Genomic DNA, 57,671 nt, shown 5'->3' on the forward strand with positions numbered 1-57,671 from the left:
GAGCAGTTGACTTTTAATCAATTGGTCGCAGGTTCGAATCCTGCACGACCCACCAATGTAAAAAAGCGCCCTAAAGGCGCTTTTTTGCTATCTGCGATTTGCGAAATTGCCTGATGCGCTTCGCTTATCAGACCTACGATTTCCGGCAACTCCTCGCCTACTGTGTCAATGCTGCCAACAGCTTAACCATCGCGGGTGTCACCTGCTGCGTTTCATAAACAATATACAAATCTGCCGGGATGCGCTCTTTGAGCGGACGAAAAATGACACCAGGCCAGTTCATCTGTGCGTAGCTGTCTGCTATCAAGGTGATACCAATACCCATACTGATCATGGCCAGCACCGTTTGCGGTTCATTAACTTCGCGAATAACAACCGGTGAAAACCCCGCCTGCTGACAAACACGCTGCAAAAAATCCCAGTCAGTGTACACGGGCGGCATTGTGACAAAATACTCGTCACGTAGTGCTTCCAGCGGAACGGCGGAATATGATGAGAGGTGATGCTCTTCAGGCATCGCTACCAGAAACGCCGATTCATGCAAGCGTAAGCTGGTAAAATCTTCCGGTGGTTCTGTCGCCATTCGCCAGATCCCGGCATCGAGTTCGCGACGCTCCAACAGCGCCATTTGCATCGCAGGCATCTTTTCGCGAAACAGTACTTCAACGTTGGGGTTTTCCCTAAGAAATCGCCGCATAACCGGTCGCATCCGTCCCCACATTGCCGTTCCGACCACACCGAGTTCAATCCGCCCTGCTTCTCCCCGCCCTATTTGTTCAATCCGAGCCAACACCTGATTTGCATTCATCAGCAATCGGCGCGATTCTTCCATCAAAATTTTGCCCGCGTGTGTCAGGACGACGCTGCGCGAGTGACGAATAAAAAGCTGTGTGCCAAGTTGATTTTCCAGCTCTTTAATATGAATACTGAGCGGAGGCTGAGACATATTTAAACGCGCCGCTGCGCGGCCAAAATGTAACTCTTCCGCTACAGCAAGAAAATAACGGAGCAACTTAAGGTCTGTTCTGTAAATGCGTTCCATAATTAAGTGCTCCGTTTAATAAATATATCTTGTTAAATTATCACGGTATAAAGTATTTCACCACCAGATAACCTACATACATAAACACAATAGATAATATACCCGGCAATACATTTGGCACAGGAATAGGTAATCGCACGATTGTAAATAAAGCACCAATGCCAAAACCGACACCAGAAGAAAATAAAATATCTTTCACTAATTAACCTTTATCATAAAAGCAACCCCGAAAAACAGAGCTGCAAATCCTTTTAATATGTCATTGTTCGATGTGTTATCTTTTCAGGGTCATGGTTATATTTAAACCCAAAGAAAAATATCACTGCGAGGAAAAGAGAATATCCTGCAAACATCAGCCAGATAGTTTGCCAGTCTTTTACGCCATCTACCGAGAAGTAATCTACTGCCATACCGCTCAGAATCGAGCCGACCCACGCACCGACACCATTTACCATGGTCATAAAGAGCCCCTGTGCGCTGGCACGAATGCTGGAATCAACTTCCTGTTCGACAAAGACCGAACCGGAAATATTGAAGAAATCAAACGCGCAGCCGTAAACAATCATCGACAGCAGCAGCAAAATAAACCCGGTTGGTGACGGATCGCCATAAGCGAAGAAGCCAAAGCGTAGCGTCCAGGCCACAATACTCATAAGCATGACCGTTTTGATACCGAAACGCTTTAAAAAGAACGGAATCGTCAGAATAAAACCGACTTCAGCCATCTGTGAAACTGACAGTAAAATGGACGGATACTTCACCACGAAGCTATCAGCAAACTCCGGGTTACGAGCAAAATCATGCAGGAACGGGTTGCCAAAAACGTTGGTAATTTGCAGTACCGCGCCCAGCATCATGGCGAAGAGGAAAAAGATGGCCATGCGTGGATTTTTGAACAGGACGAAGGCATCCAGACCGAGCTTACTGGCAAGCGAAGTAGCCACTTTTTTCTGCGCAACAGGAATCTTAGGCAAAGTCAGCGCATAAGCCGACAGCAGCAGAGACGCCCCGGAAGCGATATACAGTTGCAGACTGCTCAATTCCAGATGCAGTAAGCTTACCGCCCACATCGCGATGATGAACCCCACCGTACCAAAAACGCGAATAGGCGGGAAAGCCGTCACCGGGTCAAGCCCCGCCTGGGCGAGGCAGGAATAAGAGACGCTGTTCGATAATGCGATAGTCGGCATAAATGCCATCGCATTGACTAACATCACCCAAAACATCGTATCCGGATCACTCACCGACGCCGCATAAAAAAGCACACCAGCACACACCAAGTGGCACAGCATATATGCACGTTCCGCACGCAGCCATTTATCCGCGATAATCCCCATAATGCCAGGCATAATTATCGCAGCAATCCCTTTGGAGCTGTAGACCATACCGACGTTAGCGCCGGTAAAATGAAGGGTATTAATCATGTAAGAACCGAGGGTAACCAGCCAGCTCCCCCAGATAAAATATTGCAAAAAGGACATTACCTTTAAGCGTAAAGCGATGCTCATAATCGTTTCCTTATCGCATCATGTGGCCTCACCCGTGAGGCCGTTTATTGTTGTTTTACTTAGGCAATATTGCGCAGAAAGCCGCAAATAAGGTTGATAAAGTTCTGCTTAGAGAGCTCCGCTGCTGCCAGCGTTTGGGTATGCGAGAGCTTCACGTCACTCAGACCTTCCGCCATATTGGTAATCGCAGAAACGGCCACTACCTTCAGGTCACAATGGCGTGCTGAAATAACTTCAGGCACAACGGACATTCCAACGACATCCCCGCCAATAATTTGCATCATGCGAATTTCAGCCGCCGTTTCGAAATTCGGTCCCGGATACGAAACAAACACACCTTCCGTCAGGGGGAATCCCTCTTCTTTCGCCACTTTTTGCAACAGAGCCCGGTAATCCGCATCATAGGCATTTGCCAGCGAGAAGAAGCGTTCTCCAAAACGTTCATCGTTAAGACCCACCATCGGTGTACCCGGCATGGTGTTGATGTGGTCTTTCAGCGCAACCAGACTGCCCGCCCCCACCTCCGGACGCAGTGATCCCGCCGCATTGGCGCAGAACAGCAGTTCACAACCCAGCAATTTGAAAGTACGAATCGCATCGGTCATGATGGTCATTCCACGACCTTCATAGAAATGTCCCCGACCTTTCATACATGCCACCGGAACGCCCTGGAGATGCCCCAACACCAGCTCGCCTGCATGTCCATGCACCGTACTCACCGGGAAGCCCGGCAGCTTTTCATAGGAAATGGCGACAGCGTTCTCAATCTGATCGGCCAGCGCGCCCAGCCCGGAACCTAAAATAAAAACCACTCGTGGTGTGAAATCTGGTTTATAAGCCCGGATAATATCGACGCAATACAGCGGGTTATGAGAAAAATTTGCCTGAGACATATATATCCTTTTTCTGTGGGGTTGAATCTAACGCCTTTTTATAGCGAGGTTGTCCCGGCTCTTACCAATACACTTTTTTCACGCATTCAATAGTGATTCGATATCGATGGATTTATATCTTTTCACTATTAATTCTCAGCAAAAACTGTATTGGTGATACTCACTCCCTTGCATTAACAATATGCCGTTTTTAAGCAACCATTTTATTAAGCAATCTACTAATAACGATCGGCATAGGGATTTATGCTATGAAAAAACATCTTCTGACTCTTTCCTCTTTATTAGCCATACCTGTTATATCTCATGCAGAATTTAAAAGTGGATTTGCAGATATCGGCGTGCATTACCTGGACTGGACCAGCAGAACCACTGAGAAATCGTCGACCAAATCACACAAAGATGATTTTGGTTATCTTGAACTGGAAGGCGGCGCTAACTTTAGTTGGGGAGAAATGTACGGGTTCTTCGACTGGGAAAATTTTTATAACGACCGCCACGATAAACCAGGTAGCGAGCAGCGTTATACCTTTAAAAATACCAACCGCATTTACCTGGGCGATACCGGATTTAATCTCTACCTGCACGCGTATGGCACCTACGGTTCTGCAAATCGTGTGAATTTCCACGATGATATGTTCCTGTACGGTATCGGCTACAACTTTACTGGCAAGGGGTGGTGGTTCAAACCGTTCTTCGCTAAACGCTATACGGATCAAACCTATTACACTGGCGATAACGGTTACGTGGCAGGTTGGGTTGCGGGTTACAGCTTTATGCTGGGCAGAGAGAAATTCACCCTCACCAACTGGAACGAGTACGAGTTTGATCGTGATGCCACCTACGCAGCAGGTAATGGCGGTAAAGAAGGGCTGAACGGTGCGGTCGCCCTCTGGTGGAACGCTACCGCGAAAATCACCGCAGGCATTCAGTATCGCTACGCGGATGACAAGCTGGGAGAAGCCTGGTATCAGGACGCCATCATTTACTCGGTCAAATTTAACTTCTGAACCATTTCTGCCGGGATTCCCGGCAGAAATACATAACACGATATATGATACAACGAATCCCCTTCTCGCCCTGCCATCACTATTCTCCTTGTTCTTGCTCCACGTCCTCTAATGCTTCAGCAGTTGTTGAAAGTGACCGGTTCTTCCTGCGCTACTGTGACGAAAACATTTAATTGTTTTAATGAGTCATTCATCTATTTTCTTCATGAATGAATGCAATAAATCAATTTTATTTCTCAAACTGAAAGAAGCACAATAGCACCATCGATCATCTGGAGTCTTTATGAAACTTTTTCGTATCCTCGATCCTTTCACCTTAACCCTGGTCACGGTGGTGTTACTGGCTTCTTTCTTTCCGGCCAGAGGCGGTTTTGTCCCCTTCTTTGAAAATCTGACCACGGCAGCCATTGCCCTGTTGTTCTTTATGCACGGCGCGAAGTTGTCGCGAGAGGCTATTATTGCAGGCGGTAGTCACTGGCGACTGCATTTGTGGGTGATGTGCAGTACCTTCGTGCTGTTTCCGGTTCTGGGCGTGTTGTTTGCCTGGTGGAAACCCGTAAACGTCGATCCCATGCTCTATTCCGGCTTTCTCTATCTTTGCATTCTCCCTGCCACCGTGCAGTCTGCAATCGCTTTTACTTCGATGGCGGGCGGTAACGTCGCGGCGGCCGTTTGTTCTGCATCAGCATCCAGCCTGCTGGGTATTTTCCTTTCGCCATTGCTGGTTGGTCTGGTGATGAATGTTCACGGTGCAGAGGGCAGCCTTGAGCAGGTCGGTAAGATTATGCTGCAGCTGTTACTACCTTTTGTGTTGGGGCATCTTTCTCGCCCGTGGATTGGCAACTGGGTGGCGCGCAATAAAAAGTGGATTGCGAAAACTGACCAGACCTCCATTCTGTTGGTGGTCTATACGGCGTTCAGCGAAGCCGTCGTTAACGGCATCTGGCACAAAGTCGGCTGGGGATCGTTGCTGTTTATCGTGGTGGTCAGCTGCGTGCTGTTGGCTATCGTGATTGTGATTAACGTCTTTATGGCACGCCGACTAGGTTTCAATAAAGCGGATGAGATAACGATTGTCTTCTGTGGTTCGAAAAAGAGCCTGGCGAATGGTATTCCGATGGCGAACATTCTGTTCCCAACGTCAGTTATCGGTATGATGGTGCTACCACTGATGATTTTCCATCAGATCCAGCTGATGGTTTGCGCGGTGCTGGCGCGTCGTTATAAGCGCCAGACCGAGCAACTACAGGCGCAGCAGGAAAGCCACGCTGGGAAGATTTAAAGCGGTCGTTTCAGGGGCTGAACCAGTTGCGTCAGCCCCTCGGTTTTAATCAGCAGCGTGATTTGCATTAGCTCACCGAGTTTTCCCGCCGGGAACTCATCCTTGCGGGCAAACCACAAAAGATACTCTTCCGGCAGGTCGATTAAGCGACGCCCTTTATACTTGCCAAACGGCATTATCGTATTGGCTATTTCAATCAGCTGCTCTTTTTCCATCTCAGTTACCCAGCAAACGTAGCATTTCAGCTTCGTCGATCACTTCAATGCCCAATTCCTGCGCTTTCGCCAGTTTAGAACCTGCGGCTTCTCCGGCGATCACCAGATCGGTTTTCTTCGACACGCTGCCCGCAACTTTCGCGCCCAGTTCGACCAGGCGAGCTTTAGCGTCATCACGCGACATCTGACTTAAGCTACCGGTGAGCACCACGGTTTTACCGGCAAACGGACTGTCGATCTCTTCAGCGTTGATGACGACCGGCGCAGGCCAGCGAACGCCTTCCGCTAACAGCTCGCTGATGACATTGCGGTTACTGTCTTCGGCAAAGAAGTTATGAACATGGGATGCAACGACAATTCCGACATCGGGAACTTTTTGCAGCTCTTCAATCGAGGCTGCTTCCAGTGCTTCCAGCGTGCCGAAATATGCCGCCAGACCTGCTGCAGTGGCCTCGCCGACTTCGCGGATGCCAAGCGCATAAAGGAAGCGGGAAAAGGTGGTTTCTTTCGCGTTTTCCAGCGCGTTAACCACGTTTTGCGCTGATTTCGGCCCCATTCTCTCCAGTCCGGTCAGTTTGCCTGCGGTGAGTTTGAACAGGTCAGCAGGTGTGTGGACGTACTCTTTTTCGACAAGCTGGTCGATGATTTTGTCACCCATACCGTCAACGTCCATCGCGCGGCGGGAAACAAAATGTTTCAGCGACTCTTTACGCTGAGCGCCGCAAATCAGGCCACCAGTACAGCGGGCGACTGCTTCTCCTTCCACACGTTCAACATCAGAACCACATACCGGACAATGCGTCGGAAATACAACCTCACGGGTATCTTCCGGGCGTTCAGAAAGCACTACGTTAACCACCTGCGGGATCACATCGCCAGCGCGGCGGATCACCACCTTATCGCCAATACGTAAACCAAGACGTTCGATTTCATCGGCATTGTGTAAGGTAGCATTGCTCACCAGCACACCTGCAACATGTACAGGTTCCAGACGCGCAACGGGCGTAATAGCGCCGGTACGTCCAACCTGAAACTCAACGTCGCGCACGAAAGTCATCTGTTCCTGCGCCGGGAATTTAAACGCCACTGCCCAGCGCGGGGCACGTGAAACAAAGCCAAGCTGTTCCTGCTGCGCCAGTGAGTTGACTTTAATCACCACGCCGTCGATATCAAAGCCCAACGTCGGGCGGTCTTCTTCAACTTTGTGATAAAACGCCAGCACCTCTTCTGCCGATTCACATAACGTGACACGATCGCTGACCGGTAATCCCCACTTTTTAAATTGCATTAAACGGCCAAGATGGGTGTCAGGCAGCTCGCCGCCTTCCAGTACACCAACGCCGTAGCAGAAGAAAGTGAGCGGTCGCTTCGCCGTGATACGTGGATCAAGCTGACGCAGCGAACCTGCCGCCGCATTACGTGGGTTAGCAAATACTTTCCCGCCCGTGCGTCGCGCCTCTTCGTTGATCTTTTCGAATCCCGCTTGCGGCAGGAATACTTCACCACGTACTTCCAGGCGCGCCGGGATATTCTCACCATGCAATTTCAACGGAATAGCGCGGATAGTACGGACGTTAGACGTAATGTCTTCTCCGGTGGTGCCATCGCCACGGGTCGCCGCACTGACCAGAACGCCATTCTCATACAGAATGCTGACGGCAAGACCATCCAGCTTCAGCTCACAGCACCAGGTGACTTTTTCGTTACTTTTCAGACGATCCAGTACGCGTTTGTTGAAGGCGAGAAAACTCTCTTCATCAAAAACGTTGTCCAACGACAGCATCGGAACTTCATGACGAATCTGGCTGAAGGCTGCCAGCGGTGCTGCGCCTACGCGCTGGGTTGGTGAATCCGGGGTAATGAGTTCCGGATGTTTTGCTTCCAGCTCGCGCAGCTCACGCATCAGCCTGTCGTATTCAGCGTCGGGAATTTCCGGCGCATCCATCACATGATAAAGATATTCATGATGGCGAAGCGTCGTTCGCAGTTCTGTGAGTTGTCTTTCGATTGATTCCATATCGCACCATCAATGCTAAAAACCCCCGACAAGCGGGGGTTCGAAGAAGAGTTAATTTGCCTTAAGTGTATCAGGCGTTAGCGTCTTTCACTTCGCGGATGATGTCCTGATACTCGCGCAGTTTCTGCGGAGTCATCATACGGCGCTGATCGTCAAGAACCACGCCACCGACTTCATCAGCGATATGCTGCGCAGATTGCAGCATCAGCTTGAAGTTTTGCAGTTCATCACCATAAGACGGAACCTGCATAAAGATAGTGACGCCAGGAGTGGTGAAATCCTTCATTTCAGGATCGAATGTTCCCGGTTTCACCATATTCGCCAGGCTGAATAACGCAGGGCCACTGCCGTCAGGGCTAAGATGACGATGGTAAATATTCATATCGCCAAAGATGAAGCCCGCCTGCTGAATGCTGTTAAGAAGCAGTTCACCATTAAGCTCACTACCGTGATGCGCCGCAACGTTCATAATGATCACCGCTTCTTTGCGTTTCGGCTTATCCATGACAGGCGCCGGTTCATTTACAGGTTCAGGCTGCGGTGCCGCTACGGGTTCTGCAACCTGGAAAGCCTGCTGCGCTGGTTGGGGCACTGGCTGCGTCGGTTGTGGAGCTGGCGGTACATGCGAAACAACTGGCTGTTCAGGCTGCGGCTGGTAGGCCGGCTGCTGAACTGGCTGCGGTTGCTGAACCGGCTGCGCTGAATGCGGAGCATGTTGCGGCGCTACCTGCGCTTCAGGCGGCTGCTGAACCGGTTGACGCGGCTGCGCAGACGCATAAGGCGGTTGGTACTGGTGTTGCGGCGACGGACGAGCAGCCTCATGCTCCTGGGCGTTAGCCGGGGCATGATTTACGCGGTGAACACGAACCTCACCAACGCCCTCATCATCTTCGACATCCTCGTCATAAGAATCGTCGTCACGTTTTGACTTCATTCGTTTTAATGGCCGATCGCGGAACATAGAAGATCGTTCTTTACGGCTGGTCCAGAAACCATGTACCAGTAAAGCGATTATGGCGATCGCGCCAACAATGATTAATATCAGACGCAAATCCTGCATCATTATATTCTCTGTTGTTCTAACACCTTGCCACCACGGCAAACATTTACTCACTAAGAGTATTTGCCGATTACCTCGAGTGCAAGTGCACTCTTAACTTTCACAGCACAAAGATAGATGAAATCGTGCTTTTTGCTGTTTTTTCGAACATATCCTAACTGTCCATTGCGCAATTAGTCGGTAAAATACGCAGAATTTTCCTGGGATTGGTCAAAAGGAGCATCTCCTGATTATGGTTTCAACATACACATCTTCCCCACGCAGCGGTTTTTACTATTTTGCGCAAGGCTGGAAGCTCGTCTCGCAACCCGGGATTCGGCGTTTTGTCATTTTACCTCTGTTAGTCAATATTTTGTTGATGGGAAGTGCATTCTGGTGGCTCTTTACCCAACTGGATGTCTGGATCCCATCATTAATGAGCCACGTGCCTGACTGGCTGCAATGGTTAAGCTATTTGCTGTGGCCTGTCGCGGTTCTCTCCGTGCTACTGATTTTTGGCTATTTTTTCTCAACTATTGCGAACTGGATTGCCGCGCCATTTAACGGTTTATTGGCTGAACAGCTGGAAGCAAGGCTGACAGGCGCTACGCCGCCGGATACCGGAATTTTTGGCATCATGAAAGATGTGCCGCGAATTATGAAACGCGAATGGCAAAAATTTGCGTGGTATTTGCCACGCGCCATCGTATTGCTGATCCTCTACTTCATCCCGGGCATCGGGCAAACCGTCGCGCCAGTGTTGTGGTTCCTGTTCAGCGCCTGGATGTTAGCCATTCAGTACTGCGACTATCCGTTCGACAACCACAAAGTGCCGTTCAAAGAGATGCGCACTGCCCTGCGCACGCGCAAAATCACCAATATGCAGTTTGGCGCATTAACGAGTCTGTTCACGATGATCCCGGTGCTCAACCTGTTCATCATGCCGGTGGCCGTCTGTGGCGCGACAGCGATGTGGGTCGATTGCTATCGCGCTAAACATGCATTATGGCGGTAACAATCTTCCGGTTGTTTTGTAAACTTTTTGTATGAAACAGGGGTGGCTTATGCCACCCTTATTCCATCTTGCAAGCCATTATTTCCCTTCTGTATATAGATATGCTAAATCCTTACTTCCGCATATTCTCTGAGCGGGTATGCTACCTGTTGTATCCCAATTTCATACAGTTAAGGACAGGCCATGAGTAAGATTTTTGAAGATAACTCGCTGACTATCGGTCACACACCGCTGGTTCGCCTGAATCGCATCGGTAACGGACGTATTCTGGCGAAGGTGGAATCTCGTAACCCCAGCTTCAGCGTTAAGTGCCGTATCGGTGCCAATATGATTTGGGATGCCGAAAAACGCGGCGTGCTGAAACCCGGCGTTGAACTGGTTGAACCCACCAGCGGCAACACTGGTATTGCTCTGGCTTATGTGGCAGCCGCTCGCGGTTATAAACTCACTCTGACCATGCCAGAGACAATGAGTATTGAACGTCGCAAACTGCTGAAAGCCCTGGGCGCAAACCTGGTACTGACTGAAGGCGCGAAAGGCATGAAAGGCGCGATTCAAAAAGCAGAAGAAATTGTCGCCAGTAACCCAGAGAAATACCTGCTGCTGCAACAATTCAGCAACCCGGCGAATCCGGAAATTCATGAAAAAACCACCGGTCCGGAGATCTGGGAAGATACCGACGGTCAGGTTGATGTATTTATTGCGGGTGTCGGTACTGGCGGTACGCTGACCGGCGTTAGCCGCTACATTAAAGGCACCAAAGGCAAGACTGATCTCATCTCTGTCGCCGTTGAGCCAACCGATTCTCCCGTCATCGCCCAGGCGCTGGCAGGTGAAGAAATCAAACCCGGCCCGCATAAAATCCAGGGCATCGGCGCTGGCTTTATCCCGGCGAACCTTGATCTCAAACTGGTCGATAAAGTTATTGGCATCACCAATGAAGAAGCTATCTCTACTGCACGTCGTTTAATGGAAGAAGAAGGCATTCTTGCCGGAATCTCCTCCGGCGCGGCGGTTGCTGCGGCGTTGAAACTACAAGAAGATGAAAGCTTTACCAATAAGAATATTGTGGTTATTCTGCCATCATCGGGTGAGCGTTATTTAAGCACCGCATTATTTGCCGATCTCTTTACCGAAAAAGAATTGCAACAGTAATGCCAGGTTGTTAAAAATGCGTAAAAAAGCACCTTTTCAGGTGCTTTTTTGTGGCCTACTTCAAATTTTAGCCTCTCCTGGCATTGATTCAGCCTGTCGGAACTGGTATTTAACCTGACTAATTATTTTGATGCGCGAAATTAATCGTTACAGGAAAAGCCTTAGCTGAATCGATTTTATGATTTGGTTCAATTCTTCCTTTAGCGGCATAATGTTTAATGATGAACGAAACGTCAGCGGTCAATATCCGCCAGCAATGGACTGTACAGAACACTTCGTGCGTCGCGTCTGTTAAAAACTGGCGCTAACAATACAGGCTAAAGTCAAACCGCCAGGCTAGACTTTAGTTCCACAACACTAAACCTATAAGTTGGGGAAATACAATGTTCCAGCAAGAAGTTACCATTACCGCTCCGAACGGTCTGCACACCCGCCCTGCTGCCCAGTTTGTAAAAGAAGCTAAGGGCTTCACTTCTGAAATTACTGTGACTTCCAACGGCAAAAGCGCCAGCGCAAAAAGCCTGTTTAAACTGCAGACTCTGGGCCTGACTCAAGGGACCGTTGTGACTATCTCCGCTGAAGGCGAAGACGAGCAGAAAGCGGTTGAACATCTGGTTAAACTGATGGCGGAACTCGAGTAATTTCCCGGGTTCTTTTAAAAATCAGTCACAAGTAAGGTAGGGTTATGATTTCAGGCATTTTAGCATCCCCGGGTATCGCTTTCGGTAAAGCTCTGCTTCTGAAAGAAGACGAAATCGTCATTGACCGGAAAAAAATTTCTGCCGACCAGGTTGATCAGGAAGTTGAACGTTTTCTGAGCGGTCGTGCCAAGGCATCAGCCCAGCTGGAAACGATCAAAACGAAAGCTGGTGAAACGTTCGGTGAAGAAAAAGAAGCCATCTTTGAAGGGCATATTATGCTGCTCGAAGATGAGGAGCTGGAGCAGGAAATCATAGCCCTGATTAAAGATAAGCACATGACGGCTGACGCAGCTGCTCATGAAGTTATTGAAGGTCAGGCTTCTGCCCTGGAAGAACTGGATGATGAATACCTGAAAGAGCGTGCGGCTGACGTGCGTGATATCGGTAAGCGCCTGCTGCGCAACATCCTGGGTCTGAAGATTATCGATCTGAGCGCCATTCAGGATGAAGTCATTCTGGTTGCCGCTGACCTGACACCGTCCGAAACCGCACAGTTGAACCTGAAGAAGGTACTGGGTTTCATCACCGACGCAGGTGGCCGTACTTCCCACACTTCTATTATGGCGCGTTCTCTGGAGCTGCCGGCCATCGTGGGTACTGGTAGCGTCACTTCGCAGGTGAAAAATGACGACTATCTGATTCTGGATGCCGTAAATAATCAGGTTTACGTCAATCCAACCAACGAAGTTATCGATAAATTGCGCTCTGTTCAGGAGCAAGTTGCTTCTGAAAAAGCAGAGCTTGCTAAACTGAAAGATCTCCCGGCTATTACGCTGGACGGTCACCAGGTAGAAGTGTGCGCTAACATCGGTACTGTTCGTGATGTTGAAGGTGCAGAACGTAACGGCGCTGAAGGCGTTGGTCTGTATCGTACCGAATTCTTGTTCATGGACCGCGACGCGCTGCCAACAGAAGAAGAACAGTTTGCTGCCTATAAAGCAGTTGCTGAAGCGTGTGGTTCGCAGGCTGTTATCGTTCGTACCATGGACATTGGCGGCGACAAAGAGCTGCCGTACATGAACTTCCCGAAAGAAGAGAACCCGTTCCTCGGCTGGCGTGCTATCCGTATCGCGATGGATCGCAAAGAGATCCTGCGCGATCAGCTCCGCGCTATCCTGCGTGCCTCTGCTTTCGGTAAATTGCGCATCATGTTCCCGATGATCATCTCTGTCGAAGAAGTACGCGCTCTGCGCAAAGAGATCGAAATCTACAAACAGGAACTGCGCGACGAAGGTAAAGCGTTTGACGAATCAATTGAAATTGGCGTGATGGTGGAAACACCGGCTGCCGCAACAATTGCGCGTCATTTAGCCAAAGAAGTTGATTTCTTTAGTATCGGCACCAATGATTTAACGCAGTACACTCTGGCAGTTGACCGTGGTAATGATATGATTTCACACCTTTACCAGCCAATGTCACCGTCCGTGCTGAACTTGATCAAGCAAGTTATTGATGCTTCTCATGCTGAAGGCAAATGGACTGGCATGTGTGGTGAGCTTGCTGGCGATGAACGTGCTACACTTCTGTTGCTGGGGATGGGTCTGGACGAATTCTCTATGAGCGCCATTTCTATCCCGCGCATTAAGAAGATTATCCGTAACACGAACTTCGAAGATGCGAAGGTGTTAGCAGAGCAGGCTCTTGCTCAACCGACAACGGACGAGTTAATGACGCTGGTTAACAAGTTCATTGAAGAAAAAACAATCTGCTAATCCACGAGATGCGGCCCAATTTACTGCTTAGGAGAAGATCATGGGTTTGTTCGATAAACTGAAATCTCTGGTTTCCGATGACAAAAAGGATACCGGAACTATTGAGATCATTGCTCCGCTCTCTGGCGAGATCGTCAATATCGAAGACGTGCCGGATGTCGTTTTTGCGGAAAAAATCGTTGGTGATGGCATTGCTATCAAACCGACTGGTAACAAAATGGTCGCTCCGGTTGACGGCACCATTGGTAAAATCTTTGAAACCAACCACGCGTTCTCTATCGAATCCGATAGCGGCGTTGAGCTGTTCGTCCACTTCGGTATCGACACCGTTGAACTGAAAGGCGAAGGCTTCAAGCGTATTGCTGAAGAAGGTCAGCGCGTGAAAGTTGGCGATACGGTTATTGAATTCGATCTGCCGCTGCTGGAAGAGAAAGCCAAGTCTACCCTGACTCCGGTTGTTATCTCCAACATGGACGAAATCAAAGAACTGATCAAACTGTCCGGTAGCGTAACTGTGGGTGAAACCCCGGTTATCCGCATCAAGAAGTAATTCTTGCCGCAATGAAAAATGGCGCCCATCGGCGCCATTTTTTTATGCTTCTAACAGCGGCGGCAAAATCAATTCATCGCTCTCATGCTGCTGGGTATAACGCATTACCTCCAGCACACGTAAGCCCGCGCTGTGTACTGCGTCGGTTAACGCCTTCCCTTTCAGTAATCCACTAATAAGCTGGGCGCAAAACAGATCGCCAGTACCTTTCAAGTCGGTTTTTACCCGTGAATGGGAAATGACATTCACGCTGTCGGCACTGACCACCACCACCTGCATCTCCTGATGTTCTTCATTACCGGAGGCGCTGGTAACCACCACCCATTTTAATGTCTCTGAAAGCAGGCTTTTTGCAGCAGCAATGGAGCTGTCGAGGTCACGACAATTTTTACCGGTCAGGATTTCCAGCTCAAAGATATTTGGCGTAATCCCCTGCGCCAGCGGCAGTAAATATTGCCGATACGCATCGGGAAGATCAGCTTTGACGTAAATACCGCTATCAATATCGCCAATCACCGGATCAACCATAATCAGCAAGTCAGGATGCTCTTCGCATAAGGCTGTCAGCCATTCAGCAAGGATTTTGATTTGCGATGCCGTCCCCATATAGCCCGTGGTAACAGCGCGAAGTTGGCGCAGCGCATCACGCTCCTGAAGCGCACGCAAATAGCCACTAAACCATTCGTCCGGAATCGCACCACCATAGAATGTGTCATAATGCGGCGTATTGCTCAGCAACACGGTCGGCACGGCAAAGACATTCAGGCCGTTCTGTTTAATCGCAGGCACGGCGATGCTGTTGCCTACGCTGCCATACACCACCTGCGACTGCACGGCGACAATATCCGCCTGCAGCGCCCTGCTCTTATCGTTAAACAACAACAAACTACTCATTTAGTTTTTTCTCCTTGCCGATGATCCCCATCGTATTCCAACCGAAACTTTACCTGATTCTGGCAGTCAAATCGGCTATCACAAAACAAGGATAAGGTAATTCAATGAAGAAAATCATTTGTCTGGTCATTACGCTGTTAATGGCACTCCCCACTTACGCGAAGTTAACAGCCCATGAAGAAGCCCGCATCAACGCCATGCTCGAGGGATTAGCACAGAAAAAGGATTTGATATTTGTGCGCAACGGCGATGAACACACCTGCGATGAAGCGGTTTCCCATCTGCGTCTGAAGCTGGGCAATACCCGTAATCGTATTGATACTGCCGAGCAATTTATTGATAAGGTTGCCTCGTCATCATCGATTGCCGGAAAGCCTTACATTGTGAAGATCACTGGTAAGAGCGATGAAAACGCGCAACCTTTTTTACATACGTTAATTGCCCAGACGGATAAAACAGTACCTGCGCAATAAACTCAAATCCCCGCCCCCTGGCTAAAGTGCTCTTCGCCAAATACGCCAGTGGAAAGGTAGCGATCGCCGCGATCGCAGATGATCGCTACCACCACCGCGCCAGGGTTGGCTTTTGCCACGCGTAGCGCGCCTGCAACGGCACCGCCGGAGCTAACACCGCAGAAAATACCTTCCCGCACCGCCAGTTCGCGCATGGTGTTTTCCGCATCGCGCTGATGAATATCCAGCACCTCATCCACCAGCGAGGCGTTGAAAATCCCCGGCAGATATTCCGCTGGCCAGCGGCGAATCCCCGGAATACTGCTGCCCTCTTCTGGCTGCAGGCCAACAATGGTCACCGGTTTGGATTGTTCACGCATAAACCGTGACACACCGGTAATGGTGCCGGTTGTCCCCATGCTGGAAACAAAATGGGTAATGCGCCCACCGGTCTGCTGCCAGATTTCCGGCCCGGTGGTGGTGTAATGGGCGTAGGGGTTATCGGGGTTGTTGAACTGATCAAGCAACTTGCCTTCGCCCCGGTTCGCCATTTCCAGCGCCAGATCGCGCGCACCTTCCATGCCCTGTTCTTTGGTGACAAGAATCAGCTCCGCACCGTAGGCACGCATCGCCGCTCGGCGTTCCTGGCTCATGTTGTCAGGCATCAGCAATTTCATGCGATAGCCTTTTAGCGCGGCGATCATTGCCAGCGCAATGCCGGTGTTACCGCTGGTGGCTTCAATTAACACATCGCCCGGTTTAATTTCTCCGCGTTTTTCCGCCTCGACAATCATCGATAGCGCCGCGCGATCTTTCACCGAACCTGCCGGATTATTACCTTCCAGCTTTAACCAGACTTCACTGCCGTTATCCGCCCCCATTCGCTGTAATTTCACCAGAGGCGTATTGCCAATTGTTTGTTCTAATGTACTCACGATCTCTGTCCATACGTGGTGTTGCCTGATGCGACGCTTGCGTGTCTTATCAGGCCTACAGGTTACAAACCTTGCCATTAAAAAGCCCGGATCGCGGGAAGCGCCTCCGGGCGTTTAACATTCACTCAACCTATCAGGCGCTTTGTGCGAGGGCAAGTTCCTCATCGCGGGTTTCAATACGCTCGTCGCCGTTATACAGCCGCGCATGTTGCAGCCCGACGAACAAACGATCGCCGCGCTGCGGAGCATCGTCACCACGCATAACCACAGTTAGCGGGTCGTCATACCATCCCAGCGGCTGCACCACTAATTGGGTGTAGTGGCCTTTCGGGCTGGCTTCCAGTACCTGAACCGGCAGCGGCGAATCGAGGCTGGTACGGCGGCTGATATCCACTTCCCACGGGCGCAGGAAGAGATCCACCGGCCCCTGATACGCAGGCGTGTAGCCCAGCGGCCAGCGATGTGCGCCAACGTGGAACTGCCCACCACGAATGGTGCCACGCAGACGGTTCACTTCGCCCATAAATTCGAGCACAAAACGGGTCGCCGGTTCGCGCCAGACCTGATCCGGTTCATCGGCCTGTTCGATATTGCCCTGGCTCATCACCACCACGCGGTTGGCGACTTCCATCGCCTCTTCCTGGTCGTGGGTAACGAACACGCTGGTGAATTTCAGTTCTTCATGCAGTTGGCGCAGCCAGCGACGCAGCTCTTTACGCACTTGCGCATCCAGAGCGCCAAACGGTTCATCGAGCAGCAGGATTTGCGGTTCCACAGCCAGCGCACGCGCCAGTGCCACACGCTGCTTCTGACCGCCGGAAAGCTGCGCCGGATAACGATCCGCCAGATGCGCAAGCTGCACCATCTCCAGCAATTTTGTCACTTTTGCTTTGATCGCCACCGCATTCGGACGCTCGCGACGCGGTAGCACCGTCAGGCCGAAAGCGATATTGTCGAATACCGTCATATGGCGGAACAGCGCGTAATGCTGGAACACAAAACCGACTTTACGGTCGCGCGCGTGCAGGCGGCTGACGTCGGTGCCGTGGAAGCGAATATGCCCGCTGGTTTGATGCTCCAGCCCGGCGATAATGCGCAGCAGCGTAGTTTTCCCTGAGCCGGACGGCCCCAGCAACGCGACCATCTGACCAGAAGGAATATCCAGTGAGATATCGTTCAGCACCTGGGTGCGACCAAAAGACTTCTTAATATTGGCAATCTCAATGCTCATGATGTTCCTCCTGCTGCGCGCGTTTTTCCTGATTTTCCAGGCGCCACTGCAACATACTCTTTAAAAACAGGGTGATAATCGCCATCAGCGTCAACAACGCGGCGGCGGTAAAGGAGCCTACGGCGTTGTAGTCCTGCTCCAGCAATTCAATCTGTAACGGCAGCGACAGGGTTTCGCCGCGAATCGAGCCGGAAACTACCGACACCGCGCCAAACTCGCCAATCGCGCGGGCGTTGGTCAGCACCACGCCGTAAAGAAGCGCCCAGCGAATATTCGGTAATGTGACGCGACGGAACATCTGCCAGCCGGACGCACCAAGCAAAATCGCCGCTTCGTCCTCCTGGCTGCCCTGGCTTAACATCACCGGCACCAGCTCGCGCACTACAAACGGGCAGGTGACAAAAATCGTCACCAGCACCATTCCCGGCCAGGAGAACATAATTTGCAGGTTATGCTCGTCGAGCCAACCGCCAAGCGGGCCATTGGAGCCGTAGAACAGCAGATAAACCAGACCGGCAACCACCGGTGACACGGCAAACGGAATATCCAGCAGCGTCAGCAGCAACTGGCGTCCGGGGAAGTTAAAGCGCGTCACCAGCCACGCCAGCAGAATGCCGAACACCAGGTTTACCGGCACGGCAATCAGCGCGATCATCACCGTCAGCCAGATGGCGTGCAGCATGTCCGGGTCGGCCAGATTCTGTAAAACCGGCATCAACCCTTTGCTGAATGCCTGCACGAAGATGTAAATCATCGGCACCAGCAGAATGAACGCCGATACCAGCATCCCGATGCCAATCAGAAACCATTTGCCCCAGTTAATCGGGCGCGCGTCATAACGCTTCAATTGGGTAACTTCCGCCATTAATGACCTACCACACGCCGACCAAAGCGACTTTGCAGAGTGTTAATTGAGAACAGCAGCAGCAGTGATGCCGCGAGGATCACCGAGGCAATCGCGCTCGCCGCCGGGTAATCAAACTCCTGTAACCGCACAAAAATCATCAGCGACGTCACTTCCGTCTTCCAAGCGATATTCCCGGCGATAAAAATCACCGCGCCAAACTCACCAAGACTGCGGGTAAACGACAGCGCCACGCCCGCCACCAGCGCCGGAGAAAGTTCCGGCAGCACCACTTTGCAGAAACTCTGCCAGCGCGTTGCACCGAGCGTTTCCGCCGCTTCTTCATATTCCGGGCCTAACTCTTCCAGCACTGGCTGCACCGTGCGCACCACAAACGGGATGCTGGTAAAGGCCATCGCCACCGCAATCCCAAGCCAGGTGTAGGTGACTTTGATATCAAATTTTGCCAGCCACTCGCCGTAAAAGCCGTTCACGGAAAAGAGCGAGGCCAGCGTTAAACCCGCGACCGCCGTCGGTAGCGCAAAGGGTAAATCCATCAGTGCATCAAGCAGAGTGCGCCCCGGAAAGCGGTAGCGGGTTAAGATCCACGCCATCAGCAGACCGAAAACACCGTTAAAAATCGACGCCACAAACGCCGACAGCAATGTTACTTTGTAGGCCGCGACCACCTGCGGGTTGGTGACCACCTCCCAGTACTGCGCCCAGCTCATCTCAGAAAGCTGCATCACCAGCGCGGAGAGCGGCAGCAGCAAAATCAGGCAGACAAACAGCAGACTGGTGCCGAGGCTTAAGGTAAAGCCCGGCAGCACGCGTCTGGAGGAGACGGCAAACATCAGTTACGCCCCGCCGCTAACAGCTTGTCTAACTCGCCGCCGCTGGTGAAGTGGGTTTTCATCACTTCCGGCCAGGAGCCAAATTTATCTTCCACGCGGAACAGCTCGGTCTGCGGGAATTTGTCTTTCAGTTTGTCCATGACTTCCGGGTTATTTACGCGATAGTAGTAGTCGGTGATGATGGTTTGCGCCTGCGGGCTGTAGAGCCAGTTCAGATAGGCTTTTGCTGCTTTTTCCGTGCCGTTGGCCTGCACGTTTTTATCCACCCACGCCACCGGGAATTCCGCCAGAATGTTGGTTTTCGGAATCACCACTTCAAAGCCCTGCGCTTCATACTGCTTACGGATGTTGTTCACTTCCGATTCGAAGCTGATCAGCACATCGCCCAGACCGCGCTCGGCAAAGGTGGTGGTCGCGCCACGACCTCCGGTATCGAACACTTCGACGTTCTTCAGGAACTGGGTCATAAACTGTTCGGTTTTGGCTTTATCGCCACCGTCGGCTTTATCCGCTGCGCCCCATGCTGCAAGGTAGGTGTAACGCGCGTTACCGGAGGTTTTCGGGTTCGGGAAAATCAGCTTCACGTCGGAGCGCACCAAATCGTTCCAGTCGTGGATATTCTTCGGGTTGCCCTTACGCACCAGGAAGCCCATGGTGGAGTAGAACGGTGAGCTGTTATTCGGCAAACGCGACTGCCAGTCGGCCGGGATCAGTTTGCCTTTGTCATGCAGGATTTGTACGTCGGTCACCTGGTTATAAGTGACAACGTCTGCTTTCAAGCCCTGCAAAATTGCCAGCGCCTGTTTTGATGACCCGGCATGAGATTGTTTAATCGTCAGTTTGTCGCCAGCGTTATCTTTTGCCCACTGCTGTTCAAACGGGGTATTCAGGGCGGCAAACAGCTCGCGGGAGACGTCATAAGAACTGTTCAGCAGTTCCGTTGCCTGCACGTGACCAGCCAGCAGCAGAGAAGCGACCAGCGCGAGAGAGTTCTTTTTCAGTAAGTTAACGGCCATTGCGCACCCTTATATATTTAATGACTTTCTAATAGCCATCATATTTATAACGGGCATGAAAGGAGTAACGGTTTTATATACCGTTTGGTGATTTGGAAGTTGAAAAGGGAATAAGACGAAATCCTCCCCACACATGCAGGGAGGAAACAGAGGTGAATCAGATGCCGACGCTGACCGTCTCCGGCAGTGTGCTGCCACCATCGATCACATTCTGTGTACCGGTTAAATAACTTGATTCATCCGACGCGAGGAAGGCCGCCAGCTCGCCGACTTCCAGCGGATCGGCGAGGCGACGCAGCGGGATTGCTTTCGCCATTTCAGTCAGTACCGATTCTGGATCTTGCGGATTTGACTGGCGGGCAATACTTTCCGCCATTGGTGTGCGAACGTATCCAGGGCAGATTGCGTTAACGCGAATCCCCGACTGCGCGTACTCCACTGCCAGCGATTTGGTCAGCCCCACAATCGCCGCTTTTGTTAAGGCATACGCTGTTTCGCCCGGATCGGCCACCATATCGCCAGTGACCGAAGACATCATCACAATGCGACCATCTTTGCGGGCAATCATCTCCGGCAGCACAGCCTTCGTGACGTTCCACACGCCTTTAATATTGATATCAATATGGAAATCGCGATCGTCATCGCTCATTTCAAGAAAACTACCCAGACGGCAAACACCTGCGTTATTCACCAGAATATCAATGCGCCCTTCTTTTTCCTTCGCGCGCTTGATCGCTGCCGTAACTGACGCCGGGTCGCGTACATCAGCAATTACCGCCGTACAGCGATGACCACGACCACACAGCTCATCCGCCAGCTTTTCAATCTCAGGGGAGATATCCAGCAAGATTAGGTTTGCGCCATGACGCGCAAAGGTTCTGGCAATTCCTTCACCAATGCCTTGCGATGCGCCCGTAATCAGTGCTGTCTTGCCCGTGAGTTTACCCATTTCAAGTTTCTCCTTTTGAATACAGAGCATTACGCTCTATTGTCCCTACCATACCTGAATAACAGATCAATGCTGAGGAGTGGATCTAAATTCAGGAAAATCTTAAGTAAAATCTCCCATAACCACAACTCTGTCATTGTATGCATTCCCTGCTGTACATAATCAGGCAGGGAGATATGATTCACTCCATATGAAATTATTCGAAGGCAAATATTTAAGGTGATTGTATATGCAACTTGAAAAAATGATTACTGAAGGTTCGAACAGTGCCTCGGCTGAAATCGACCGCGTATCGACGCTGGAAATGTGCCGAATTATCAATGATGAAGATAAAACCGTTCCATTGGCCGTTGAGCGAGTACTGCCGGATATCGCAGCGGCGATTGATGTCATCCACGCCCAGGTGAGCGGTGGTGGTCGTCTGATTTATCTCGGTGCCGGGACTTCCGGTCGGCTGGGGATTCTGGATGCCAGCGAGTGCCCCCCAACCTACGGCGTGAAACCTGGTCTGGTGGTTGGTTTGATTGCTGGCGGCGAATATGCCATTCAGCACGCGGTGGAAGGCGCGGAAGACAGCCGGGAAGGCGGCGTCAACGATCTGAAAAATATTGCTTTAACGGCGCAGGATGTGGTTGTCGGTATTGCTGCCAGTGGTCGCACGCCGTATGTGATTGCCGGGCTGGAATACGCTCGCCAGTTAGGCTGCCGCACGGTCGGTATTTCCTGTAATCCCGGTAGTGCTGTTTCAACAACCGCAGAGTTTGCTATTACGCCAGTCGTCGGGGCTGAAGTGGTTACCGGTTCTTCGCGGATGAAAGCAGGTACGGCGCAGAAACTAGTGCTCAACATGCTCTCCACCGGGCTGATGATTAAGTCAGGAAAAGTGTTCGGCAACCTGATGGTCGATGTGGTCGCCACCAATGAAAAACTACACGTGCGCCAGGTCAATATTGTCAAAAACGCGACCGGATGTAGCGCGGAACAGGCGGAAGCGGCGCTAATTGCCTGCGATCGCCACTGCAAAACAGCGATTGTAATGGTCTTGAAAAATCTCGATGCCGCAGAAGCGAAAAAACGCCTGGCGCAGCATGGGGGTTTTATTCGTAAGGCTCTGGAAAAGGAATAACCTATGGCTAAAAAGATCAGCAGTGAGCTTCTGAACACCATTCTTACCCGCGTCGGCGGCGCGGGAAATATCGCCAGTTGTGGTCACTGTATGACGCGTCTGCGTCTCGGTGTGCATGACAGTTCACTGGTTGATCCTGATATCAAAACGCTGGAAGGGGTGAAGGGTGTCATTTTGACCAGCGATCAAGTACAGGTGGTATTTGGGTCGGGCAAAGCGCATCGTGCCGCAAAAGCAATGAGCGAGTTGTTGGGTGAAACACCTGTGCAGGATGCCGCAGAAATCGCCGCCCAGAACAAACGTCAGTTAAAAGCCAGACAAACCTCTGGCGTGCAGCAATTTCTCGCCAAATTCGCCACTATCTTTACGCCGCTAATTCCTGGATTTATTGCCGCCGGTCTATTGCTGGGGATTGCGACGTTAATTGCTACGGTGATGCACGTTCCGGCAGATGCCCAGGGAACGCTGCCCGACGCACTGAATTTTATGAAGGTATTCAGCAAAGGCTTATTCACCTTCCTGGTGATTCTGGTGGGCTATAACGCCGCTCAGGCCTTCGGCGGCACGGGTGTAAATGGCGCAATTATCGCCGCACTCTTTCTGCTCGGTTATAACCCAGCAGCCACCACCGGTTACTACGCTGGTTTTCACGATTTCTTCGGCCTGCCTATCGATCCGCGCGGCAATATTATCGGCGTACTGATTGCCGCCTGGGTCTGCGCCCGCATTGAAGGTATGGTGCGTCAATTTATGCCGGACGATCTCGACATGCTGCTAACCTCGTTAATCACTCTGCTGATCACCGCCACGCTGGCATATCTGGTGATTATGCCGCTGGGAGGCTGGTTATTCGAAGGCATGTCCTGGCTGTTTATGCATCTGAACAGTAATCCACTTGGTTGTGCTGTACTTGCCGGGCTGTTCCTGATTGCCGTGGTGTTTGGCGTGCATCAGGGCTTTATTCCCGTTTATCTTGCCTTAATGGACAGCCAGGGTTTCAACAGTCTATTCCCGATCCTTTCAATGGCAGGCGCGGGTCAGGTGGGTGCGGCACTGGCGCTTTACTGGCGCGCGCAGCCGCACAGTGCCTTACGCAGCCAGGTGCGCGGGGCGATTATTCCTGGTTTGCTGGGCGTGGGTGAACCGTTGATTTACGGTGTAACCCTGCCCCGCATGAAACCGTTTGTTACCGCTTGTTTAGGCGGCGCGGCGGGTGGATTGTTTATCGGGTTGGTCGCATGGTGGGGTCTGCCGATGGGTTTAAACAGCGCCTTTGGGCCGTCTGGCCTGGTGGCGTTGCCGCTGATGACTTCGGCACAAGGTATCCTTCCGGCAATGGCGGTTTACGCTGGCGGGATCCTGGTGGCATGGATTAGCGGGTTCATTTTCACCACGCTCTTTGGCTGCCGTAACGTCAATCTGGACTAAGCCGTAACTTAGAAACAAAACAGCCCGATACGCTACGCTTATCGGGCCTGCAGGTTAACTGCAATTTATTGAATTTGAACGATCATACAAGCCGGATAAAGCATTTACGCCGCTCCGGCAAGACGCTACAGGTGCGTGAGTAAAACTTACAGCGCCATCAGTTTGTCCAGCGACGGCGCGAAGTAATAGCCGCCAGTGACCGGTTTGGTGAAACGTAACATTGCGTCACGTTTGCCATCGGTATCGCCAAACATGCTCAGCAGCTGCTGCTCAATGTTGTGCAGACGTGCGCAGTAAGCGCAGAAGTACAGACCGTGCGTACCGCTGGCGGTGCCGTATGGCAAGCTCTGGCGAACAATCTTCAGCCCTTTGCCGTCTTCTTTCAGATCAACGCGGGTCAGGTGCGAGGTTTCCGGGCGTTCGTCGCCGTCAATCTCTTCGTTGGCTTCTTTAGTACGACCGATCATCATCTCCTGATCATGAACGCTCATACGGTTAAGCTGCTTCAGGTTATGTTCCCAACGCTGTACAAACACGTAACTACCGCCTGCATCCACGCCGTCTTTGATAACCGCCACTTCGCGACGCGTCTCTTCACCCGCCGGGTTTTCTGTACCGTCAACAAAGCCGCTCAGGTCACGTTCCTCAACCCAACGGAAGCCGTGGATCTCCTCTTTCACTTCAATGCAGTCACCAAAGGCTTCCATCGCCGCCTGGGCGACAGAGAAGTTTACGTCATGACGCAGAGAAAGAATGTGGATCAACACATCAAACTGGGTCGTTGGCGCAAGACCTTTACCGTAACCCGGGAAATCTTTCAGCTCTTCGGCACCCACGCCGCCGCTCAGAGCACGCCAGGTGTTGTTGCCAAAGGCAACCACCGCGCCGAGATGCGCATCCGGGAATTTTGCTTCAAAGGTTGCCAGTTTATCGGCAAAGGTTTTACTGGCCGCACGCAGGGCATCAACTTCCCCTTTAACGTTGGCTTCAATCCAAATCGCTGCGCGGCAATGTTCTGGCAAAATGCCACTCTGAACCTGAGACATTGTTCCTCCTGAAAATAAGAATGCCACGCAATCCGTGGCATTGTTGGGCGCTATCTTACGTGTTTTTTTGCGGCGGCGGTTTGTTCAGACGCAAATTAACGCCGCCAGATAATTTTACTGACTTTCCAGTTTTTCAGGGTATCGTCTGAAGGCATTAACCCTTCAGGACCACTCCACTCACCGCTGAACTGGTAGCTAATATGTTGGCTGCCTTCGGCTTTACATTCCACAGCACGATTATCATCACCGTCGGCTTTTTGGCAATTGCCAAATGCTTTGCTGTAAAGGTCGCTAAACGGTGTTCCGATTTTAACACCCGTGTCAGCAGGAATATCGCTATCAAGCACATCAATGCGGCTGATTGTGCCCTGATCGCCATTAATCACCATCGCCACGTTGTCGCCTTTCATTACTTCGAAAAAGCGCACAACATTACCGTTCGCAGTTTTCATTCCGCTGCGCAGGCGATAATCACCATCAAGCGCATCGGCAATGGCTTGTTCTTGTAGCGGCGTAGACGCCGTTAATTCACCCACCCCCTGCTCGCTCACTTTGGTGGACGACCCAAACCAGTTCCACGGGTTAGCGGCAGACCAGTTAACTGACGACATGGTGGAACAGCCGGTCAGCATCAACGGCATAGCGCATAACAATAAACGCAGCGATTTCATGTCACTTCCTTTGGTTATTCAATAACGTTGCTTGGAGTGCAAATTTGCAAAAAAGTGCCGTTAGAAGCTGATGACAAACACAGAATTGCCTGATGCGCTACGCTTATCAGGCCTGTTTTTTCCTGCAATGTATTGAATTTGCGAAAATTTGTAGGCTGAATAAGCCGTTCACGCCGCATCCGGCATAAACAAAGCGCGCCTCTGCGCTATTCTTTTTCTTCATTAAAACAGGCACGTAAGCGTCGATTGGTCAAAAGCCAGATTAACGCCACAATATCTGCCACCACCAGCGCCAGACCGATACCGCTAACAGATTCACCGTTCAGCCACAGCCACGGTTGCCAGCAAAGCAAAACGAACTGCGCCAACAGCAACAGAAAATAGAGCACATGCCAGATACGGGGAAACGTAGCCCGCCGACCACTCAGCAAAAACGCCAGCACCGCCGGAATGCCGGGAATCAACCCCAGCCAGAAATTATCGTGATCGGGATAAAACAGATTCAGCAGCGCAGTCCCCTGCTCGCGCGATGCACCGGCAATCACAAACAGTACCCAGGTTCGCGCCTGTAGCAAAAGCACAATCCAGAAGAGAAAAGGTAAACGCAGGCGTCCGTGCGCATCATAATGGACAGGATGAAACTCAGTACTCTTCATCTTCAATCAAACGCTTACCCAGACTCAGCACATCGGCGTGTTCATATCCCAGACGTTCATACATCCCAAGCACCATGTCGTTATCTTCCGGCACGTTGATCTGAATTTTCGGGCAACCACGAGCAATCAGCTTTTTCTCCAGCCGATTAAGCAGCGCATTGGCAATCCCACGCCCGCGAAACTCAGGATGCACGCCAAGATAATAAGCAGATCCGCGATGCCCGTCATAACCCCCCATCACCGTTCCGACCACTTCACCGTTCACCTCAGCGACCAGAAACAAACTGACGTCATGGTTCATCTTGCGCTCGATGTCCATTTCCGGATCATTCCACGGACGCAGCAAGTCGCAACGCTCCCAAAGGGTGATGACCTCTTCGAAATCTTCCTGGCGAAATACGCGTATCTCCATGGTATTCGTTACCTTTTTGCGGGTTAAAAGGGTGATTATGGCGTGAACGGTTGAATTAGCCAATATCTGACGAAAATCGGTTGAAAAAGTGGCATAATGGGGAGTTGTCAACTATTGAAATGAAAAGTAAAACAATTCTCAACAGCAAACGGTCGTAACGGATTACGCGATACGATATAACATCTGGAACTTTATTATTACAACTCAGGCCGTATGAGCACTTTTAAACCACTAAAAACACTCACTTCGCGCCGCCAGGTGCTGAAAGCCGGATTGGCTGCCCTGACGTTGTCAGGAATGTCGCAAGCCATCGCCAAAGAAGAACCTTTAAAAACCAGTAACGGACATAGCAAGCCAAAAGCCAAAAAAGCTGGCGGCAAACGTGTCGTTGTTCTCGATCCAGGCCACGGCGGGATTGATACCGGAGCGATCGGTCGCAACGGTTCGAAAGAAAAACACGTGGTGCTGGCGATTGCTAAAAACGTCCGTTCCATTTTGCGCAATCATGGCATTGATGCGCGTTTAACGCGTTCTGGCGATACGTTTATCCCACTGTACGATCGCGTTGAAATCGCCCATAAACATGGCGCGGATCTGTTTATGTCAATTCACGCCGACGGCTTTACCAACCCAAAAGCCGCTGGTGCATCAGTCTTTGCCCTCTCTAACCGTGGCGCAAGTAGTGCGATGGCAAAATATTTGTCGGAACGCGAAAACCGTGCCGATGAAGTTGCCGGGAAAAAAGCGACTGACAGGGATCATCTATTGCAACAAGTGCTGTTTGATCTGGTGCAAACAGATACCATTAAAAACAGCCTGACGCTCGGCTCGCATATTCTGAAAAAGATTAAGCCGGTGCATAAACTGCACAGCCGCAACACCGAACAAGCCGCGTTTGTGGTGTTGAAATCGCCGTCGGTTCCTTCGGTGCTGGTGGAAACCTCGTTTATCACCAACCCGGAAGAAGAGCGACTGTTAGGCACGGCGGCGTTTCGTCAGAAAATCGCCACAGCGATTGCTGAAGGCGTGATCAGTTATTTCCACTGGTTCGACAACCAGAAAGCACATTCGAAAAAGCGATAAGTTATGAAACCCGACGCACACCAGGTTAAACAGTTTCTGCTCAACCTTCAGGATACGATTTGTCAGCAGCTGACCGCCGTCGATGGCGCAGAGTTTGTCGAAGATAGCTGGCAGCGCGAAGCTGGTGGCGGCGGGCGTAGTCGGGTGTTGCGTAATGGTGGAGTTTTCGAACAGGCGGGCGTTAACTTTTCTCACGTCCACGGTGATGCGATGCCGGCTTCCGCCACCGCTCATCGCCCGGAACTTGCCGGGCGCAGTTTTGAGGCGATGGGCGTTTCGCTGGTCGTGCATCCGCATAACCCGTATGTCCCCACCAGCCACGCGAATGTGCGCTTTTTTATTGCCGAAAAACCAGGCGCCGCTCCTGTCTGGTGGTTTGGCGGTGGCTTCGACTTAACCCCCTTCTATGGCTTTGAAGAAGACGCCATTCTCTGGCACCGCACCGCCCGCGACCTGTGCCTGCCATTTGGTGAAGACGTTTATCCACGTTATAAAAAGTGGTGCGACGATTACTTCTACCTCAAACATCGTAACGAACAGCGCGGCATTGGCGGGCTGTTCTTTGATGACCTGAACACACCAGACTTCGACCACTGTTTCGCCTTTATGCAGGCAGTAGGCAAAGGCTACACCGACGCATACTTACCGATTGTTGAGCGACGTAAAGCGATGGCCTACGGCGAGCGCGAGCGTAATTTCCAGCTCTACCGTCGCGGGCGTTATGTCGAATTCAACCTGGTATGGGATCGCGGCACGCTGTTTGGCTTGCAAACCGGCGGGCGCACCGAATCAATCCTGATGTCAATGCCGCCACTGGTACGCTGGGAGTACGATTATCAACCGGAAGAAGGCTGCCCGGAAGCGGCGTTGAGCGAGTTTATTAAGGTCAGGGATTGGGTATGATTTCCTCACCCCAACTCCTGCATCCGCTGATGCAGCGTCAGTGATGGCTTCTCGGCAAACAGTTGCTGATAATCCGTGGCAAATTGCCCCAGATGCCAGAATCCCCACTGCATGGCGGCGTCTTTTACCGTTGTGCTTTGCGACCACGGGCTTATCAGTTCGCGGCGCACAGCGTTCAGGCGAATGCGTTTCAGCCACGCGTTCGGGCCGATGCCTAAAATAGCGTGAAACGCGTTTTGTAGCGTGCGGCGACTGACATGCAGTTGATTGCACAAGTCCAGCACAGTCACCGGTTCGGACATGTTTTCCAGCACATATTCGCGGGCGCGGGAAAGCAAACGGCGGTAACTCTGATGACTAATGCTTTCCGCCGTCACCATTGGCTGCGCTTCTTCCAGCATCGCCCCCATCGCCAGCAGCAAATTGTCACCCAGCACTTTACGTACCGCAGGCTGATGCAAATTCTCGGGATTCTCGCAAAATGTTGCCAGCGCCTGCTGGACAAAGCCCCACAGCGCGGCTTTATGCTGCTCTTTCACTTCAAGCGCCGACTGGCTACGCAGCATATGTAATACCCGATCAGGATTATGCAAAAAGTTAGCCTGCCGGGTAATGACATCTTCAGAAAGCACCACGCCAAGAATGGTGTAATCGTCCGGCGTACTTAATTCAAACTCGGTGCCACCAGGGCGTGTGGCAATTTCTGCGCTTCCCAGACATTGCGAACCGATAAATCCCTGTTCGCCACGCGTCGCCGGAATGCCAAACCAGAAAGAGTTCGGCCAGACCAGGCACGACTGACGCAGCGCCAGACCGGTGTATTCACGGAAAACCTGAATATCATCAAGCAGGATTTCCGTAAATTCACCATGAAACTTGCCCGGATGGAGCTGATCGTAAATCTGCTGCCAGGCGGTAATCGTTAAAGCATGTTCATAGACATCCGTTGTCTGTCGTTGATGAACATTATCCACTTCGACCTTCGGCGTGAGCTTCAGGTTTTCGGGTAAGGGTTCATGATAAAGATGGTGCAAATTGGCTGTACGGGTCTTTTTCATGATGTTAATGCCGGATGTTGTATGACATCCGGCACCTCCGACAGGTTAATGGGGCTTGAGACGATAACGACTACTGCGTTTACGCAACGTCCCGGCAGAAAAGAGCTGTTCGAGCGCATTTCTGGCTTTTTCCAGCGGCCAGCCAAAGTGGGCAGCCACTTCTCCTGCCGTCATTCCCTGACGTACTGATGTTAACAGCGCCAACAACTCGTCAGCAGATCCCTCGGCAATAGCGGACGCGTCAGGTTGCTTCGGCTGGCGGTTAAAGCCAGTAACCAGCCACTGGGTGTCATCATCAGGCCGACCGATTTCCTTACGGCTGATGACGCGCCCGGTACGCATCGCGGCGGCACAACCTGCGTCCAGCGCCGCACGACACGCCGCCAGATCACCTTCCACCACCAGCGTTAAGCGACCAGGGTCAAGCACTTCGTGACTGAGCAGACGCACGTTAGCCGCTTTCAGCATGGCATCTGCCGCATCTATCGCGGCGACCATGCCGTCCACTTCCAGCAATCCCAGTGCATTGATCATCGGCAACCTCCGTTACGCACGCTGGATTGGATTACGCGCGATTTCCAGCACGGCATCGGTAAAGGCGTTGCAGGCTGCTTTACACGCGGCCTGGCTACCGGTTAAAAATGCCGCTGAATAGTTGGTTTCTGACGGTGGCGGGACATAGGTCACCAGTTGCACGTCGGCAGATTTCAGCGCCGCATCAATGCCGTAGGTCGCTTCCAACGGCGGTGCCACCAGATACGCCAGCGGATCACCGAGCGTAATTCCGGCGGTTGATGAGAGATAAGAGCCGGTACGCGAAACCACATGAGCGAGGAATGCGGTGTCTTGCTTATCGTTCGCCCACTGGAACGCCGCGCCATTTTCAATATGCGCAACCATCGCATCCAGACCGGCACGCACTTCCGCCGGGTTTGGCCCACCAAGCATAATCAACACTTCACCGGCAGTCGGTGACGGACCGTGCGCCGCTCCCGCATACAGCGAGCGGCCATAAACCACTTCCACCATCGCCTGTTTGGTCGCTTCGTCAGCCGCAATGTAGGTAACATCATCAGAGTCGGCGGAAATCAGCCCGAGACTACGAATATGCGGCGGCAATTTCAGTTCACGCGCAAAATCAGCGTTAACGGAGGCAATCACCCGCATGGCGGTGACCGACGGTCGAATCAAATCTAAAGCTGGCATGATGCCTCCTTATCGGGTCATGTTGATGCCGGATGCTTTCTGCTCCAGCATACGTTTCGCCAAATCCACAATGACGGCTGCGGCTTCAACCGGCGGCGTACCGCCCTGGTGAATGTTAGAGATACAGGTGCGATCGGCCTCAACGGTGGTCGCCATACGCGGTGAGTAAACGGCGTAGCAGGAAAGACTTTCCGACTGTCCTAACCCCGGGCGTTCGCCCACCAGCAGAATCACCACTTTCGCGCCGAGAAGTTCGCCAATCTGGTCCTCAATCTTCACGCGACCATAACGAACAAAGAACGGCGTACCGACTTTCAGTCCCGCATGTTGCAGACCCGCCATCAGCGGCGGCAGGATCTCTTCGTAGTTCACGGTGATGGCATCAGTTGACAGGCCATCGGAGACAACGACCTGTACGTCCGGATTAGCAACGCACTGTGCTTTCAGGGCTTCAACGGCTTCCGCACACAGACGACGCCCCATGTCCGGGCGAGTCAGGTAGAGATTTTTGTCGCTGATTTCAGAGCGTACTTCCAGCAGCCCCTGCGCTTTCACCCACTCTTCCGGCACTTCTTTCAGTACGGTGTCTTTCGAACGCGAGTGGTCGGCCAGGAAACGCAGCAGAGCCTGAGTACGCGGACGCGGACCGGCACGACCGGTACAGACGCGAGCCACGGTGCTGCGACGCAGTTCCGTCAGGACGTCTGCGCGATGCGGATTTTCCACGCCAATCCATGCCTTCGCTTCAGCGGAACCTAAATCCAGCGCGCAGCTTTCAGAGGTCACCGGCGCAGCGCACGATGTGGTGGCGCATTTGGTTTCCGCTGGCGCGGCATCCGCCTGCCCCATTGACGCCATCACGCTGCGTACAATTTCTTCAATCTGTTTTTGATCCATGATGTGTTATCTCCGCGTCATCAGAAGAACAGTGACGGATCGCCCGCCCGTTTGGTCAGGCGACCGTTTGCCATAATGCCCATGCTTTCCAGCCAGCGTTCAAACTCCGGTGACGGACGCAGGTTAAGTAACTGGCGCACTGTGGCAGTGTCATGGAAGGCGGTGGTCTGATAGTTGAGCATGATGTCATCGCCCAGCGGCATCCCCATGATGTAGTTACAGCCTGCGGTGGCGAGCAGGATCATCAGGTTTTCGTTGAGGTTCTGGTCAGCGTCAGCGTGGTTGGTGTAGCAGCAGTCACAGCCCATAGAGATGCCGCTCAGCTTGCCCATAAAGTGATCTTCTAAGCCCGCGCGGATAATCTGTCGGTCGTTGTAGAGATACTCCGGCCCGATAAAGCCGACCACGGTGTTGACGATAAACGGATCATAATGACGCGCCAGCCCGTAGTTACGCGCTTCCATCGTCACCTGATCTGCGCCGAAGTTCGCGCCAGCGGAGAGCGCAGAACCTTGTCCGGTTTCGAAGTAGAGGCAGTTTTCCCCAGCAATACGGTTGAACTCAGCCCCCACTGCGCGGGCTTCGTCAAGCATCGCCAGTTCCACGCCAAACTCTTTCAGCCCTTTTTCGCTGCCGCAGATACTCTGGAAAATCAGCCCGCCCGGCGCGCCGCGACGAATCGCTTCTATCTGGGTGGTGACATGCGCCAGCACGCAGCCCTGGGTTGGAATATTGAATTTGTCGATCACACCGTAAATGGTATCCAGCACACGGCTTAAGTTTTCCACGTCGTCCGTCACCGGGTTGACGCCAATCACCGCATCGCCTACCCCAAAGGAAAGCCCTTCGTAGATTTGCGCGGCGATACTTTGCACATCGTCACGGGTATCATTTGGCTGCAAACGGGCGCTGAAAGTGCCTGGGATACCGATGGTGGTATTGGCCTTTTTGATTACCGGCATTTTCTTCGCGCCGTAGATCAGATCCGCGTTGGAACAAATCTTCGCCACCGCTGCGACCACTTCCGAGGTCAGCCCTTTGCGGGTAAAAGCAATGTCGTCCACGCTGGTCTCGTCGCTCAGCACATACTCGCGCAGCTCGCTGATACTCCAGTTTTTAATCTGGTTGTAGGCCGTTTCGTTAACGTCATCCTGAATCAGCCGCGTGACGCAGTCCTCTTCATAAGAAATCACCGGATTATTGCGGATATCCGCTACCGTCATTTCCGACAACACCTGCTTTGCCGCCACGCGCTCCTGCGAGCTTGCCGCAGCAACGCCCGCCAGCACATCCCCCGAACGCAGTTCGTTGGCTTTAGCCAGCACCTCTTTTACATCCTTAAACTGATATACATTGCCGAACAATGTGGTCTTTAGTTTCATAAGTCGTTCCCTCAGGAAGGAAATGCGAGTGATTTCACCGTCACCGGCACAACCGATCCGCCAAAAAGAGGCGTACCAATGTCGATATAGTCCCCCGCGCGGACAATCACTTCATCAATGACTGCCAACGGGAGTTGTTGTAGCTGTGGGCGCAATAACATACCCAGAGCTTTACCAAAGTCCTGCCCGGCTACCACCAGCAGGGGATGCGGATTCGGAAAACGCGCGACGAAATCGACCAGCGCGTTGATGACCGTCAGTACCGAGGCGTAACGCACCGGAAGCCCGATGGGAAGCGCCAGCACGTACGCGTCAGTTTTGGGGCAAAGATCAAGCTGAATCAGCGCCTGTTGCCAGGCATTCACCAGATCCGTTTCATCAATGGGGATCGCCACCGGCAGATTGCGCAGCGGCAGTTGTACGCCCTCCAGCCAGATAGTGCTGCCCGAGAGCGAAAGGGTATGCGCGCCCGCGCCAATCACCGTGGCGCGCACGGTTTGCGCCGGAAACTGCACATTCATTTCACGCAGGCGGGGATGCTCATGCAGCGCCGTTGCCAGAAGCGGGCCAATATCGGCAAAACAGAACGGGTCAGCGGGCTGGTGGCGATAACATTCGCCAACTCCGCCGGAGAGCGTAATGATTTCGGGCGTAACACCTGCCGGCAGCAAACCGGTTTGCATCAATGCCTGCGCGAGCGGCGAGAGCGTTCCGTCAATCACTTCGACAATCAGTTCTGCCATCCGCCGGGTGACCTGCACCAGCTGCGCGCCAGTCAGCGAACGGGCGTCGGTGCCTGCGCCGAAGCACTCATCCACAATCATCTGCCCCGGTTTATGGGCGTAAACCACGCGTCCCTGGCTGTCGGTTTCCAGCAGGCGACCGCCGACGTTCAGGCAGGCAGTCCCGCTGATTTTTCCAGCTTCGAACAAGGCGTAGTTCGCGGTGCCGCCGCCGATGTCGATATTCAGTACCCGACACAGCCGTTGTTCAGAGAGGGTTTGCGCCCCGGCACCGTGGCCTGCAATCACCGATTCGAGATGCGGTCCGGCGCTGGCAACCACAAAATCGCCCAGCGACCGGGAGAGCGTCATCACCGCCGGACGGGCGTTGCGGGTTTTCGCGCTTTCGCCGGTGATGATGATGGCGCCGGAATCGACGCTTTCCGGCGCGATGCCCGCAGCCTGATATTGCTCGAGGATTAAGGTTTTCAGTTCCGCTTCTTTTAAACCGCCCTGTTTATCGACAGGGGTAAAGAACACCGGGCTTTGCCAGCTAATTTCGCGTTTGATAAATTCGTAGCGCGGCACCTGCGACACCGCCGCACGGTTAACCAGTTCCAGATGGGAGAAGATCACCTGAGTGGTAGTGGTGCCGATATCGATACCGACGCTCAGTAGCTGGCGAGTGCTCACGATTGCGCCTCCGCTGCGTTTTTAGCCGTTGCTGCATCGTCTTTTGGCACCAGCATCATCGCCACGCCAATCGCCGTGACGCCGCCAATCAACTTGCCGACAATCATCGGGAAGATCATGGCGTTCATGTTGGCAGCCGCGAAGCCTAAATGGTCGCCCAGGGCGAAGGCTGCGGAAACGGCGAAGGCGCAGTTGATCACTTTGCCGCGAGTATCCATCTGCTTCATCATGCCGAACATCGGGATATTGTTGGCAAGCGTCGCCACCATGCCTGCTGCCGCGATATTATTCATATTCAGCACTTTACCGACGCTCATCAGCGGTTTTTCAAACCAGCGGGTCAGCAGCAGTACCATCGGATACGCGCCAAGCAGGACGCAGGAGATCGAGCCGATAACTTCAATGGCGCGCATCACTTCGCCAGGTTTATCACCAGGCGCCATAAAGATCGGATCAAGACCGGGGATCAGTTCCCAGCCAAGCAGGAATTTCACCACCGCAGCGGCAAGACCGAGGGTGATTAATGCAACGAGAAATTTGGCGAAGATCTGGAAGCCGTTGATCATTTTTTCCGGGATGAACTTCAGCCCCAGCGCCACCAGCACCGCAACGATTAGTACCGGGATCATGTTCATCAGGATCAGCGCAAAGGTGAACTCCACAGGCTGACCGTTGATCTGTACACCGGAGTACATTGCCACCAGGCCACCGGCGATACAGCCAATCGGAATGGTCACAATGCCCGCCAGCACACCGAGCGCCAGGTAACGACGATCTGAGGGTTCGATAATGCCGAGCGCCACCGGAATGGAAAACACAATCGTTGGCCCCATCATCGATCCGAGAATTAACCCAGAGTATAGCCACGCTGCTACGTCACCGCCTGCCAGCTCTTTGGCAAGGAAGAAGCCGCCCATATCACACGCCAGCAGTGTTCCGGCAAACATGGAAGGGTTTGCGCCGAGCATTTCATAAACGGGGATGATTACCGGCCCAAGTACATGCGCCAGTACCGGTGCCAGCGCGGTCATACCGACCATCGCCAGACCCAGTGCGCCCATTGCCATAAAGCCTTCTTCGAACTGCCCGCCGGATCCTTCGATGCTTTTACCGAACTTACCGAGGAAACGAGCAGAACCGCCGAACTGCGACAGGATCCTGTCTACGGCCGCTATCAGCATAAAGAACATCATGATGTACATGATGATTTCGTTAATTCCCATCGCCTTTACTCCCTGTTAGTTGTTATTTATTGGCGGATGCGGCGTGAACGCCTTATCCGCCCTACCTGTGCAATCCCGTAGGCCGGATAAGACGCGGCAAGCGTCGCATCCGGCATTTATTGTGCTGCTGCGTACAGGCCGACAATCTGTTCCAGGCTGGCGGTACGCGGGTTGCTGCGCAGACAAATATCTTCCAGCGCGGCCTGTGCCCATGCGCCGTAATGCGCAGATGTCGCACCAACATCGCCCAGTCGTTTACCAATCCCAACTTCCGCAATCAGCTCACTAACCGCGTTAATAGCATCACGCTCGTCGGATTTTTTAGTTCGCAGCGCCCTGCCTACCTGGCTAAAACGTTCGCGGCATACCATCCGGTTAAACTCCATCACCGTTGGCAGCAGCATGGCATTCGCCAGACCGTGCGGAATATGCAGCGCCGCCCCCGGCTGATGCGCCATCGCGTGGCATAACCCAAGCCCCGCACTGGAAAACGCCATTCCCGCCATGCATGATGCGAGCAACATACTTTCGCGCGCGGCAAGGTCGTGCCCGTAACCCACCGCTTTCGGCAACGATTTACCAATCATCGCAATGGCGCCAATCGCCAGACTGTCGGTAAACGGTGTAGCGTTCAGCGCGCTGTACGCTTCAATGGCATGGGTTAACGCGTCGATGCCGGTCATCGCCGTCACATGCGACGGCACGCCTTCGGTTAGCGCGGCGTCGAGGATCGCCACATCCGGCATCAGCGAGGCATGTGCTAACACCTGCTTGCGCCCGCTCACCGCGTCGATAATCACCGTTACGTTGGTCGTTTCAGAGCCGGTTCCGGCGGTAGTAGGAATGGCTATCAGCGGCAGGCGCGGTTGCAGAACGCGGGTTTCTGACATCTCTGCCAGCGTGCTATCGGGGTTCGTCACCAGCAACGCCACGGCTTTCGCCGCATCGAGCACCGATCCACCGCCAAACGCAATCACCCCATCACCCCCCGATTCACGCAGTTGCGCTACAGCCGCACACACGTCGGTAATGCACGGTTCGCCCACCGGACATGGCCAGAGCGTCATGGCGATACCTTTTACCGCCAGGCTACGCGTCAGCCCAGCGGTCATTCCCGCCTGATGCAAAAAGCTGTCTGCCATCACGAACAGATGTTTCAACCCGCGCGTTTGCGCTTGCTGTCCGCAACTGCTCACCGCGCCCGAACCGCAAAGCGTCACCGGTGGAACGCTAAATGTTTTTACCCGTTGCAGATTCAGGGTATCGAACGCCTGAAAGAGCGCCGTTTGCAATTCATGCATAGATCCCCTCCGCCTTCTCTCGCCCGCTACTGGCAATCGCCAACGGGGTCATAAACAGACTGTGCTGCGGTAAATGCACCTGTAATGCCGGGAATTGTTTGCGAAACAGTTCCGCCACGCCCGGTTGCATACAGGAGCCGCCTGCCAGCCATAAATCAGTAATGCCCTGCCCCGCGATATGCCGCGCGACAATGTCCGCCATTTTTTCGTACACCGGTTTCACCGCAGGCCAAATCTCTTCGCCGTGACCCCGCTTGTACTGCTCCGCCTCTTCCAGCGGAATACGACGATTTCCGGCGAGAGTCAGAGAGATGTGATGCCCGCCGGTGGCTTCATCCGCCGAGTAGGTCACTTTGCCCTGTTTCACGATGGCAATACCGGTGGTGCCGCCACCGATATCCACTACGCCGGCGTTATCCAGTTGCAGCAAATCCGCCACCGCCGTTGGCTCATCCAGCACATGGCTCACTTCCAGTCCGGCAGATTCCAGCACGTTGATGGAAATACGCGGGTCAGTACCCGGAGGAAATGACGTCGCCGCATGGCTAAAACGGCGACCGAATTGCCGCTCGAGGGTGTCGAGATGGCGACGAACAATGGTGACTGCACCAAAGAAATCCCAGACGATGCCGTCGCGAACCACATCAGCCCAGTCGAGGCATACCGCCACCGGCTGACCTTCGCGGTCAACAACCATCGACACCACATCGCAGGTGCCCAGATCCACCCCCAGCCACAGCGGAGATTCCGTCGCGGCGGGCGTCTGGTTACACAGCGTTGCCGCTGTTTGCAGACGTGGGGTGAGCCATTGTTCGTCGTGCGCCATCGGTTACTCCTTAAACAATGCGAAACGCATCGACTAATACACAACGACGCAGACGGACAAACGTCCGTGCGCTGGTTACCCCTTCACCGGTTGGCGTGGTGATGGTCATGGTGGTCCAGCCTTCCCCACCCAACCCCAGCCCGGCAATGCACGGTCCGTTCTTGACGAAAATGCTGGTATCAATGGCGTTCGCCATCTGGTTCATATTGTCGATGTTGCGCGAGTGCATTGCCGCCGTGTGGTGGCAACCGCCTTCCAGTTTCACCGCCAGCGCAATGGCATCCGCCACGTTGGCGACACGCACCACCGGCAGCACCGGCATCATCAGTTCGGTCACGGCAAACGGATGTTCTGCGGTGGTTTCCACAAACAGCAATCGTGTTTCTTGCGGCACGTTCAGGCCGATTGCCGCCGCGATTTTCGCCGCATCGCGACCTACCCAGTCACGGCTGACGGTGCCTTTTCCACGCTCGTCGATATTTTTCAGCAACACCGGTTGTAGCTGTTGCGCCTGCTCTGCGGTCAGTTTCACCGCGTTCTGGCCTTGCATCAGACGCATCAGTTCATCGGCTACGCTATCGACGACAATCAGTACCTTTTCATCGGCACAAATAATGTTGTTATCGAAAGAAGCGCCTTTGACGATGGACTGAGCGGCACGGGCGAGGTCAGCGGTTTCATCCACCACCACCGGCGGGTTGCCAGCACCTGCGGCAATCAGACGTTTATTGGTGTGTTTACGCGCCGCTTCCACCACCGCCTCGCCGCCGGTCACCACCAAAAGGCCAATGCCCGGAAACTTAAACAAGCGTTGCGCGATTTCGATATCTGGATTTGCCACAGTCACCAGTAAGTTTTCTGGCCCGCCTGCGGCGACAATCGCCTGGTTGAGCAGCGTAATCGCCCGCTGAGAGACTTTTTTCGCCGCCGGATGCGGGGCAAAAATGACGCTGTTGCCCGCAGCAATCAGGCTGATGGCGTTATTAATCACGGTTGCCGCCGGATTAGTGGAAGGCGTCACCGAAGCCACCACGCCCCAGGGCGCGTTTTCAATTAACGTCAGGCCGTTGTCGCCCGTCAGCACCTGCGGAGAGAGGCACTCTACGCCCGGCGTACCGCGCGCCTGAGCAACGTTTTTGGCAAATTTATCTTCAACGCGACCCATGCCTGTTTCACTGACGGCAAGTTCCGCTAACTCTCTGGCGTGTTTTTCGCCTGCTTCACGAATGGCAGCAATGGCTAACTGGCGCATCGCCACGCTTTTTAAGCCTTGCTGGGCAACTTTAGCTGCCGCAACGGCGTCATCCAGGGAAGCAAAAACGCCCATTTCATGAATGGCGGCGGACGGCGCGTCACTGCTTTGCATTTTCAGCAGTACCGCTTTCACCACCTGTTCAATATCCTGTTGATTCATGATGTTCTGCCTTATTTGTGGAAAATTACCTGACCGCCAGACACCACTTCATCGACGATGCCAATCACGCACAGATCGACCGGTGACGTTTCGCTTTTATGCGCCTGGCGGGCGGAACTGCCGCTCACCAGCAACACCCACTCCCCGGTTCCCGCGCCAATATTGTCGATGGCGACGGCACACTGCCCGTCAGGATTTCCCTGTGAATCAATCATTTCCACCATCAGCAATTTGTCATGCGCCAGCCCGTGATGGCGTACGGTACAAACAATTTGTCCAGTGACGACTGCCAGTTTCATACCCGCCTCCGTGGCGTATTTCAGGTAAAAGCTCCCCCTACCCTCCGTGGAAGGTAAAATGAAAAAGGAGAGAGCGTGACGCCCGAGTCGACGTCACACAGGGTGATTACAGGTTGCTGCTGTCGCCTTTCAGGCCGATCGGGAAGACTTCTTCCAGGTCACCATGAGGACGCGGGATAACGTGGACAGATACCAGCTCGCCAATACGCTGTGCCGCTGCGGCACCGGCATCGGTCGCCGCTTTACAGGCTGCAACATCACCGCGAACCATTGCAGTACACAGGCCGCCGCCAATCTGCTTCACGCCGACCAGTTTGACGCGCGCAGCTTTCACCATCGCGTCAGAAGCCTCAATCAGTGCAACCAGGCCCCGGGTTTCGATCATTCCTAATGCTTCCATTGTGTTTTCCTCTTTATAAGGGTCCAGAACGGGACCGTTCATTCAACCAGTGTTTGTAAACTGCTTTCGCGGTTCACTTCTGTCTGGCGCGGTACGGCTGCCACCAGCGCCAGCTCGATAATTTCCTGCACGCTACAACCACGAGAGAGATCGTGCAGCGGCGCGGCAAGTCCTTGTATCAACGGTCCGACGGCACGATATCCGCCGAGTCGTTGTGCGATTTTGTAGCCAATATTTCCTGCCTCCAGCGACGGAAAAACCATTACATTCGCTTTGCCCTGTAGCGGGCTGGCAGGTGCTTTTTGCGCCGCGACATCCGGCACGAAGGCGGCGTCAAACTGCAACTCGCCATCCACCACCAGCTGTGGCGCGCGTTCCCGGACGATTTCGGTCGCCTGCTGAACGTTAGCAACGCAAGGGTGACGGGCGCTGCCGTTGCTGGAAAACGACAGCATCGCTACGCGCGGCTCTTCTCCGGTGATAGCCCGCCAGGTGTCGGCGCTGGCAAGGGCGATATCCGCCAGTTGCGCTGCCGTCGGCTGTGGCACCACGCTACAATCGGCAAAGCCCAACGCGGGGCCGCTGTACTGCGGCAGCATCAGGAAAATGGAGGAGAGCGTTTTACAGCCCGGCTGCAAACCAATAATGCGTAATCCGGCACGCAGCACATTCGCCGTGGAAGAGAGGTTGCCCGCGATACAGACATCCGCTTTACCGGTGCTGACCATTGCGGCGGCGAACATCAGCGGGTCGGTGAGTTTATCCAGCGCGTCCGGCGGCGTTTTATCGCCTGCACGGGCGAGCCAGCGATGGGCAAATTCTTCTCGCATTGCGAGGTTGCCATGTGGATCAATCACCTGCAGCCCGTCCATCGCCACGCCGTGACTGAGCGCAAACTGACGAAGTTCAAACGGATTGGCGACCAGAACAGGCGACGCCAGACCTTGTTGATGTAAATATTGCGCGGCTTTCAGTACACGCTGGTCTAACGCGTCCGGAAATACCACTCTGGCGGGCGCTCGCAACGCCAGTTCACGACAACGTTCAATAATCATTGCGTTTCTCCCAGTCGTTGTTGGATCTGCTTCACCGTTAGCGGCTGCTTCGTCACGCTCAGGATCATCATCACGTAAACCGTGCTGGAAAGGCGGTTCAGCGCCTGCAAGATGTCCGGGCGTAATACTTCAAAACTGCGGGTAATAAACACCTGCGCCGCTACCGTCTCGGTTTCACGCACTTTGGTGCGTAGAAGATTCAGCAACGCCGCATCGCGTCCGTGGCTGGCTTCCGGCACCAGATGATCGTGGTCGAGATAACGCAGCGGCTGATGGGAAAGCCGATGCAGGTCTTCGTCAGAAAGCCCGACAATCGCCTGGCAGCCCAGCGGTTCTCCCAGCGCATCGGCGCGCATAATGTTGCCAAGACGCGAACGGATATCCGCCGGCCACGGCTGCCACGGTTCCGCCAGTTCAATTTGCAGCCACACGGCCAGCGCAATGGTGCTGTCGAGAACAGCGCGAAAACCGAGGCGCGGATCGCTTTTAGCGACCATTTTTTCCGCCGACAGGTGGGTCAGCGTATCCGGCTTTTTTGCCACCGGCTGGTGGCACAGTTCGCAGCACGCCTGCGGATGTTCATCGCTACTGGTCAACCCGTGAACGCGTTGCGGCTGCTGTTGTTCATCGTCAACAAACAGGCTGCCCTGCTCGTCAATGAACTTGATGCGCAGATGGCGGCTTTCCAGTAACTCCCGGGCAGAGGGCGTCAGGCGACTGTGCGCAGGGAGATGGATCTCTGCGCCTTCGCTGAGCGTATGGTTCGCTCTTAGCCATGCTTCGGTGATGAAATCTTTCATAGGGATTGCCAGTTCGCCGGCCAGGCGACATACAGGAATTTCACGCTGGATGTCGTACCAAATTCGATGCTGGAGCCTTTCGGGATAAACATCACGTCACCTGCTTTGGCGATCATGGTTTCGCCTTCGTGGCGAACGTGCAGTTCACCTTCCAGTACCATGTCGATTTCGTCGTAGTTCAGCTTCCACGGGAAGAAGGCGTTATCCCACTGCATAAAACCCGCAGCCATGCTGCTGCCGTCATCTCCGGTAACCAGATCGGTCAACCCGACGCATTGAGGTTCCGCGCCGTCAAAACGACCAAACTTCACGCTACCGCCATCAATAACTTTGATGCCGCCTTTGCCGGTCACTGATTTAAAGCTCGGCTGCATTGCGCCCTGCTCCAGCGACTGCTTTTCCTTCATCACTTTTTCCATCAGCTGCGCAACCAGGCTTTCGGTAAACTGGCCTTCTGGTAGCTGGGCGATGATGGTTTCGCGGATACGCTGGCTTTCGGTTTTATCGGCAGGCGCGCTGGCAGGAACGGACGCCGTTACCGGTGTCGATTCATCGCATTCGTTGATGGTAAACCCCAGTAGATCCGCTACTTCTCGCGCTTCCGGGGTGATAATGCTGGCGCGCAGAACCACGGACAGTGCCTGTTCGCCGCGCGCATGTGCTTCACGAATATCATTCGCTGTGATGAGTTTTTTCACCTGCTTCCTCCTGTTCGGTGAGAGATGCCAGATAATCCACCAGTTGCTGCACGCTTTGCGGGTCGTGGCTGTTTAACTCGAAAATCGACTCTTCAAAGCCAGTCTCGCGCAATAACTGTCGCGTTGCGGCGACGTCAGCATCCGGCATGTCCGTTTTACTGATGACGGCGATTCGCCGTTTAGTGACGCCAATATCCAGCAACCCGGCAGGTAATCGACTTTCCGGGTCATTCGCGCCATGGACATATATCAGCATGTCCACATCCTGTAGCGTGGTAATTAAGGCGTGATACCAGCGGGGATGGCTAAAATATTCACCTGGCGTATCAATATCACCCTTATCATTAAATTCCACAGCCTGCGTTTTTCGCGCGAGGGTATAATCTCCCTGCAACGCATTAAATAACGTTGTCTTTCCGGCTCCGACAGCACCCACAAACGCAATTCGTTTCATGAATGCCTCGCATTAACTTTTGGTCATTTCACAAAGCGTATAATTTAATAAGCGCCCTAAACCGCTGACAGTTTGTGATAACGCTTCTTCTACCGCGCCCACCGAGCCATAAATCACCAGCGCGCCGCTAAAACGGTCAAGAAAACCGATATGCACATCGGCGGCTTTCAGTGCTAAATCGCCGGCGATCATCGCTGTTTCACCGGGAGTTAGCGTCATAATGCCGATTGCGCCAGCATCGGGAACACCGATTTTCTTCGCCAGCTCCTCGCCGGGATGCGCAATTAAATGCGCCAGCGTGACCTGTTTACCGGGAACAAATTCCTGAATGATGCGTTCTTTATCCATGAGTCGCCGCCTGTGAAAAATCTGGCGCTATCGTGACAATTTTTCGTCAGAGTAAATAACAAAATTCGGCAAGGGAGTTTAAAAGGTGAGGTAGATCACTAAGAATGGAGAGATATTTTATCTAATGCATAAATTTTCATGTACAGCACATGAATATAATTAAATTGATATTGATTTATTTTTATAGGGCGCGCTTTATTATTCGAAAAACAAGTAATAATCCCTTCTGATATATTGCGATAAACCGCTTACCCTGAATATTCAGGGTAAGCGTAAGAGTTAAGAAAGAATTACAGCGGCTGGGTTTGCGCTTCAACCACGGCCAGCGCCACCATGTTGACGATACGACGTACCGATGCGATTGGCGTTAATACGTGAACCGGTTTCGCCACGCCCATCAGCACCGGGCCGACGGTAACGCCTTCTGAGCTGGAAACACGTAGTAAGTTGTAACTAATACGGGCAGCTTCCATATTCGGCATCACCAGAATATTGGCGGAACCTTTCAGGGGGCTGTCCGGCATCCGGTCGTTGCGAATCGCTTCCACCAGCGCCGCATCACCGTGCATTTCGCCATCAATCATCAGTTCTGGCGCACGCTCCCTGACCAGTTCCAGAGCTTTACGCATTTTGCTGGACGACGGGCAGTTTGAAGAACCGAAGTTGGAGTGCGACAGTAAGGCAACGCGAGGCTCAATACCGAAACGACGGACAGTTTCTGCCGCCATCAGCGTGATCTCCGCCAGCTCTTCTGCGTCTGGATCATCGTTGACGTAAGTGTCAGCAATAAAGGTGTTACCACTCGGCAGCAGCAGCGCGTTCATTGCGCCAGCGGTGTGAACGCCATCGCGATAACCAAACACATTTTTCACCACGCCGAAGTGTTCGTGATAATCCCCCACCGTACCGCAGATCATCGCATCGGCTTCACCACGCTGAACCATAATCGCGCCGATCACTGTCGGGTTACCGATCAGCGCACGCTGCGCCTGTTCCTGAGTGACCCCACGACGTTTCATGATCTGGAAGTATTCGCTCCAGTACTCTTTAAAGCGCGGATCGGATTCGTTATTGACGATCTCAAAATCAACGCCTGCTTTGATCTGCAAGCCCAGCTTCTGAATGCGCATTTCGATTACGTTCGGACGACCAATAAGAATCGGTTTCGCCAGTCCCAGCGTTACCAGTTCCTGAGTCGCGTGCAAAACGCGCGCCTCTTCCCCTTCCGGCAGCACCACGCGCTTCGGCGCTTTGCGAGCCTGGGAGAAGATCGGCTTCATAAACAGGTTGGTTTTGTAAACGAACTCGGTCAGTTTGTCGATGTAGACGTCAAAATCGGCAATCGGACGCGTCGCCACACCAGACTCCATTGCCGCTTTTGCCACCGCTGGCGCAATCTTGACGATCAGACGCGGATCGAACGGTTTAGGAATGATGTATTCCGGGCCAAAGCTCAGATCCTGATCGCCATAGGCAGAAGCAACCACTTCGCTCTGTTCCGCATGAGCCAGTTCAGCAATCGCACGTACCGCCGCCAGTTTCATCTCTTCATTAATAGCGGTTGCGCCAACGTCCAGTGCGCCACGGAAAATGAACGGGAAGCAAAGGACGTTGTTAACCTGGTTCGGGTAGTCGGAACGACCAGTACAGATGATGGCATCCGGGCGCACTTCTTTCGCCAGCGGCGGCAGAATTTCCGGTTCCGGATTCGCCAGCGCCAGGATCATCGGCGCGCGAGCCATTTTCTTCACCATCTCCTGTGTCAGCACTTTCGGACCGGAACAGCCAAGGAAAATATCCGCGCCTTCAATTACATCGTCGAGGGTACGTTTACCGTCATCCACCACCGCGTAAGCGGCTTTGGTTTCCGCCATGTTCGGCTCTCGCCCCTGATAGATAACGCCTTTCGAGTCACAAACCACGATGTTATGTTTTTGCAGCCCCAGTGCCACCAGCAGGTTCATACAGGCGATTGCGGCCGCCCCCGCGCCGGAAACCACCATCCGCACGTCGGAGATGTTTTTCTCTACCACGCGCAATCCGTTGAGGATAGCGGCGGTGCTGATGATTGCCGTTCCGTGCTGGTCGTCGTGGAATACCGGAATGTTCATTCGCTGGCGCAGTTTTTGCTCAATATAGAAGCATTCTGGCGCTTTAATGTCTTCGAGGTTGATGCCGCCAAAGGTCGGTTCCAGCGCAGCGACCACTTCGATAAATTTGTCCGGGTCCAACTCATCGACTTCAATGTCAAACACATCAATCCCGGCGAATTTCTTAAACAGAACGCCCTTGCCTTCCATCACCGGTTTGCCTGCCAGCGCGCCAATGTTGCCTAACCCCAGCACCGCCGTACCGTTGGAGATCACCGCCACCAGGTTACCGCGCGCAGTATATTTGTAGGCTTTTAACGGATCTTTCTCGATTTCAAGACAAGGCGCGGCGACGCCAGGTGAGTAGGCCAGCGCCAGATCGCGCTGCGTTGCCAGAGGTTTAGTAGGAGAAACCTGGATTTTTCCTGGAACTGGAAATTCATGGAAATCAAGTGCACTTTGTTTTAACTGGTCATCCATTTGGTTGTTCCTTTCACGTAACGTTCACAAAAATGAGCGGGCAACTGCCTCAGCCCACAACATGGCGCACATTATTACCTTGCCGGAGCTTTCAGACTTTGAGCAAGTCCAAACTCTCCTCATCAAAATAATATTTTGGCAATAATCCTATAACACTGATGTTACCTGCTTAATCCAGCAATACCATGCCTGTCTGCTATGCTTTTTTGATGCGATTAGCGAAATTTCTCAGAAGTGTGAATTAACGCACTCACCTAACACTTTACTTTTCAAGGAGTATTTCCTATGAACGAGTTAGACGGCATCAAACAGTTCACCACTGTCGTGGCAGACAGCGGCGATATTGAGTCCATTCGCCATTATCATCCTCAGGATGCCACCACCAATCCTTCGTTATTACTCAAGGCTGCCGGATTATCACAATATGAGCATTTAATAGACGATGCTATCGCCTGGGGTAAAAAAAATGGTCAAACGCAGGAACAACAAGTGGTAGCTGCCTGCGATAAGCTGGCGGTCAATTTCGGTACAGAAATTCTCAAAATCGTACCCGGTCGTGTATCGACAGAAGTTGACGCACGCCTCTCTTTTGATAAAGAAAAGAGTATTGAGAAAGCGCGTCATCTGGTTGATTTGTACCAGCAGCAGGGCGTTGAGAAATCACGCATTCTGATCAAACTGGCTTCAACCTGGGAAGGAATTCGCGCGGCAGAAGAGCTGGAAAAAGAAGGTATTAATTGCAATTTGACGCTGCTGTTTTCCTTTGCACAGGCGCGCGCCTGTGCAGAAGCTGGCGTTTTTCTGATTTCGCCGTTTGTCGGGCGTATTTATGACTGGTATCAGGCGCGCAAGCCGCTGGACCCGTATGTGGTGGAAGAAGATCCGGGCGTCAAATCGGTGCGTAATATCTACGACTATTTCAAGCAGCACCGCTATGAAACCATTGTGATGGGCGCAAGTTTCCGCCGTACCGAGCAAATCCTCGCTTTAACCGGTTGCGATCGTCTGACTATCGCACCGAACTTGCTGAAAGAGTTGCAGGAAAAAGTCTCGCCAGTCGTCCGCAAATTGATCCCGCCTTCTCAGACGTTCCCACGCCCTGCCCCCATGAGCGAAGCGGAGTTCCGTTGGGAGCACAATCAGGATGCGATGGCAGTAGAAAAACTGTCTGAAGGCATCCGCCTGTTCGCCGTTGATCAACGCAAACTGGAAGATCTTCTTGCCGCCAAACTATAAACCAGCCACGGAGTGTTATATGTCCCGAAAAGACCTTGCCAATGCGATTCGCGCGCTCAGTATGGATGCGGTGCAAAAAGCCAATTCTGGTCATCCCGGCGCGCCAATGGGCATGGCCGATATTGCCGAAGTGCTGTGGAACGACTTTCTTAAACATAACCCCACCGACCCGACCTGGTATGATCGCGACCGCTTTATTCTCTCCAACGGTCACGCGTCGATGCTGCTCTACAGTTTGCTGCATCTGACCGGTTACGACCTGCCGCTGGAAGAGCTGAAGAACTTCCGTCAGTTGCATTCGAAAACCCCAGGACATCCGGAGCTTGGCTATACGCCAGGCGTAGAAACCACCACGGGACCGCTGGGGCAAGGGCTGGCGAACGCGGTCGGACTGGCGATAGCGGAGCGCACGCTGGCGGCGCAGTTTAACCAACCGGACCATGAGATTGTCGATCACTTCACTTATGTGTTTATGGGCGACGGTTGCCTGATGGAAGGTATTTCCCACGAAGTCTGTTCGCTGGCGGGAACGCTGGGGCTGGGCAAGTTGATTGGCTTTTACGACCACAACGGTATTTCCATTGATGGTGAAACCGAAGGCTGGTTTACCGACGATACGGCAAAACGCTTTGAAGCCTATCACTGGCATGTTGTCCATGAAATCGACGGTCACGATCCGCAGGCGGTGAAGCAAGCGATTCTCGAAGCGCAAAGCGTGAAAGATAAACCGTCGTTGATTATCTGCCGCACGGTAATTGGCTTTGGTTCGCCTAATAAAGCGGGTAAAGAAGAGGCGCACGGCGCACCGTTGGGTGAAGAAGAAGTGGCGCTGGCACGGCAAAAACTGGGCTGGCACCATCCGCCATTTGAGATCCCCAAAGAGATTTATCACGCCTGGGATGCCCGCGAAAAAGGCGAAAAAGCGCAGCAGAGCTGGAATGAGAAGTTTGCCGCGTATAAAAAGGCTCATCCGCAACTGGCAGAAGAGTTTACCCGCCGGATGAGTGGTGGTTTGCCGAAAGACTGGGAGAAAACGACTCAGAAATATATCAATGAGTTGCAGGCAAATCCGGCGAAAATCGCTACCCGTAAGGCGTCGCAAAATACGCTTAACGCTTACGGCTCTATGCTGCCGGAACTGCTCGGCGGTTCGGCGGATCTGGCTCCCAGTAACCTCACCATCTGGAAAGGTTCTGTGTCGCTGAAGGAAGATCTGGCAGGGAATTATATTCACTACGGGGTACGTGAATTTGGTATGACCGCCATCGCCAACGGCATCGCGCACCACGGTGGATTTGTACCGTATACCGCGACGTTCCTGATGTTTGTTGAATACGCCCGCAACGCCGCGCGGATGGCGGCGCTGATGAAAGCGCGGCAGATTATGGTTTATACCCATGACTCGATTGGTCTGGGCGAAGATGGCCCGACGCACCAGGCGGTTGAACAACTGGCCAGTTTGCGCTTAACACCGAATTTCAGCACCTGGCGACCGTGCGATCAGGTGGAAGCAGCGGTGGGCTGGAAGCTGGCGGTTGAGCGCCACAACGGGCCGACGGCGCTGATCCTCTCAAGGCAGAATCTGGCGCAGGTGGAACGTACGCCGGATCAGGTAAAAGAGATTGCCCGTGGCGGTTATGTGCTGAAAGACAGCGGCGGCAAGCCGGATATTATTTTGATTGCTACCGGTTCAGAGATGGAAATCACCCTGCAAGCGGCGGAGAAATTAGCGGGAGAAGGTCGCAATGTTCGCGTGGTTTCCCTGCCCTCGACCGATATTTTCGACGCCCAGGATGAGGAATATCGGGAGTCGGTGTTGCCTTCTAACGTTGCGGCTCGCGTGGCAGTGGAAGCAGGCATCGCCGACTACTGGTACAAATACGTCGGCCTGAAAGGTGCGATTGTCGGGATGACGGGTTATGGCGAATCTGCTCCGGCGGATAAATTGTTCCCGTTCTTTGGCTTTACCGCCGAGAATATTGTGGCAAAAGCGCATAAGGTACTGGGAGTGAAAGGTGCCTGATGCCGGTTTGCCTGATGCGACGCTAACGCGTCTTATTAGGCCTACAAACCGCGCCGGACCGTAGGGCGGATAAGGCGTTTACGCCGCATCCGCCAGATGGCACTCAACGCGTGATCCAAAGCGTGGGCCAGGCGTCTGGCCCATGCCAGTTATCGCAGGTCGGTTCGGCGGCGTAACGCACCAGACGAAAACGCTGGCCGTCAAAGCGCCAGCGAGTCTGAATACCACAATCACTTAATCCACGGCCTTTCGCTAACGTCACCAGTTCACGCGATTTTTCATCAAATGTCGCGTTCATCAGCTCCAGTTCATTCGTTTCCTGAGCGTTGTTGAACGGCAAACGTAACCGTACCGGACGCGAGGCCAGCGGCTTTTTACGCGACACTATCCACGCCAGATCAATGGTGTTATAGGCGCCCGCCTCACAGCTAATCATCATCAATGCTTTATCATCGGTCAGCGCAGTGACATTCACCTCACGACGCAACGGATCAAGCGAACAACGCAGACCATTCATCCGCCAGTTTCCATAATCCAGTAAATCGTTACGTTCTTCGAGTGAGAGTGGTGTCGGCGTTGGGTTAACTACCGCAACCTCTTTCAGCGCAGGCGCAGGCGGCACGCTGAGTGGCGGCTCATCCCCTTTCTTGATCCACGCAGTTTCACTACCCACGCGCTTTTGCTGGGCATCAATAAACAACAACGCCGCTTTTAATCCATTAAGAGAAATGGTCTGAGCGCCGTCGCGTAAGGTAATTGCCTTCCCTTCCTGAATCATCTGCAAAAACGCGGTGATGGTCTCTGTATCATCGGTCACTAATAACCACGGCGAAATCCGCCACTTGTCCCCGCTTAACGCCAGCGGCTCACCATCTAACAGCAGTCGTGGCGCTATCGCCTCTTCCGACGCATCCGGCGACTTCAACCCGCCGCGCTCAATACGCAAAACGGCATCGGTATGCGCCCCAGCACTGCGACTGAGAGTCATCACCAGTCCATTATGATTGCCTGTGTTGCGCGCTACGCAGAAATTTTGGTTGTTACAGGTGACCTGCCAGTCAGAAAACGTCCGTTGCGCTGGTGCTGCCCACGCTAAAGACGTCGGCAACAAAGCGAAAAAAAAGAGAAGGAAAATGCGATAGCGCATGGACGGTACGACCCCAGAAGTTCAAACAAACAGCACAAGTCGTATCTTCGTTGCGCAGGTAGCGCGGCTCAATCGGATTTATCGGATTGAGCCAATAATAAACAACGAAATATTATTGTTATTTTTCAGTCCATTAAATGTGACGATTGCAAATAATTAAGCAATAACACCGTCTTACCGTCACGTATCTCGCCGGTTTTGATCATCTCCAGCGCCTGGCTGAACGGCAGCTCGAGCACTTCAATATCTTCATCTTCGACGCCGCCCCCCGCGTTAGCACGCTGACTGTCACTGTATTCGGCGATAAAAAAGTGGATTAGCTCGGTCACACCACCAGGCGACATGTACAGTTCAAATAATTTGCGTACTTCGCCAACCTCATAGCCCGTCTCTTCAATCGCTTCTTTGCGAATGCACACTTCGGGTTCGTCGTTGTCCAGCAACCCGGCACAAGTTTCAATCAACTGCCCGCTTTCATTGCCATTAACCCAGGTCGCGACGCGGAACTGACGAATCAGAACTACAGTCTTTTTCTTCGCGTTGTACAGGAGGATCGTCGCGCCATTGCCGCGATCGTAAACTTCACGTTTATGGCGGATAACTTCGCCATCTTTGCGGGTGAGATCGTAGGTAATGTTGTGCAGGGTGAAATAGTTATCGGAGAGAATTTTGTCTTTGATGAGGGTGATTTGTTGCGTCATACCGACTCCACAGCGCGAAATGAACAAGTATCTTACGCTGTGAAGTCGGGTTTGTCTGCGGATGGAATTAGTGAGATTTGACTGATTTTATCCCCAGCCAGTCAATGATTCCCTGCGCCGCATGGCGCCCTTCCGCCATTGCAGTCACCACCAGATCCGCACCGCGCACGGCATCGCCACCAGCGAAGATTTTCGGGTTCGTCGTCTGGTAACGGTACTGACTTTCAACATCAGCCACGATGCGCCCCCATTTATCCACCGTTACACCGTGTGACTGAAGCCACGGCATATCATGCGGATTAAAACCAAACGCCATAATCACCGCGTCGGCTGGCATGACAAATTCACTGCCTTCCACCGGCACCGGACGCCGACGCCCTTGTGCATCCGGCTCGCCAAGACGCGTACGCAGGAAACGAATCCCGCAGACGTGACCTTGCTCATTCAGCTCAAGCGCCACTGGCTGGACGTTAAATTCGAAGTTAGCCCCCTCTTCGCGGGCGTTCTTCACCTCTTTTTTCGAACCGGGCATGTTAGCTTCGTCACGACGATAGGCACAGGTGACGTTACTTGCGCCGTGGCGCAGTGCGGTGCGCACACAGTCCATCGCGGTGTCGCCGCCGCCCAGTACCACGACATTTAGCCCGGCGGTATTGATAAACGGCTCTTCCGGTAGCTCTTCAAGCCCCATCACCTGTTTGGTGTTGGCAATAAGGAACGGCAGCGCGTCATAAACGCCCGGCGCATCTTCATTGGGTAAGCCCGCTTTCATGGAACGGTAAGTGCCGACGCCAACGAAGACTGCGTCGTACTGTTCGAGCAGCGAATCCAAAGAGACATCTTTACCCACTTCACAATTGAGTTTGAAGTGAATCCCCATTTTGCTGAAGATTTCCCGACGGCGCGCCATCAGCGATTTATCCAGTTTGAAAGAAGGAATGCCAAAGGTGAGCAAGCCTCCGATTTCTGGATGGCGATCGTATACCGTCACCTCCACGCCGTTGCGTGTCAGGACGTCTGCACAGGCCAGCCCTGCCGGACCCGCACCGATAATCGCCACTCGCTTGTCCACTTTGGTGACATGGCTTAAGTCAGGACGCCAGCCTTTCGCCAGCGCCTGATCTGAAATGTAGCGTTCAATATTGCCGATAGTTACCGCGCCGTGCTCATCGCGAATAGTGCAGGCACCTTCACACAAACGGTCTTGCGGACAGACGCGTCCAGTAATTTCCGGCAGGGTGTTGGTCTGGTGAGAAAGCTCGACGGCGGCGTCGATATTTCCGCCTTTCACTAGTTCAATCCACTGCGGAATATGGTTATGCAGCGGGCAGGTCCATTCACAGACGCTATGCTCGCCGCACTTCAGGCAGCGCGAGGCTTCCCGTTGTGCCTGGTCGGTGCGGAATGGCAGATAAATTTCATCAAAGCCGGTTTTGCGCGCTTCAATTGCCAGTTTATCCGGCTCGCCGCGCGCGGGCGTTGCCTGCATTTGCTCGACTTTACTCATTACCGGCATTTCTTGTGCCGCTGTACTGGTATGCCACGGTTGATGTTCCTGACGTGCAGTGCGCAAGCGGCGAGATTTCGCTATGCCGGAGAGTGCGGCGTCGGTAACCAGTTGCAGCGCATCCGCCGGGCAGTTTTCGACACAGGCGGGGCCGTTTTCTCGCCCTGCGCACAGGTCGCATTTATGTGCCGTGGCTTTCACTTTACCCGCTGTGACGGGTGTCAGGACAATCTGCATGGTGCCAAACGGACAGGCCACCACACAGGATTTACAGCCAATACACTTTTGCTGATTGACCTGAATGCTGTCATCAACATGGCTGATTGCGCCATTGGGGCAGCTACGGGCACAGGGCGCATCTTCGCAATGGTGACAGGTCACTGCACTACGTTGCTGCTGATGTTTGATAACCGTAATTCGGGGATGAAAATGGTGTTGGCTCAGGACATGTTGCTCATCATTGTGAGCCATGACACAGGCAATTTCACAAGCATGACAACCCAGACATTGCTGACTGTTGGCCATAATAAAACGATTCATAACGACCTTCTTTTTTGGTTGTAAAAACCTTATTCTTTATATGAGTGTTGTTATTACCCGACTTGCAGGGGAATCGGCAATGTCCATGTGCCCAGAACAAGTAACTATTTCGCTATAAACTGTGGCAGATCAAATAATCCCATCACTGACTAAATTGCGTTTCAACAATCTGGAACATTAATGATTTTATGTGGAGAAGACGCGTGTGATTGTTAAACGACCCGTCTCGGCCAGTCTGGCCAGGGCCTTTTTTTACATTGTGCTGCTGTCGATTCTTTCCACGGGTATCGCTCTGCTAACTCTGGCGAGCAGTTTGCGCGACGCTGAGGCGATCAATATTGCCGGATCGCTGCGTATGCAGAGTTACCGCCTGGGCTACGACTTGCAAAGTGGCAGTCCACAACTCAATGCGCATCGTCAGCTGTTCCAGCAGGCACTGCATTCACCGGTATTAACCAATCTCAACGTCTGGTATGTGCCAGAGGCAGTAAAAACCCGCTATGCGCATCTGAATGCCAACTGGCTGGAGATGAATAATCGGCTCAGCAAGGGTGATTTGCCGTGGTATCAGGCCAATATCGATAATTATGTCAATCAGATAGACCTGTTCGTGCTGGCTTTACAGCACTACGCTGAGCGCAAAATGTTGCTGGTGGTGGCGATTTCGCTGGCTGGCGGCATCGGTATTTTCACACTGGTCTTTTTTACTCTGCGCCGCATACGCCATCAGGTCGTTGCCCCACTGAATCAGCTGGTTACCGCCAGTCAGCGTATTGAACACGGGCAGTTCGGCTCACCGCCGCTGGATACCAGCCTGCCCAATGAGCTGGGACTGCTGGCCAAAACCTTTAACCAGATGTCGAGCGAACTGCATAAATTGTACCGCTCGCTGGAAGCGTCAGTAGAAGAAAAAACCCGCGATCTCCACGAGGCCAAGCGCCGTCTGGAGGTGTTGTATCAGTGTTCGCAGGCGCTGAACACCAGCCAGATTGATGTGCATTGTTTCCGCCATATTTTGCAGATCGTTCGCGACAATGAAGCGGCTGAATATCTGGAATTGAATGTCGGTGAAAACTGGCGGATTAGTGAAGGAAAGCCAAACCCTGAGCTGCCGATGCAGATTTTACCGGTGACGATGCAAGAGACAGTTTACGGCGAGCTGCACTGGCAAAACAGCAACGTGTCGGCCTCCGAACCGCTGCTTAACAGCGTTTCGTCGATGCTGGGGCGCGGTTTGTACTTTAATCAGGCACAGAAACATTTTCAGCAGTTGCTGTTGATGGAAGAACGCGCGACCATCGCCCGCGAATTGCACGACTCACTGGCTCAGGTGCTTTCTTATTTGCGTATCCAGTTAACATTACTGAAACGTTCGATACCGGAAGATAACGCCACCGCACAAAGTATCATGGCCGATTTTTCTCAGGCATTGAATGATGCGTATCGACAGTTACGCGAGCTGTTGACCACTTTCCGCCTGACGCTGCAGCAGGCGGATCTTCCCTCCGCGCTGCGGGAAATGCTGGATACGTTACAAAATCAAACCAGCGCCAAACTGACCCTCGACTGCCGCTTGCCAACCCTGGCACTGGATGCGCAAATGCAGGTGCATTTGTTGCAAATTATTCGCGAAGCGGTGCTGAATGCGATGAAGCACGCCAATGCCAGCGAAATCGCCGTTAGCTGCGTCACCGCGCCGGACGGCAATCACACGGTCTATATTCGTGATAACGGGATTGGCATCGGTGAACCGAAAGAACCTGAAGGCCATTATGGCTTGAATATTATGCGCGAGCGCGCGGAACGACTGGGCGGAACGCTGACTTTTTCACAACCTTCCGGTGGCGGCACGTTAGTGAGTATTAGCTTTCGCTCTGCGGCGGGTGAGGAAAGTCAACTGATGTAATACCTCTTGTTGACCAAAGAATACGGGCACTTAAGGTTCAGTATAAAAGGGAATGATAATTTACATTATCTCCTTTTTTTCTCCACGATTGGCTCGTACCTTGCCGCTACAGTGAAGCAAGTCAAGCCTACAACGATACGCAGAAACACGAGGTCCTCTTTTAATGGCGAATTTCTTTATTGATCGCCCCATTTTTGCCTGGGTACTGGCAATCCTGTTATGTCTGACAGGGACCCTGGCTATTTTTTCATTGCCCGTTGAACAATACCCGGATCTCGCGCCGCCGAACGTGCGAGTGACCGCTAACTATCCCGGCGCATCGGCCCAGACGCTGGAAAACACCGTGACCCAGGTTATCGAGCAGAATATGACTGGCCTCGATAACCTGATGTATATGTCGTCACAAAGCAGCGGCACCGGTCAGGCATCAGTCACCTTAAGTTTTAAAGCTGGCACCGACCCAGACGAGGCGGTGCAGCAGGTACAAAACCAGCTGCAATCGGCCATGCGTAAACTCCCACAGGCAGTACAAAACCAGGGCGTGACAGTACGTAAAACCGGCGATACTAACATCCTGACCATTGCCTTCGTCTCTACCGATGGTTCGATGGATAAGCAGGATATTGCCGACTACGTTGCCAGTAATATTCAGGATCCGCTAAGCCGCGTTAACGGCGTTGGTGATATCGACGCCTACGGTTCACAGTATTCGATGCGTATCTGGCTTGATCCGGCAAAACTGAACAGCTTCCAGATGACGGCTAAAGATGTAACCGACGCCATTGAGTCACAGAACGCGCAGATTGCGGTCGGACAGCTTGGCGGTACACCTTCTGTCGATAAACAAGCATTGAACGCTACCATTAACGCCCAGTCGCTGTTGCAAACGCCTGAACAGTTCCGCGATATCAACTTGCGGGTAAATCAGGATGGTTCGGAAGTGAAACTGGGCGATGTCGCCACCGTCGAAATGGGGGCGGAGAAATACGATTATCTTAGCCGCTTTAATGGCAAGCCAGCCTCCGGTCTGGGGGTAAAACTGGCTTCCGGCGCGAACGAAATGGCCACAGCGAAGCTGGTACTGAACCGGCTCGACGAACTGGCGCAATACTTCCCTCCCGGGCTGGAATACAAGGTGGCGTATGAAACCACCTCGTTTGTTAAAGCCTCCATTGAAGACGTGGTGAAAACCCTGTTAGAAGCTATCGCGCTGGTTTTCCTCGTCATGTATCTGTTCCTGCAAAACTTCCGCGCTACGCTGATTCCAACTATCGCCGTGCCGGTGGTGTTGATGGGCACTTTCTCCGTGCTTTACGCCTTCGGTTACAGCGTCAACACCTTAACCATGTTCGCGATGGTGCTGGCGATTGGTCTACTGGTGGATGACGCCATCGTGGTGGTGGAAAACGTCGAACGTATTATGAGTGAGGAAGGACTCACTCCTCGCGAAGCTACACGTAAATCGATGGGGCAAATCCAGGGGGCACTGGTCGGGATTGCGATGGTGCTGTCGGCGGTATTTGTGCCAATGGCCTTCTTTGGCGGCACCACCGGAGCTATCTATCGCCAGTTCTCTATTACCATTGTTGCAGCGATGGTGCTGTCGGTGCTGGTGGCGATGATCCTCACTCCGGCGCTATGTGCCACGCTACTTAAACCACTAAAAAAAGGTGAGCATCACGGGCAGAAAGGCTTTTTTGCCTGGTTTAACCAGATGTTCAACCGTAACGCCGAACGCTACGAGAAAGGGGTGGCGAAAATTCTCCACCGCAGCCTGCGCTGGATTGTGATTTATGTCCTGCTGCTTGGCGGTATGGTGTTTCTGTTCCTGCGTCTGCCGACGTCCTTCCTGCCACTGGAAGACCGTGGCATGTTCACCACCTCGGTGCAGCTACCCAGCGGTTCGACCCAGCAACAGACGCTGAAAGTGGTGGAACAGATCGAGAAGTATTACTTCACTCATGAGAAAGACAACATCACGTCGGTATTTGCCACGGTCGGTTCAGGCCCTGGCGGCAACGGGCAAAACGTGGCGCGTATGTTTATCCGCCTGAAAGACTGGAGTGAGCGCGACAGTAAAACCGGCACTTCGTTTGCCATTATCGAACGTGCAACGAAAGAATTTAATAAGATTAAAGAAGCCCGGGTTATCGCCAGTAGCCCGCCGGCAATCAGCGGTCTTGGCAGTTCTGCGGGTTTTGATATGGAGTTGCAGGATCACGCCGGAGCGGGTCACGATGCGCTGATGGCTGCACGTAACCAGTTGCTGGCGCTGGCGGCGGAAAATCCGGAATTAACCCGCGTGCGCCATAACGGTCTTGATGACAGTCCGCAGTTACAGATTGATATCGACCAGCGTAAAGCTCAGGCGCTGGGCGTTGCTATTGACGATATTAACGACACGCTGCAAACCGCGTGGGGTTCGAGCTATGTAAATGACTTTATGGATCGCGGTCGCGTGAAGAAAGTCTATGTGCAGGCCGCCGCACCGTATCGGATGCTGCCGGATGATATCAACCTGTGGTATGTGCGTAACAAAGACGGTGGGATGGTGCCCTTCTCTGCCTTCGCGACCTCCCGCTGGGAGACAGGTTCGCCCCGTCTGGAACGTTATAACGGCTATTCCGCA

General features: G+C 53.0%; 55 protein-coding genes (1 of these 55 running past the window's edge). 16 read left to right on the forward strand and 39 right to left on the reverse strand.

Annotation, left to right across the window (positions count from 1 at the left end; all coding sequences use genetic code 11):
* Window positions 1-157: 157 nt before the first annotated feature.
* From xapR to xapA, 4 genes are read right to left on the reverse strand one after another with little or no spacing between them, the layout of a single operon-like run.
* Window positions 158-1,042, reverse strand: coding sequence for a DNA-binding transcriptional regulator XapR (xapR, locus tag HEN21_RS06780; RefSeq protein WP_000439927.1), 885 nt, complete (start codon window positions 1,040-1,042; stop codon window positions 158-160).
* Between the two features lie 40 nt (window positions 1,043-1,082).
* Window positions 1,083-1,241: a DUF1427 family protein gene (locus HEN21_RS06785; protein ID WP_162521832.1), complete on the reverse strand. Its 159-nt coding sequence runs from the start codon at window positions 1,239-1,241 to the stop codon at window positions 1,083-1,085.
* A gap of 52 nt (window positions 1,242-1,293) precedes the next feature.
* Window positions 1,294-2,550, reverse strand: coding sequence for a xanthosine/proton symporter XapB (gene xapB, locus HEN21_RS06790; protein WP_176252330.1), 1,257 nt, complete (start codon window positions 2,548-2,550; stop codon window positions 1,294-1,296).
* Window positions 2,551-2,609: 59 nt separating this feature from the next.
* Window positions 2,610-3,443, reverse strand: coding sequence for a xanthosine phosphorylase (gene xapA, locus HEN21_RS06795; protein WP_105285187.1), 834 nt, complete (start codon window positions 3,441-3,443; stop codon window positions 2,610-2,612).
* 248 nt (window positions 3,444-3,691) lie between these two features.
* On the opposite strand from xapA, the gene HEN21_RS06800 reads away from it, so the two are divergent.
* Together HEN21_RS06800 and HEN21_RS06805 are read left to right on the forward strand one after the other, a co-directional pair.
* On the forward strand, window positions 3,692-4,450 hold the full coding sequence (locus HEN21_RS06800; protein WP_105285186.1) for a nucleoside-specific channel-forming Tsx family protein: 759 nt from the start codon (window positions 3,692-3,694) through the stop codon (window positions 4,448-4,450).
* Between the two features lie 283 nt (window positions 4,451-4,733).
* A complete protein-coding gene (locus HEN21_RS06805; protein ID WP_000765628.1) occupies window positions 4,734-5,732 on the forward strand; it encodes a bile acid:sodium symporter family protein in 999 nt (332 codons plus the stop codon).
* Here HEN21_RS06805 and HEN21_RS06810 read toward each other — a convergent pair.
* The 3 genes from HEN21_RS06810 to zipA all read right to left on the reverse strand — a co-directional run bounded on the left by HEN21_RS06810 (window position 5,729) and on the right by zipA (window position 9,027).
* Window positions 5,729-5,947 (reverse strand): DUF3820 family protein, encoded by a 219-nt coding sequence (locus tag HEN21_RS06810; RefSeq protein ID WP_000410201.1) that lies wholly within the window; start codon window positions 5,945-5,947, stop codon window positions 5,729-5,731. The two genes, HEN21_RS06805 and HEN21_RS06810, sit on opposite strands and share 4 nt — an antisense overlap.
* 1 nt (window position 5,948) lies before the next feature.
* A complete protein-coding gene (gene ligA, locus HEN21_RS06815; protein ID WP_000443722.1) occupies window positions 5,949-7,964 on the reverse strand; it encodes an NAD-dependent DNA ligase LigA in 2,016 nt (671 codons plus the stop codon).
* Between the two features lie 70 nt (window positions 7,965-8,034).
* On the reverse strand, window positions 8,035-9,027 hold the full coding sequence (gene zipA, locus HEN21_RS06820) for a cell division protein ZipA (RefSeq protein ID WP_105286702.1): 993 nt from the start codon (window positions 9,025-9,027) through the stop codon (window positions 8,035-8,037).
* A gap of 229 nt (window positions 9,028-9,256) precedes the next feature.
* Here zipA and cysZ point away from each other — a divergent pair, with 229 nt between their 5' ends.
* From cysZ to crr, 5 genes are all read left to right on the forward strand, one after another.
* Complete coding sequence (gene cysZ / locus HEN21_RS06825) at window positions 9,257-10,018, forward strand: sulfate transporter CysZ (RefSeq protein WP_000255355.1); 762 nt, start codon at window positions 9,257-9,259, stop codon at window positions 10,016-10,018.
* Window positions 10,019-10,201: 183 nt separating this feature from the next.
* A complete protein-coding gene (gene cysK, locus HEN21_RS06830; protein ID WP_000034402.1) occupies window positions 10,202-11,173 on the forward strand; it encodes a cysteine synthase A in 972 nt (323 codons plus the stop codon).
* Window positions 11,174-11,556: 383 nt separating this feature from the next.
* Window positions 11,557-11,814 (forward strand): phosphocarrier protein Hpr, encoded by a 258-nt coding sequence (gene ptsH, locus HEN21_RS06835; protein WP_000487600.1) that lies wholly within the window; start codon window positions 11,557-11,559, stop codon window positions 11,812-11,814.
* Window positions 11,815-11,858: 44 nt separating this feature from the next.
* Complete coding sequence (ptsI, locus tag HEN21_RS06840) at window positions 11,859-13,586, forward strand: phosphoenolpyruvate-protein phosphotransferase PtsI (protein ID WP_176252329.1); 1,728 nt, start codon at window positions 11,859-11,861, stop codon at window positions 13,584-13,586.
* Between the two features lie 40 nt (window positions 13,587-13,626).
* Window positions 13,627-14,136, forward strand: coding sequence for a PTS glucose transporter subunit IIA (gene crr, locus HEN21_RS06845; RefSeq protein WP_000522247.1), 510 nt, complete (start codon window positions 13,627-13,629; stop codon window positions 14,134-14,136).
* Between the two features lie 42 nt (window positions 14,137-14,178).
* Here crr and pdxK read toward each other — a convergent pair whose 3' ends face one another.
* Window positions 14,179-15,030 (reverse strand): pyridoxine/pyridoxal/pyridoxamine kinase, encoded by an 852-nt coding sequence (pdxK, locus tag HEN21_RS06850; protein ID WP_176252328.1) that lies wholly within the window; start codon window positions 15,028-15,030, stop codon window positions 14,179-14,181.
* Window positions 15,031-15,134: 104 nt separating this feature from the next.
* Between pdxK and HEN21_RS06855 the strand changes: the two genes are divergently transcribed.
* Entirely contained in the window at window positions 15,135-15,503 is a 369-nt protein-coding gene (locus HEN21_RS06855; protein WP_176252327.1) for a YfeK family protein, read from the forward strand.
* 2 nt (window positions 15,504-15,505) lie between these two features.
* Here HEN21_RS06855 and cysM read toward each other — a convergent pair whose 3' ends face one another.
* The 6 genes from cysM to ucpA form a co-directional block, all read right to left on the reverse strand.
* Window positions 15,506-16,417, reverse strand: coding sequence for a cysteine synthase B (cysM, locus tag HEN21_RS06860; RefSeq protein ID WP_096982585.1), 912 nt, complete (start codon window positions 16,415-16,417; stop codon window positions 15,506-15,508).
* A 133-nt stretch (window positions 16,418-16,550) separates the two neighbouring features.
* Window positions 16,551-17,648, reverse strand: a complete 1,098-nt coding sequence (cysA, locus tag HEN21_RS06865; RefSeq protein ID WP_176252326.1) for a sulfate/thiosulfate ABC transporter ATP-binding protein CysA — start codon at window positions 17,646-17,648, stop codon at window positions 16,551-16,553.
* The gene (cysW, locus tag HEN21_RS06870; RefSeq protein ID WP_016249044.1) at window positions 17,638-18,513 is read right to left on the reverse strand and encodes a sulfate/thiosulfate ABC transporter permease CysW; all 876 of its coding nucleotides are present in this window, start codon (window positions 18,511-18,513) and stop codon (window positions 17,638-17,640) included. The genes cysA and cysW overlap by 11 nt, the downstream gene beginning before the upstream one ends.
* A complete protein-coding gene (gene cysT / locus HEN21_RS06875) occupies window positions 18,513-19,346 on the reverse strand; it encodes a sulfate/thiosulfate ABC transporter permease CysT (RefSeq protein WP_000458422.1) in 834 nt (277 codons plus the stop codon). The genes cysW and cysT overlap by 1 nt, the downstream gene beginning before the upstream one ends.
* Window positions 19,346-20,362: a thiosulfate/sulfate ABC transporter substrate-binding protein CysP gene (gene cysP / locus HEN21_RS06880; protein WP_000290250.1), complete on the reverse strand. Its 1,017-nt coding sequence runs from the start codon at window positions 20,360-20,362 to the stop codon at window positions 19,346-19,348. The genes cysT and cysP overlap by 1 nt, the downstream gene beginning before the upstream one ends.
* A gap of 157 nt (window positions 20,363-20,519) precedes the next feature.
* On the reverse strand, window positions 20,520-21,311 hold the full coding sequence (ucpA, locus tag HEN21_RS06885) for an SDR family oxidoreductase UcpA (protein ID WP_000517454.1): 792 nt from the start codon (window positions 21,309-21,311) through the stop codon (window positions 20,520-20,522).
* A 229-nt stretch (window positions 21,312-21,540) separates the two neighbouring features.
* Between ucpA and murQ the strand changes: the two genes are divergently transcribed.
* Complete coding sequence (gene murQ / locus HEN21_RS06890) at window positions 21,541-22,437, forward strand: N-acetylmuramic acid 6-phosphate etherase (protein ID WP_001175639.1); 897 nt, start codon at window positions 21,541-21,543, stop codon at window positions 22,435-22,437.
* Window positions 22,438-22,440: 3 nt separating this feature from the next.
* Window positions 22,441-23,865 (forward strand): PTS N-acetylmuramic acid transporter subunit IIBC, encoded by a 1,425-nt coding sequence (murP, locus tag HEN21_RS06895; protein WP_176252325.1) that lies wholly within the window; start codon window positions 22,441-22,443, stop codon window positions 23,863-23,865.
* Window positions 23,866-24,011: 146 nt separating this feature from the next.
* On the opposite strand, the gene yfeX is transcribed toward murP, so the two are convergent.
* From yfeX to HEN21_RS06915, 4 genes are all read right to left on the reverse strand, one after another.
* On the reverse strand, window positions 24,012-24,911 hold the full coding sequence (gene yfeX, locus HEN21_RS06900) for a porphyrinogen peroxidase (protein WP_000084590.1): 900 nt from the start codon (window positions 24,909-24,911) through the stop codon (window positions 24,012-24,014).
* A 95-nt stretch (window positions 24,912-25,006) separates the two neighbouring features.
* Window positions 25,007-25,582, reverse strand: a complete 576-nt coding sequence (locus HEN21_RS06905) for an RpoE-regulated lipoprotein (protein ID WP_000838931.1) — start codon at window positions 25,580-25,582, stop codon at window positions 25,007-25,009.
* A 206-nt stretch (window positions 25,583-25,788) separates the two neighbouring features.
* Window positions 25,789-26,238 carry a DUF2919 domain-containing protein gene (locus tag HEN21_RS06910; RefSeq protein ID WP_010356932.1) on the reverse strand — a complete coding sequence of 150 codons (450 nt, stop codon included), beginning with the start codon at window positions 26,236-26,238 and terminating at the stop codon, window positions 25,789-25,791.
* Window positions 26,225-26,650, reverse strand: a complete 426-nt coding sequence (locus tag HEN21_RS06915) for a GNAT family acetyltransferase (protein ID WP_000406000.1) — start codon at window positions 26,648-26,650, stop codon at window positions 26,225-26,227. The genes HEN21_RS06910 and HEN21_RS06915 overlap by 14 nt, the downstream gene beginning before the upstream one ends.
* A 213-nt stretch (window positions 26,651-26,863) precedes the next feature.
* On the opposite strand from HEN21_RS06915, the gene amiA reads away from it, so the two are divergent.
* Together amiA and hemF are read left to right on the forward strand one after the other, a co-directional pair.
* On the forward strand, window positions 26,864-27,733 hold the full coding sequence (gene amiA / locus HEN21_RS06920) for an N-acetylmuramoyl-L-alanine amidase AmiA (RefSeq protein ID WP_000102902.1): 870 nt from the start codon (window positions 26,864-26,866) through the stop codon (window positions 27,731-27,733).
* 3 nt (window positions 27,734-27,736) lie between these two features.
* Window positions 27,737-28,636, forward strand: a complete 900-nt coding sequence (hemF, locus tag HEN21_RS06925) for an oxygen-dependent coproporphyrinogen oxidase (protein ID WP_176252324.1) — start codon at window positions 27,737-27,739, stop codon at window positions 28,634-28,636.
* A 5-nt stretch (window positions 28,637-28,641) separates the two neighbouring features.
* Here the strand turns inward: hemF and eutR are convergent, their stop codons facing one another.
* From eutR to maeB, 18 genes are all read right to left on the reverse strand, one after another.
* The gene (gene eutR, locus HEN21_RS06930) at window positions 28,642-29,694 is read right to left on the reverse strand and encodes an HTH-type transcriptional regulator EutR (protein WP_000753695.1); all 1,053 of its coding nucleotides are present in this window, start codon (window positions 29,692-29,694) and stop codon (window positions 28,642-28,644) included.
* A gap of 45 nt (window positions 29,695-29,739) precedes the next feature.
* Window positions 29,740-30,228 carry an ethanolamine utilization microcompartment protein EutK gene (gene eutK, locus HEN21_RS06935; protein WP_010350327.1) on the reverse strand — a complete coding sequence of 163 codons (489 nt, stop codon included), beginning with the start codon at window positions 30,226-30,228 and terminating at the stop codon, window positions 29,740-29,742.
* A gap of 12 nt (window positions 30,229-30,240) precedes the next feature.
* A complete protein-coding gene (gene eutL / locus HEN21_RS06940; RefSeq protein ID WP_001111028.1) occupies window positions 30,241-30,900 on the reverse strand; it encodes an ethanolamine utilization microcompartment protein EutL in 660 nt (219 codons plus the stop codon).
* Window positions 30,901-30,909: 9 nt separating this feature from the next.
* On the reverse strand, window positions 30,910-31,797 hold the full coding sequence (gene eutC, locus HEN21_RS06945) for an ethanolamine ammonia-lyase subunit beta (RefSeq protein ID WP_016158746.1): 888 nt from the start codon (window positions 31,795-31,797) through the stop codon (window positions 30,910-30,912).
* 20 nt (window positions 31,798-31,817) lie between these two features.
* A complete protein-coding gene (eutB, locus tag HEN21_RS06950) occupies window positions 31,818-33,179 on the reverse strand; it encodes an ethanolamine ammonia-lyase subunit alpha (RefSeq protein WP_000769998.1) in 1,362 nt (453 codons plus the stop codon).
* Window positions 33,180-33,190: 11 nt separating this feature from the next.
* Window positions 33,191-34,594 carry an ethanolamine ammonia-lyase reactivating factor EutA gene (gene eutA, locus HEN21_RS06955; protein ID WP_105286696.1) on the reverse strand — a complete coding sequence of 468 codons (1,404 nt, stop codon included), beginning with the start codon at window positions 34,592-34,594 and terminating at the stop codon, window positions 33,191-33,193.
* Window positions 34,591-35,817, reverse strand: coding sequence for an ethanolamine utilization protein EutH (gene eutH, locus HEN21_RS06960; RefSeq protein WP_000512383.1), 1,227 nt, complete (start codon window positions 35,815-35,817; stop codon window positions 34,591-34,593). Before eutH ends, eutA begins: the two co-directional genes overlap by 4 nt.
* Before the next feature lie 116 nt (window positions 35,818-35,933).
* Window positions 35,934-37,118: an ethanolamine utilization ethanol dehydrogenase EutG gene (gene eutG / locus HEN21_RS06965; RefSeq protein WP_176252323.1), complete on the reverse strand. Its 1,185-nt coding sequence runs from the start codon at window positions 37,116-37,118 to the stop codon at window positions 35,934-35,936.
* On the reverse strand, window positions 37,111-37,944 hold the full coding sequence (gene eutJ / locus HEN21_RS06970) for an ethanolamine utilization protein EutJ (protein ID WP_176252322.1): 834 nt from the start codon (window positions 37,942-37,944) through the stop codon (window positions 37,111-37,113). Before eutJ ends, eutG begins: the two co-directional genes overlap by 8 nt.
* Before the next feature lie 10 nt (window positions 37,945-37,954).
* Window positions 37,955-39,358, reverse strand: a complete 1,404-nt coding sequence (locus tag HEN21_RS06975) for an aldehyde dehydrogenase family protein (protein WP_001075653.1) — start codon at window positions 39,356-39,358, stop codon at window positions 37,955-37,957.
* Between the two features lie 11 nt (window positions 39,359-39,369).
* Entirely contained in the window at window positions 39,370-39,657 is a 288-nt protein-coding gene (gene eutN / locus HEN21_RS06980) for an ethanolamine utilization microcompartment protein EutN (RefSeq protein ID WP_000762200.1), read from the reverse strand.
* 106 nt (window positions 39,658-39,763) lie between these two features.
* A complete protein-coding gene (gene eutM / locus HEN21_RS06985; RefSeq protein ID WP_000387713.1) occupies window positions 39,764-40,057 on the reverse strand; it encodes an ethanolamine utilization microcompartment protein EutM in 294 nt (97 codons plus the stop codon).
* Between the two features lie 38 nt (window positions 40,058-40,095).
* Entirely contained in the window at window positions 40,096-41,112 is a 1,017-nt protein-coding gene (pta, locus tag HEN21_RS06990; protein WP_000582954.1) for a phosphate acetyltransferase, read from the reverse strand.
* The gene (gene eutT / locus HEN21_RS06995) at window positions 41,109-41,912 is read right to left on the reverse strand and encodes an ethanolamine utilization cob(I)yrinic acid a,c-diamide adenosyltransferase EutT (protein ID WP_176252321.1); all 804 of its coding nucleotides are present in this window, start codon (window positions 41,910-41,912) and stop codon (window positions 41,109-41,111) included. The genes pta and eutT overlap by 4 nt, the downstream gene beginning before the upstream one ends.
* The gene (gene eutQ / locus HEN21_RS07000) at window positions 41,909-42,610 is read right to left on the reverse strand and encodes an ethanolamine utilization acetate kinase EutQ (protein WP_016235248.1); all 702 of its coding nucleotides are present in this window, start codon (window positions 42,608-42,610) and stop codon (window positions 41,909-41,911) included. Before eutQ ends, eutT begins: the two co-directional genes overlap by 4 nt.
* The gene (eutP, locus tag HEN21_RS07005) at window positions 42,585-43,064 is read right to left on the reverse strand and encodes an ethanolamine utilization acetate kinase EutP (RefSeq protein ID WP_176252320.1); all 480 of its coding nucleotides are present in this window, start codon (window positions 43,062-43,064) and stop codon (window positions 42,585-42,587) included. The genes eutQ and eutP overlap by 26 nt, the downstream gene beginning before the upstream one ends.
* A 12-nt stretch (window positions 43,065-43,076) precedes the next feature.
* A complete protein-coding gene (eutS, locus tag HEN21_RS07010; protein WP_000356956.1) occupies window positions 43,077-43,412 on the reverse strand; it encodes an ethanolamine utilization microcompartment protein EutS in 336 nt (111 codons plus the stop codon).
* 290 nt (window positions 43,413-43,702) lie between these two features.
* Window positions 43,703-45,982 (reverse strand): NADP-dependent oxaloacetate-decarboxylating malate dehydrogenase, encoded by a 2,280-nt coding sequence (gene maeB / locus HEN21_RS07015; RefSeq protein WP_105286690.1) that lies wholly within the window; start codon window positions 45,980-45,982, stop codon window positions 43,703-43,705.
* A gap of 285 nt (window positions 45,983-46,267) precedes the next feature.
* Between maeB and tal the strand changes: the two genes are divergently transcribed.
* Both tal and tkt read left to right on the forward strand, forming a co-directional pair.
* Window positions 46,268-47,218 (forward strand): transaldolase, encoded by a 951-nt coding sequence (tal, locus tag HEN21_RS07020; protein ID WP_001003728.1) that lies wholly within the window; start codon window positions 46,268-46,270, stop codon window positions 47,216-47,218.
* A gap of 19 nt (window positions 47,219-47,237) precedes the next feature.
* Window positions 47,238-49,241, forward strand: a complete 2,004-nt coding sequence (tkt, locus tag HEN21_RS07025) for a transketolase (protein ID WP_176252319.1) — start codon at window positions 47,238-47,240, stop codon at window positions 49,239-49,241.
* A 103-nt stretch (window positions 49,242-49,344) separates the two neighbouring features.
* Here the strand turns inward: tkt and HEN21_RS07030 are convergent, their stop codons facing one another.
* From HEN21_RS07030 to aegA, 3 genes are all read right to left on the reverse strand, one after another.
* Entirely contained in the window at window positions 49,345-50,388 is a 1,044-nt protein-coding gene (locus HEN21_RS07030; RefSeq protein ID WP_176252318.1) for a DUF1176 domain-containing protein, read from the reverse strand.
* 125 nt (window positions 50,389-50,513) lie between these two features.
* Window positions 50,514-51,089, reverse strand: a complete 576-nt coding sequence (nudK, locus tag HEN21_RS07035) for a GDP-mannose pyrophosphatase NudK (RefSeq protein WP_010350316.1) — start codon at window positions 51,087-51,089, stop codon at window positions 50,514-50,516.
* Between the two features lie 67 nt (window positions 51,090-51,156).
* On the reverse strand, window positions 51,157-53,136 hold the full coding sequence (gene aegA / locus HEN21_RS07040; RefSeq protein WP_176252317.1) for a formate-dependent uric acid utilization protein AegA: 1,980 nt from the start codon (window positions 53,134-53,136) through the stop codon (window positions 51,157-51,159).
* 205 nt (window positions 53,137-53,341) lie between these two features.
* Between aegA and narQ the strand changes: the two genes are divergently transcribed.
* Window positions 53,342-55,042 carry a nitrate/nitrite two-component system sensor histidine kinase NarQ gene (gene narQ, locus HEN21_RS07045; protein ID WP_176252316.1) on the forward strand — a complete coding sequence of 567 codons (1,701 nt, stop codon included), beginning with the start codon at window positions 53,342-53,344 and terminating at the stop codon, window positions 55,040-55,042.
* A gap of 163 nt (window positions 55,043-55,205) precedes the next feature.
* On the forward strand, window positions 55,206-57,671 hold the 5' portion of the coding sequence (gene acrD / locus HEN21_RS07050; protein WP_176252315.1) for a multidrug efflux RND transporter permease AcrD. The gene runs 648 nt beyond the window's last position; only the first 2,466 of its 3,114 coding nucleotides appear in the window; it begins with the start codon at window positions 55,206-55,208; the stop codon falls past the right edge of the window.

It is taken from the genome of Escherichia sp. 93.1518, from assembly GCF_013368915.2.
GTDB lineage: Bacteria > Pseudomonadota > Gammaproteobacteria > Enterobacterales > Enterobacteriaceae > Escherichia > Escherichia ruysiae.

What these genes read in the sequence shown, in the direction of transcription:
- xapR (WP_000439927.1), bottom strand. Translation starts at nt 1,042, where the DNA reads ATGGAACGCATTTACAGAACAGACCTTAAGTTGCTCCGTTATTTTCTT.
- xapB (WP_176252330.1), bottom strand. Translation starts at nt 2,550, where the DNA reads ATGAGCATCGCTTTACGCTTAAAGGTAATGTCCTTTTTGCAATATTTT.
- xapA (WP_105285187.1), bottom strand. Translation starts at nt 3,443, where the DNA reads ATGTCTCAGGCAAATTTTTCTCATAACCCGCTGTATTGCGTCGATATT.
- HEN21_RS06800 (WP_105285186.1), top strand. Translation starts at nt 3,692, where the DNA reads ATGAAAAAACATCTTCTGACTCTTTCCTCTTTATTAGCCATACCTGTT.
- HEN21_RS06805 (WP_000765628.1), top strand. Translation starts at nt 4,734, where the DNA reads ATGAAACTTTTTCGTATCCTCGATCCTTTCACCTTAACCCTGGTCACG.
- HEN21_RS06810 (WP_000410201.1), bottom strand. Translation starts at nt 5,947, where the DNA reads ATGGAAAAAGAGCAGCTGATTGAAATAGCCAATACGATAATGCCGTTT.
- ligA (WP_000443722.1), bottom strand. Translation starts at nt 7,964, where the DNA reads ATGGAATCAATCGAAAGACAACTCACAGAACTGCGAACGACGCTTCGC.
- zipA (WP_105286702.1), bottom strand. Translation starts at nt 9,027, where the DNA reads ATGATGCAGGATTTGCGTCTGATATTAATCATTGTTGGCGCGATCGCC.
- cysZ (WP_000255355.1), top strand. Translation starts at nt 9,257, where the DNA reads ATGGTTTCAACATACACATCTTCCCCACGCAGCGGTTTTTACTATTTT.
- cysK (WP_000034402.1), top strand. Translation starts at nt 10,202, where the DNA reads ATGAGTAAGATTTTTGAAGATAACTCGCTGACTATCGGTCACACACCG.
- ptsH (WP_000487600.1), top strand. Translation starts at nt 11,557, where the DNA reads ATGTTCCAGCAAGAAGTTACCATTACCGCTCCGAACGGTCTGCACACC.
- ptsI (WP_176252329.1), top strand. Translation starts at nt 11,859, where the DNA reads ATGATTTCAGGCATTTTAGCATCCCCGGGTATCGCTTTCGGTAAAGCT.
- crr (WP_000522247.1), top strand. Translation starts at nt 13,627, where the DNA reads ATGGGTTTGTTCGATAAACTGAAATCTCTGGTTTCCGATGACAAAAAG.
- pdxK (WP_176252328.1), bottom strand. Translation starts at nt 15,030, where the DNA reads ATGAGTAGTTTGTTGTTGTTTAACGATAAGAGCAGGGCGCTGCAGGCG.
- HEN21_RS06855 (WP_176252327.1), top strand. Translation starts at nt 15,135, where the DNA reads ATGAAGAAAATCATTTGTCTGGTCATTACGCTGTTAATGGCACTCCCC.
- cysA (WP_176252326.1), bottom strand. Translation starts at nt 17,648, where the DNA reads ATGAGCATTGAGATTGCCAATATTAAGAAGTCTTTTGGTCGCACCCAG.
- cysW (WP_016249044.1), bottom strand. Translation starts at nt 18,513, where the DNA reads ATGGCGGAAGTTACCCAATTGAAGCGTTATGACGCGCGCCCGATTAAC.
- cysT (WP_000458422.1), bottom strand. Translation starts at nt 19,346, where the DNA reads ATGTTTGCCGTCTCCTCCAGACGCGTGCTGCCGGGCTTTACCTTAAGC.
- cysP (WP_000290250.1), bottom strand. Translation starts at nt 20,362, where the DNA reads ATGGCCGTTAACTTACTGAAAAAGAACTCTCTCGCGCTGGTCGCTTCT.
- ucpA (WP_000517454.1), bottom strand. Translation starts at nt 21,311, where the DNA reads ATGGGTAAACTCACGGGCAAGACAGCACTGATTACGGGCGCATCGCAA.
- murQ (WP_001175639.1), top strand. Translation starts at nt 21,541, where the DNA reads ATGCAACTTGAAAAAATGATTACTGAAGGTTCGAACAGTGCCTCGGCT.
- murP (WP_176252325.1), top strand. Translation starts at nt 22,441, where the DNA reads ATGGCTAAAAAGATCAGCAGTGAGCTTCTGAACACCATTCTTACCCGC.
- yfeX (WP_000084590.1), bottom strand. Translation starts at nt 24,911, where the DNA reads ATGTCTCAGGTTCAGAGTGGCATTTTGCCAGAACATTGCCGCGCAGCG.
- HEN21_RS06905 (WP_000838931.1), bottom strand. Translation starts at nt 25,582, where the DNA reads ATGAAATCGCTGCGTTTATTGTTATGCGCTATGCCGTTGATGCTGACC.
- HEN21_RS06910 (WP_010356932.1), bottom strand. Translation starts at nt 26,238, where the DNA reads ATGAAGAGTACTGAGTTTCATCCTGTCCATTATGATGCGCACGGACGC.
- HEN21_RS06915 (WP_000406000.1), bottom strand. Translation starts at nt 26,650, where the DNA reads ATGGAGATACGCGTATTTCGCCAGGAAGATTTCGAAGAGGTCATCACC.
- amiA (WP_000102902.1), top strand. Translation starts at nt 26,864, where the DNA reads ATGAGCACTTTTAAACCACTAAAAACACTCACTTCGCGCCGCCAGGTG.
- hemF (WP_176252324.1), top strand. Translation starts at nt 27,737, where the DNA reads ATGAAACCCGACGCACACCAGGTTAAACAGTTTCTGCTCAACCTTCAG.
- eutR (WP_000753695.1), bottom strand. Translation starts at nt 29,694, where the DNA reads ATGAAAAAGACCCGTACAGCCAATTTGCACCATCTTTATCATGAACCC.
- eutK (WP_010350327.1), bottom strand. Translation starts at nt 30,228, where the DNA reads ATGATCAATGCACTGGGATTGCTGGAAGTGGACGGCATGGTCGCCGCG.
- eutL (WP_001111028.1), bottom strand. Translation starts at nt 30,900, where the DNA reads ATGCCAGCTTTAGATTTGATTCGACCGTCGGTCACCGCCATGCGGGTG.
- eutC (WP_016158746.1), bottom strand. Translation starts at nt 31,797, where the DNA reads ATGGATCAAAAACAGATTGAAGAAATTGTACGCAGCGTGATGGCGTCA.
- eutB (WP_000769998.1), bottom strand. Translation starts at nt 33,179, where the DNA reads ATGAAACTAAAGACCACATTGTTCGGCAATGTATATCAGTTTAAGGAT.
- eutH (WP_000512383.1), bottom strand. Translation starts at nt 35,817, where the DNA reads ATGGGAATTAACGAAATCATCATGTACATCATGATGTTCTTTATGCTG.
- eutG (WP_176252323.1), bottom strand. Translation starts at nt 37,118, where the DNA reads ATGCATGAATTGCAAACGGCGCTCTTTCAGGCGTTCGATACCCTGAAT.
- eutJ (WP_176252322.1), bottom strand. Translation starts at nt 37,944, where the DNA reads ATGGCGCACGACGAACAATGGCTCACCCCACGTCTGCAAACAGCGGCA.
- HEN21_RS06975 (WP_001075653.1), bottom strand. Translation starts at nt 39,358, where the DNA reads ATGAATCAACAGGATATTGAACAGGTGGTGAAAGCGGTACTGCTGAAA.
- eutN (WP_000762200.1), bottom strand. Translation starts at nt 39,657, where the DNA reads ATGAAACTGGCAGTCGTCACTGGACAAATTGTTTGTACCGTACGCCAT.
- eutM (WP_000387713.1), bottom strand. Translation starts at nt 40,057, where the DNA reads ATGGAAGCATTAGGAATGATCGAAACCCGGGGCCTGGTTGCACTGATT.
- pta (WP_000582954.1), bottom strand. Translation starts at nt 41,112, where the DNA reads ATGATTATTGAACGTTGTCGTGAACTGGCGTTGCGAGCGCCCGCCAGA.
- eutT (WP_176252321.1), bottom strand. Translation starts at nt 41,912, where the DNA reads ATGAAAGATTTCATCACCGAAGCATGGCTAAGAGCGAACCATACGCTC.
- eutP (WP_176252320.1), bottom strand. Translation starts at nt 43,064, where the DNA reads ATGAAACGAATTGCGTTTGTGGGTGCTGTCGGAGCCGGAAAGACAACG.
- eutS (WP_000356956.1), bottom strand. Translation starts at nt 43,412, where the DNA reads ATGGATAAAGAACGCATCATTCAGGAATTTGTTCCCGGTAAACAGGTC.
- maeB (WP_105286690.1), bottom strand. Translation starts at nt 45,982, where the DNA reads ATGGATGACCAGTTAAAACAAAGTGCACTTGATTTCCATGAATTTCCA.
- tal (WP_001003728.1), top strand. Translation starts at nt 46,268, where the DNA reads ATGAACGAGTTAGACGGCATCAAACAGTTCACCACTGTCGTGGCAGAC.
- tkt (WP_176252319.1), top strand. Translation starts at nt 47,238, where the DNA reads ATGTCCCGAAAAGACCTTGCCAATGCGATTCGCGCGCTCAGTATGGAT.
- HEN21_RS07030 (WP_176252318.1), bottom strand. Translation starts at nt 50,388, where the DNA reads ATGCGCTATCGCATTTTCCTTCTCTTTTTTTTCGCTTTGTTGCCGACG.
- nudK (WP_010350316.1), bottom strand. Translation starts at nt 51,089, where the DNA reads ATGACGCAACAAATCACCCTCATCAAAGACAAAATTCTCTCCGATAAC.
- aegA (WP_176252317.1), bottom strand. Translation starts at nt 53,136, where the DNA reads ATGAATCGTTTTATTATGGCCAACAGTCAGCAATGTCTGGGTTGTCAT.